This window comes from Olivibacter sp. EAT-5, from assembly GCF_044784325.1.
Taxonomy (GTDB): domain Bacteria; phylum Bacteroidota; class Bacteroidia; order Sphingobacteriales; family Sphingobacteriaceae; genus Olivibacter; species Olivibacter oleidegradans.
Genome location: NZ_CP173028.1, coordinates 4,786,053 through 4,843,723, shown reverse-complemented (window position 1 = coordinate 4,843,723; position 57,671 = coordinate 4,786,053). Strand labels below are relative to the sequence as shown.

General features: G+C 39.4%; 53 protein-coding genes (2 of these 53 cut by a window edge). 39 read left to right on the top strand and 14 right to left on the bottom strand.

Going from position 1 to position 57,671, the window contains the following annotated elements; genetic code table 11:
• The 4 genes from ACH11B_RS20165 to ACH11B_RS20150 form a co-directional block, all read left to right on the top strand.
• On the top strand, positions 1–164 hold the final stretch of the coding sequence (locus ACH11B_RS20165; protein ID WP_130855919.1) for a DUF2490 domain-containing protein. 517 nt of this gene lie to the left of the window's left edge; the window shows 164 of its 681 coding nt (coding positions 518–681); its start codon lies beyond the left edge, outside the window; it ends in the stop codon at positions 162–164.
• Between the two features lie 32 nt (positions 165–196).
• On the top strand, positions 197–847 hold the full coding sequence (locus tag ACH11B_RS20160) for an MgtC/SapB family protein (RefSeq protein WP_013667027.1): 651 nt from the start codon (positions 197–199) through the stop codon (positions 845–847).
• 26 nt (positions 848–873) lie between these two features.
• Positions 874–1,374: a hypothetical protein gene (locus ACH11B_RS20155; RefSeq protein WP_130855920.1), complete on the top strand. Its 501-nt coding sequence runs from the start codon at positions 874–876 to the stop codon at positions 1,372–1,374.
• Between the two features lie 272 nt (positions 1,375–1,646).
• On the top strand, positions 1,647–2,432 hold the full coding sequence (locus tag ACH11B_RS20150) for a DUF4261 domain-containing protein (protein ID WP_242627180.1): 786 nt from the start codon (positions 1,647–1,649) through the stop codon (positions 2,430–2,432).
• Positions 2,433–2,509: 77 nt separating this feature from the next.
• Here ACH11B_RS20150 and ACH11B_RS20145 read toward each other — a convergent pair whose 3' ends face one another.
• Together ACH11B_RS20145 and ACH11B_RS20140 are read right to left on the bottom strand one after the other, a co-directional pair.
• The gene (locus ACH11B_RS20145) at positions 2,510–5,035 is read right to left on the bottom strand and encodes a family 20 glycosylhydrolase (RefSeq protein ID WP_130855921.1); all 2,526 of its coding nucleotides are present in this window, start codon (positions 5,033–5,035) and stop codon (positions 2,510–2,512) included.
• Between the two features lie 112 nt (positions 5,036–5,147).
• Complete coding sequence (locus ACH11B_RS20140; protein WP_130855922.1) at positions 5,148–7,418, bottom strand: S41 family peptidase; 2,271 nt, start codon at positions 7,416–7,418, stop codon at positions 5,148–5,150.
• Between the two features lie 190 nt (positions 7,419–7,608).
• Here ACH11B_RS20140 and ACH11B_RS20135 point away from each other — a divergent pair, with 190 nt between their 5' ends.
• From ACH11B_RS20135 to ACH11B_RS20115, 5 genes are all read left to right on the top strand, one after another.
• Positions 7,609–8,802, top strand: coding sequence for an anhydro-N-acetylmuramic acid kinase (locus tag ACH11B_RS20135; protein ID WP_130855923.1), 1,194 nt, complete (start codon positions 7,609–7,611; stop codon positions 8,800–8,802).
• A 227-nt stretch (positions 8,803–9,029) separates the two neighbouring features.
• The gene (locus ACH11B_RS20130) at positions 9,030–9,611 is read left to right on the top strand and encodes a hypothetical protein (protein ID WP_130855924.1); all 582 of its coding nucleotides are present in this window, start codon (positions 9,030–9,032) and stop codon (positions 9,609–9,611) included.
• Positions 9,586–10,437 (top strand): ABC transporter ATP-binding protein, encoded by an 852-nt coding sequence (locus ACH11B_RS20125; RefSeq protein WP_130855925.1) that lies wholly within the window; start codon positions 9,586–9,588, stop codon positions 10,435–10,437. The genes ACH11B_RS20130 and ACH11B_RS20125 overlap by 26 nt, the downstream gene beginning before the upstream one ends.
• Positions 10,434–11,267 (top strand): ABC transporter permease, encoded by an 834-nt coding sequence (locus ACH11B_RS20120; RefSeq protein ID WP_130855926.1) that lies wholly within the window; start codon positions 10,434–10,436, stop codon positions 11,265–11,267. Before ACH11B_RS20125 ends, ACH11B_RS20120 begins: the two co-directional genes overlap by 4 nt.
• Complete coding sequence (locus ACH11B_RS20115) at positions 11,264–11,920, top strand: hypothetical protein (protein ID WP_013667018.1); 657 nt, start codon at positions 11,264–11,266, stop codon at positions 11,918–11,920. Before ACH11B_RS20120 ends, ACH11B_RS20115 begins: the two co-directional genes overlap by 4 nt.
• A 35-nt stretch (positions 11,921–11,955) precedes the next feature.
• On the opposite strand, the gene ACH11B_RS20110 is transcribed toward ACH11B_RS20115, so the two are convergent.
• Positions 11,956–12,495, bottom strand: a complete 540-nt coding sequence (locus tag ACH11B_RS20110) for a pyridoxamine 5'-phosphate oxidase family protein (protein WP_013667017.1) — start codon at positions 12,493–12,495, stop codon at positions 11,956–11,958.
• 379 nt (positions 12,496–12,874) lie between these two features.
• Between ACH11B_RS20110 and ACH11B_RS20105 the strand changes: the two genes are divergently transcribed.
• From ACH11B_RS20105 to ACH11B_RS20090, 4 genes are all read left to right on the top strand, one after another.
• The gene (locus ACH11B_RS20105) at positions 12,875–14,101 is read left to right on the top strand and encodes an MFS transporter (protein ID WP_165446959.1); all 1,227 of its coding nucleotides are present in this window, start codon (positions 12,875–12,877) and stop codon (positions 14,099–14,101) included.
• A gap of 91 nt (positions 14,102–14,192) precedes the next feature.
• Positions 14,193–15,764, top strand: a complete 1,572-nt coding sequence (locus ACH11B_RS20100) for a peptidase M61 (RefSeq protein ID WP_130855927.1) — start codon at positions 14,193–14,195, stop codon at positions 15,762–15,764.
• A 34-nt stretch (positions 15,765–15,798) separates the two neighbouring features.
• Complete coding sequence (locus ACH11B_RS20095) at positions 15,799–17,520, top strand: ABC transporter ATP-binding protein (protein WP_130855928.1); 1,722 nt, start codon at positions 15,799–15,801, stop codon at positions 17,518–17,520.
• Positions 17,510–19,270: an ABC transporter ATP-binding protein gene (locus ACH11B_RS20090; RefSeq protein ID WP_130855929.1), complete on the top strand. Its 1,761-nt coding sequence runs from the start codon at positions 17,510–17,512 to the stop codon at positions 19,268–19,270. The genes ACH11B_RS20095 and ACH11B_RS20090 overlap by 11 nt, the downstream gene beginning before the upstream one ends.
• Positions 19,271–19,295: 25 nt before the next feature.
• Here the strand turns inward: ACH11B_RS20090 and ACH11B_RS20085 are convergent, their stop codons facing one another.
• Positions 19,296–19,793 carry a hypothetical protein gene (locus ACH11B_RS20085; RefSeq protein WP_130855930.1) on the bottom strand — a complete coding sequence of 166 codons (498 nt, stop codon included), beginning with the start codon at positions 19,791–19,793 and terminating at the stop codon, positions 19,296–19,298.
• A 188-nt stretch (positions 19,794–19,981) separates the two neighbouring features.
• On the opposite strand from ACH11B_RS20085, the gene ACH11B_RS20080 reads away from it, so the two are divergent.
• The 3 genes from ACH11B_RS20080 to ACH11B_RS20070 all read left to right on the top strand — a co-directional run bounded on the left by ACH11B_RS20080 (position 19,982) and on the right by ACH11B_RS20070 (position 21,874).
• Complete coding sequence (locus tag ACH11B_RS20080; protein WP_165446960.1) at positions 19,982–20,866, top strand: AraC family transcriptional regulator; 885 nt, start codon at positions 19,982–19,984, stop codon at positions 20,864–20,866.
• Positions 20,867–20,967: 101 nt separating this feature from the next.
• Positions 20,968–21,594 (top strand): TetR/AcrR family transcriptional regulator, encoded by a 627-nt coding sequence (locus ACH11B_RS20075; RefSeq protein WP_130855932.1) that lies wholly within the window; start codon positions 20,968–20,970, stop codon positions 21,592–21,594.
• Positions 21,595–21,694: 100 nt separating this feature from the next.
• A complete protein-coding gene (locus tag ACH11B_RS20070) occupies positions 21,695–21,874 on the top strand; it encodes a hypothetical protein (RefSeq protein ID WP_013667009.1) in 180 nt (59 codons plus the stop codon).
• Between the two features lie 91 nt (positions 21,875–21,965).
• On the opposite strand, the gene ACH11B_RS20065 is transcribed toward ACH11B_RS20070, so the two are convergent.
• Genes ACH11B_RS20065 through ACH11B_RS20050 form a run of 4 tightly spaced genes read right to left on the bottom strand, consistent with a single transcriptional unit; the run spans position 21,966 to position 29,431 of the window.
• Positions 21,966–23,405: a rubredoxin gene (locus ACH11B_RS20065; protein WP_130855933.1), complete on the bottom strand. Its 1,440-nt coding sequence runs from the start codon at positions 23,403–23,405 to the stop codon at positions 21,966–21,968.
• A gap of 5 nt (positions 23,406–23,410) precedes the next feature.
• Positions 23,411–26,920 (bottom strand): molybdopterin-dependent oxidoreductase, encoded by a 3,510-nt coding sequence (locus ACH11B_RS20060; RefSeq protein ID WP_377608844.1) that lies wholly within the window; start codon positions 26,918–26,920, stop codon positions 23,411–23,413.
• A 10-nt stretch (positions 26,921–26,930) separates the two neighbouring features.
• Positions 26,931–28,232, bottom strand: a complete 1,302-nt coding sequence (locus ACH11B_RS20055; protein ID WP_041388456.1) for an MFS transporter — start codon at positions 28,230–28,232, stop codon at positions 26,931–26,933.
• 26 nt (positions 28,233–28,258) lie between these two features.
• Entirely contained in the window at positions 28,259–29,431 is a 1,173-nt protein-coding gene (locus tag ACH11B_RS20050; protein ID WP_377608846.1) for a molybdopterin molybdotransferase MoeA, read from the bottom strand.
• Between the two features lie 231 nt (positions 29,432–29,662).
• Here ACH11B_RS20050 and cobA point away from each other — a divergent pair, with 231 nt between their 5' ends.
• Positions 29,663–30,385, top strand: coding sequence for a uroporphyrinogen-III C-methyltransferase (cobA, locus tag ACH11B_RS20045; protein WP_013667003.1), 723 nt, complete (start codon positions 29,663–29,665; stop codon positions 30,383–30,385).
• Here the strand turns inward: cobA and ACH11B_RS20040 are convergent.
• A complete protein-coding gene (locus tag ACH11B_RS20040; RefSeq protein ID WP_377608848.1) occupies positions 30,382–31,101 on the bottom strand; it encodes a hypothetical protein in 720 nt (239 codons plus the stop codon). The genes cobA and ACH11B_RS20040 overlap by 4 nt on opposite strands.
• Before the next feature lie 115 nt (positions 31,102–31,216).
• On the opposite strand from ACH11B_RS20040, the gene nirB reads away from it, so the two are divergent.
• From nirB to moaCB, 16 genes are all read left to right on the top strand, one after another.
• Positions 31,217–33,718, top strand: a complete 2,502-nt coding sequence (nirB, locus tag ACH11B_RS20035; protein ID WP_013667001.1) for a nitrite reductase large subunit NirB — start codon at positions 31,217–31,219, stop codon at positions 33,716–33,718.
• An 18-nt stretch (positions 33,719–33,736) separates the two neighbouring features.
• Positions 33,737–34,153, top strand: coding sequence for a nitrite reductase small subunit NirD (gene nirD / locus ACH11B_RS20030; protein WP_377608850.1), 417 nt, complete (start codon positions 33,737–33,739; stop codon positions 34,151–34,153).
• 18 nt (positions 34,154–34,171) lie between these two features.
• Positions 34,172–35,038, top strand: a complete 867-nt coding sequence (locus ACH11B_RS20025; RefSeq protein ID WP_377608852.1) for a formate/nitrite transporter family protein — start codon at positions 34,172–34,174, stop codon at positions 35,036–35,038.
• Positions 35,039–35,077: 39 nt separating this feature from the next.
• Positions 35,078–36,937 carry an ATP-binding protein gene (locus ACH11B_RS20020; RefSeq protein ID WP_377608854.1) on the top strand — a complete coding sequence of 620 codons (1,860 nt, stop codon included), beginning with the start codon at positions 35,078–35,080 and terminating at the stop codon, positions 36,935–36,937.
• Positions 36,934–37,605: a response regulator transcription factor gene (locus ACH11B_RS20015; protein ID WP_013666997.1), complete on the top strand. Its 672-nt coding sequence runs from the start codon at positions 36,934–36,936 to the stop codon at positions 37,603–37,605. Before ACH11B_RS20020 ends, ACH11B_RS20015 begins: the two co-directional genes overlap by 4 nt.
• Positions 37,606–37,667: 62 nt before the next feature.
• A complete protein-coding gene (locus tag ACH11B_RS20010) occupies positions 37,668–38,927 on the top strand; it encodes an alginate export family protein (RefSeq protein WP_289553139.1) in 1,260 nt (419 codons plus the stop codon).
• Positions 38,928–38,936: 9 nt separating this feature from the next.
• Positions 38,937–40,184 (top strand): rubredoxin domain-containing protein, encoded by a 1,248-nt coding sequence (locus tag ACH11B_RS20005; protein WP_130855942.1) that lies wholly within the window; start codon positions 38,937–38,939, stop codon positions 40,182–40,184.
• A 323-nt stretch (positions 40,185–40,507) separates the two neighbouring features.
• A complete protein-coding gene (locus ACH11B_RS20000) occupies positions 40,508–41,695 on the top strand; it encodes a cysteine desulfurase family protein (protein ID WP_130855943.1) in 1,188 nt (395 codons plus the stop codon).
• A gap of 5 nt (positions 41,696–41,700) precedes the next feature.
• Complete coding sequence (locus tag ACH11B_RS19995; RefSeq protein WP_130855944.1) at positions 41,701–42,882, top strand: XdhC family protein; 1,182 nt, start codon at positions 41,701–41,703, stop codon at positions 42,880–42,882.
• A gap of 9 nt (positions 42,883–42,891) precedes the next feature.
• On the top strand, positions 42,892–43,524 hold the full coding sequence (locus ACH11B_RS19990; RefSeq protein WP_377608856.1) for an NTP transferase domain-containing protein: 633 nt from the start codon (positions 42,892–42,894) through the stop codon (positions 43,522–43,524).
• On the top strand, positions 43,521–44,501 hold the full coding sequence (gene moaA / locus ACH11B_RS19985; protein ID WP_377608858.1) for a GTP 3',8-cyclase MoaA: 981 nt from the start codon (positions 43,521–43,523) through the stop codon (positions 44,499–44,501). Before ACH11B_RS19990 ends, moaA begins: the two co-directional genes overlap by 4 nt.
• Positions 44,502–44,522: 21 nt before the next feature.
• Positions 44,523–45,722, top strand: coding sequence for a molybdopterin molybdotransferase MoeA (locus ACH11B_RS19980; protein ID WP_377608860.1), 1,200 nt, complete (start codon positions 44,523–44,525; stop codon positions 45,720–45,722).
• Positions 45,715–46,455: a sulfite exporter TauE/SafE family protein gene (locus ACH11B_RS19975; RefSeq protein WP_013666989.1), complete on the top strand. Its 741-nt coding sequence runs from the start codon at positions 45,715–45,717 to the stop codon at positions 46,453–46,455. Before ACH11B_RS19980 ends, ACH11B_RS19975 begins: the two co-directional genes overlap by 8 nt.
• A 1-nt stretch (position 46,456) precedes the next feature.
• Positions 46,457–46,690: a MoaD/ThiS family protein gene (locus tag ACH11B_RS19970; RefSeq protein ID WP_377608862.1), complete on the top strand. Its 234-nt coding sequence runs from the start codon at positions 46,457–46,459 to the stop codon at positions 46,688–46,690.
• 11 nt (positions 46,691–46,701) lie between these two features.
• Complete coding sequence (locus tag ACH11B_RS19965; RefSeq protein WP_377608865.1) at positions 46,702–47,799, top strand: ThiF family adenylyltransferase; 1,098 nt, start codon at positions 46,702–46,704, stop codon at positions 47,797–47,799.
• 52 nt (positions 47,800–47,851) lie between these two features.
• The gene (moaCB, locus tag ACH11B_RS19960) at positions 47,852–48,763 is read left to right on the top strand and encodes a bifunctional molybdenum cofactor biosynthesis protein MoaC/MoaB (protein WP_377608867.1); all 912 of its coding nucleotides are present in this window, start codon (positions 47,852–47,854) and stop codon (positions 48,761–48,763) included.
• Between the two features lie 5 nt (positions 48,764–48,768).
• Here the strand turns inward: moaCB and ACH11B_RS19955 are convergent, their stop codons facing one another.
• From ACH11B_RS19955 to ACH11B_RS19945, 3 genes are all read right to left on the bottom strand, one after another.
• Positions 48,769–49,824: an AI-2E family transporter gene (locus tag ACH11B_RS19955; RefSeq protein ID WP_377608869.1), complete on the bottom strand. Its 1,056-nt coding sequence runs from the start codon at positions 49,822–49,824 to the stop codon at positions 48,769–48,771.
• Positions 49,825–49,844: 20 nt separating this feature from the next.
• Entirely contained in the window at positions 49,845–50,360 is a 516-nt protein-coding gene (locus ACH11B_RS19950) for a CinA family protein (RefSeq protein WP_377608871.1), read from the bottom strand.
• A gap of 63 nt (positions 50,361–50,423) precedes the next feature.
• Entirely contained in the window at positions 50,424–51,197 is a 774-nt protein-coding gene (locus ACH11B_RS19945; RefSeq protein ID WP_377608872.1) for an OBAP family protein, read from the bottom strand.
• A gap of 341 nt (positions 51,198–51,538) precedes the next feature.
• On the opposite strand from ACH11B_RS19945, the gene ACH11B_RS19940 reads away from it, so the two are divergent.
• From ACH11B_RS19940 to ACH11B_RS19925, 4 genes are all read left to right on the top strand, one after another.
• Positions 51,539–52,249, top strand: coding sequence for a ferritin-like domain-containing protein (locus ACH11B_RS19940; protein ID WP_377608874.1), 711 nt, complete (start codon positions 51,539–51,541; stop codon positions 52,247–52,249).
• A gap of 14 nt (positions 52,250–52,263) precedes the next feature.
• Positions 52,264–52,509, top strand: a complete 246-nt coding sequence (locus ACH11B_RS19935) for a hypothetical protein (RefSeq protein ID WP_013666981.1) — start codon at positions 52,264–52,266, stop codon at positions 52,507–52,509.
• 87 nt (positions 52,510–52,596) lie between these two features.
• On the top strand, positions 52,597–53,382 hold the full coding sequence (locus tag ACH11B_RS19930) for an alpha/beta hydrolase (RefSeq protein ID WP_377608875.1): 786 nt from the start codon (positions 52,597–52,599) through the stop codon (positions 53,380–53,382).
• 61 nt (positions 53,383–53,443) lie between these two features.
• Positions 53,444–54,523, top strand: coding sequence for an SDR family oxidoreductase (locus tag ACH11B_RS19925; RefSeq protein WP_130855954.1), 1,080 nt, complete (start codon positions 53,444–53,446; stop codon positions 54,521–54,523).
• A gap of 20 nt (positions 54,524–54,543) precedes the next feature.
• Here the strand turns inward: ACH11B_RS19925 and ACH11B_RS19920 are convergent, their stop codons facing one another.
• Positions 54,544–54,753: a hypothetical protein gene (locus tag ACH11B_RS19920; RefSeq protein ID WP_377608877.1), complete on the bottom strand. Its 210-nt coding sequence runs from the start codon at positions 54,751–54,753 to the stop codon at positions 54,544–54,546.
• A 335-nt stretch (positions 54,754–55,088) separates the two neighbouring features.
• Between ACH11B_RS19920 and ACH11B_RS19915 the strand changes: the two genes are divergently transcribed.
• On the top strand, positions 55,089–55,349 hold the full coding sequence (locus tag ACH11B_RS19915) for a hypothetical protein (protein WP_130855956.1): 261 nt from the start codon (positions 55,089–55,091) through the stop codon (positions 55,347–55,349).
• A gap of 185 nt (positions 55,350–55,534) precedes the next feature.
• On the opposite strand, the gene ACH11B_RS19910 is transcribed toward ACH11B_RS19915, so the two are convergent.
• Positions 55,535–57,004 carry an MFS transporter gene (locus tag ACH11B_RS19910; protein WP_013666977.1) on the bottom strand — a complete coding sequence of 490 codons (1,470 nt, stop codon included), beginning with the start codon at positions 57,002–57,004 and terminating at the stop codon, positions 55,535–55,537.
• A gap of 215 nt (positions 57,005–57,219) precedes the next feature.
• Here ACH11B_RS19910 and ACH11B_RS19905 point away from each other — a divergent pair, with 215 nt between their 5' ends.
• Positions 57,220–57,671, top strand: the beginning of a protein-coding gene (locus ACH11B_RS19905) for a PAS domain S-box protein (RefSeq protein ID WP_377608879.1). The gene runs 1,894 nt beyond the window's last position; only the first 452 of its 2,346 coding nucleotides appear in the window; its start codon is at positions 57,220–57,222; the stop codon falls past the right edge of the window.

The window sequence follows — 57,671 nt, the reverse complement described above, 5'->3', positions numbered from 1 at the left end:
AAAAAGAACTGGATGTAGAGATTAGACTGCTTGCCTCGCTTGGATATAATTTATCTGATAAAATGAAATTCGAGACCGGTTTCGATTATAGAGCTGAAGATATAATAGCAAAAAATACGGAACACCAATGTTGGCTCAATTTGGGGTGGTTTCATAGCTTTTAAACTATTCGACATCTTGGTTGTTTAAAGCAAGTATGAAAACAACTGAAATTGAATGGTTACTTGAACCTAACGATATGATGAGCTTTCTCGTTTCGATCATTTGTGGTAGTATCATCGGACTCGAACGCGAATACAACAATAAATCAGCCGGTTTTAGAACCATTGTATTAATTTGCCTCGGTTCAACAATTTTCACGATCGTTTCAAAATATGGTACCGGAAGTGATGATCGTATTTCTGCAAATATTATTACAGGTATTGGCTTTATAGGCGCGGGTGTTATATTTAAAGATCGACTATCGGTACTGGGCCTCACTACTGCGGCGGTTATTTGGACGGCGGCGGGAATAGGTATGGCGGCTGGAATCGGTTACCACGCTTTAGCTCTGGCGCTTACGTTGGTTACTATTGTAGTTTTGTCCTTGTTTACCAAAATTGAAAATCTAATTGGAATGTACCATAATCGTAAGTTGCTGAATATTGACTTTTGTGATGGCGATCTTCGGCATCTTCATTATGTTGAGCATTTTTTAGAGGAAAGGCACATAAAGTATACAAGAATTTCGTTGCGTAAGCAAAATGAAAGATTATTTGCTATATTAGAGGTACAAGGAAGTGACAAAAAATTAAGGTATTTGGATGAAGAAATAATTCAATTGCCTTATGTACGAGCCTTTAGCTAACCATTAACCATTACATAGTAAACCTAATGAGCACCATTTTAAACAAGGAGGAGTCGGTTCAGTTTCTATCAAAGCTGGGAGTGCCGGAGGGACTTATCCAAGTGACCGCTCACGGTGGTGGCACTTTACATGAGACCTTATTTAGACTTCGACCACCTCATACAATATACGCCTCGCAAGACACCATTCCCTATAAACAGTTAGCGGTTCTTTTCGAAAAAGGGCGCCATGCAATAGCTTACGATTTAATCATGCGACGCTATATTCGTTTCGACTTAGCCTTTCCCGATACTGTTATCTCCTGTTATAAGAACGTTCAGAATGTTCTGGCTGAAGAATTAACCCGATTAGTCGCTGGCGGTTTACCTAAAACCATTTTTGAAAAAGTATCCAATTTGTTAGGCTTCAAATATACAGAACTCCTTTGGGTACATTACATCAATTTTGAACTCATATATCTGTCGGATTACAAAAATTGGCTCGATGATCTCATCATGAAAATCGATATGCACTTGAAAGAAAAATAGATGCACTTCCTCTATCTTATTTCTCAAATATTCATATATTATTGTGAAATAATGTGTATATAATTTATATTAGCAACGTCAACTAAACAAATCATTAACAAAACCAAATAAAGAAATCTGTAAATACCAATTAACATCTCGAACGTCTTATTTCTTACGATCTAAGGAAGATGTTCATTTCTGCTTGAGTTCGATAGTAACGGTTTAGGAGCACACATTCTCCGAACAACCGCCGCTGAGAGTTCACTGGATTTCTTTTTGATTGCATTCTTATGGGGATTTTAAGTTTTTTAAATAGAGAAAAGCGAATAGAAAGTTCAACATCGGCTATTATTTTAGGAATTGTATTATTAAAAGAAGCGACAATGGTACTTGATGAGGTGCTATGGTTACTTCAAAGTGAATTTAAGACCAAAATGGTAGAGCATGAGCGAGGAGAGGAAATGATGGTATTAACGATTGCGGATTATCAAATAGTTATTGCACCCATTTGTGGCAATATTCCGGATGATGAGGTGAATGAGATTGCCAGGTACAATTATTACTGGCCGAACGCCATAGAAGAAACAGCAGAACATAACGGTCATATTATTATATCGCTTATAAATGCGGGAAAAAACGCTTTAAAGGAAAATCTATTGTTCAGTAAAGTTGTATGTGCTATCTTAAAAAGCAGCAACTCTTTAGGTTTTTATATGGGAGGAAGAACACTTTTACTAGAAAAGGACTTTTATTTAAATAATGCTATTGGTGCCTCAGAAGACCGCCTGCCACTGTACAATTGGATTTATTTTGGCCTCAGACAGCTTGGAACAAAGCAATCCATCTATACCTATGGTTTGTCTGATTTTGGAAAGCAAGAAATGGAGATTATAAATTCCGAAAAGACATTTGAAGAATTAAATGCGCTTATGTATAATATTGTACATTATGTCTTGGTTTCTAACGTACATTTGAAAAGCGGCGAGATGGTTGGCTTGTCTTGGAATGAGAAGTTTACTATAAGCAAATCTAAAGGCAAATTTGTTCATGGCACCACACTTAAAATTTCTTATTAAAGATTCTTTATTACGCTAAAATAAAACCAACCAGTTATTGTTTCCCTACATATAACCAAGGTAGCGTCTATTCTCAGTTACCATGAAACCGTTCTCCCCCCTCTTCCCAATACATTAAACGCTCTAAATTTGAGCCCTTTTTGAAAGGAAACGGGTTTTGAATATACCTTACTTTTTTCATTAGGTTCCGTACCGTCTGTTGTATAGCGAATAATTAAACCTGGAAGCTGAACATTGGCATACACTGTGTTTTCAATCTTTTTTAACCCAGGTGTCGGAATTCTATACAAAAAGCCTCCTTTGTAAAAGTCTAGACGAGGCAATTCCCTTTTGCCAACGGTATTAAGAAACACTGACCAAGCGTATAAATACGAGGTTTCCGCTTTCTTCGGCTCAACATCAACGGCCCAACTAGGATCGGGTGCCCAAGCCCGCTCAGCTAAACCTAACAATTTCGGTAACAGCAGATATTCCAAACGATCTTTATTGACTATTTTTTCGCTCCATAATGGCGCCTGAATTCCGACAATATTATCCTTGCCGAATTTTGTTAGCCGTTCCATTTTTACAAAGTGGTTAGCGGGAAGAGCTCTTCCTTTTTCGTCTTCTACCTGATTTTTATAATAGTTGTACGGAATGAATCGAAAAGGTTTCTCCAGATCAACATAGCCACCCCAATATTGCCCGATTTCGTAAAAGCTAGGGTTATAAGCCAAATCAAGATACATGTTGGTAACATTTGTAAGCACAACTTGGTAGCCTGCATTGGCCAGTTTATAAGCAAGGTCTTCATTCCCGGCTAAATTATTCCAAACATCTAAATGAAAGTTATTTTTGGCGAAACGCTGTTCCACAATCATCTTTTTCTTTCCCTTCCCGTCTGCTACCTTACGCAACCCGGCTTCTTCCCAAGCAGAGAGGTACAATGCTTTAGTTGACAAGAACCTCTGCAACTTATTGAAATAATAATACCATAAATCGTCTACCGATTTTATTGTCGGATCGTTGGCCATCAACTTTCTAACGGCAGGAGATTGCTCCCAAACCCCGGAAGGCACCTCATCTCCGCCGAAATGGATGGTCTGAAGAGGCATTCCAGCCTCTTTGTGCATATTGATCAACTCATCGCTTACTTTTTCCAAGAATGTATAGGTTGATGGCAGAGCAACATTTATCACATTATCATTGAACCCTTGAACCGAACGATAATCTGAATGATCTTCCAAGTCATGCAGCAGGTATTTTCGTCCCTCTTCTTCCTTACCTTGTGCTTTAAAATGTTCATAACGGGCTTTCATCGCTTTAATAGCTGCCCGCGCGTGTCCGGGTGTCTCTATCTCAGGTATTACGCGGATGTGTCTAGACTTAGCATATCGTAAGATATCTATATAATCCTTTCGGCTGTAATATCCGCTCCCTGCTGTGTTCGTTTTAAAAGGACCGGAGCCATAGGAGGGAAGAAGGTGATCCAATTCGTTTAAGGTGTGGCCTCTGAACGCGCCGACTTCTGTGAGTTCGGGTAGGCCGGGAATTTCTAAGCGCCAGCCTTCATCCTCAACTAAGTGAAAATGAAAAACGTTCAACTTATACAGGGCCATTAAATCTAAAAGCTTAAAAATTTGCTCTTTCGGTTGAAAGTTCCGTCCAACATCCAACTGGAAAGCCCGATGTTTAAATCTTGGTCGATCTATTATACTAACACAAGGTAAGCTAATATTTTTTTGCGTACCCTTATAATATTCCGGTGCTATAAGCGTCTTAATGGACTGTATAGCATAAAACGCTCCCCTAGGATCGCCCGAATAGATGCTAATGTCATGAGGTGTTATGGTAAGTTCGTAAGCTTCCGGCGTGTTGAGCGCCTTCTTTTCAAACCGTATCGTCGCTTGGTTACGGCTATTAGTTAATATCGCGTTACAATTCAGCAATTTACATAGTTCTACTAAATGCTCTGCTTCCCCTAATATGCTAGAGTCAGCATAAATTTTCAACTCTTCATTAAACGTAAAGCTTCCCGGTTTTCGGTAATAACTTTCCGGAGTCGGAAACACAGGCGGAATCGACATGCTGTCTACGGATACAATCTTGGTATTTTCTTCATAGATTTTGGCATTCAGTGCTATTTCCTGCTTTTTAATATATTTTGGTGTGTCCAATGCTAAAGACAAACTAACTCCCTTGGTGGAATCAGGATTAAATACTGCATAAAAACCATTTGGAAAATCTGTAATATTGCGGATCTTACGTGAAAGCACTTGCATAACGATCGAATCACCGGGTCTAATCTCCGGGAAAGTGGAATCGGGAGCAATTGAAAAGACATCACCATTGATGTGCGCTATTTCAACGTGATTGGTATCGCTATCACTCAATCGTAAAGAGCCCATATTAAAAAAGAGTTTCCAATTCCCCTGTTTTAATGAACGCTTACCCGTATTAATAATGGTGAAAGCTGATTCACTTTCTGTGAGTTTTGCAGAGGAGCTTTCAAGTATTTTCCATTTTAGCTTTAAGGGTTTACTTTCTTCTGTTATACTTTTGCTATTCGAGCAAGCGAAAAAAAGAATTAACCAAAGCCAAAGGAATTGATGATTAATCTTCATATGTTAGCTTTTTGTGTTTAAATATCGGATTAATCTTCAATAATAAGATATTATTAATCGATTTTCATCTGTTTTCACCTGGTATCGATGATATTACGGATACGTACGTTATTCACTTACCTATTGCAGCCGATTGAATGTCCTGTTCAGCAAGTTCTATTGCTCGTTCCAGTATTTCGTCACGTCTTTCTTTTAGCGCCTCAAGTGTAGGTTTCACCTCTATATCAGGTATGACTCCTACTAAATAATGTTTACTACCTGTATTCGTTTTTACCAACGTTCCTGAAAAGCGTAACCTATAACCATGGGGCAAGAGCAAAATATTAACAGCTCCATCTGCACCCGCGGTAGCTTGACCAATAATAGTTCCGAGTTTATGATCCTTTATTACGCTAAGATAGGTTTCCGACACACTTATTGCATTAGCATCCGTTAGAAAGTATGCTTTTGCTTTCCACCTTTTTTGCGCCGGATGAATTAAATGCGTCAGTACTTTATAGTGCACATTCTGATAGTCTGGATAGAGAATTTGTGGAACATAAATGCGATGACCTATAATTTCTGAAGTAGTAAGCTGTTCCTGAATTTGATTAAGCATTTGAGCTGAAGAAATCGTTGCAGGAGGATAGCCCCTCATATCGAAAATGATCGCCTTTGCCTCATCCATTTCTTGCAGAATATAAGGGTTTGTTCCAAACTTATCAGAAGTAAGATCAACATAATATAATGCTTTATTAATCCACCCTGTTGCTCTTTGATACAATGAGACAGAATTGTTTTGAGGCGCTCTCGACATTTCACTTCTTGGAATTTGAATCCTTTTCTCACCTTCCGCCGTTCGTAGTTTCATTTTTAACGAACTGTGTTTCGGGCCGTTGAATAATATTGTTAATCCTTTTGATCGTTTCCACTGTTGAGATCCAGATATTAAATCTTCTTTTTCTCTAAGATACTCCATTGCGGATCGTCCGTTTATATTCATAATTTCATCGCCTATTTGCACGCGTTTTGAAAGATCCTGATCCATCACCATTTTAACGAAAATCCTGTTGTCTATGGATGTCGCAAGTAGTGGTACACTGGCTGTTGCATCATCTTTTGTTTCATTATAAAGGTCCACATACATTTGCCCGTCGTTTAAGGGGACGGTTAATAATTGAAGGGTGCTTAAGAAATCCTGTTTATCAACATCAAAAAATGCTTTTTCGAGCGATCGTTCAAATATTGAATCGGGAGCAGCAGAAGCTTCTTTCCAGTAAGGGAAGGAATGCTTGAGTACGTTCCATGCTTGAATAAGACAAGCTAGTCGTGTTTCAATTGCTTTTTCATCCTGACCTAAGAACTTTACGCTTGCCTTCTTTTGAAATCGGTCAAGCGTAGCGCTGTCAACAACCGGGTAGGTATGTATACCATTACTATATAATGAAAGCGGAATAAGGACACTGATATCAGACACTAGCTCCTTCCTTATTACTTCACCTGCCTTAATTTCCCTATTAAAGAGCGGCTCATGACGTACTTTTCCTATCATAAACGCATATTTCGTACGTTCAATATTTAAATCCCCTGAAAAATCAATTAATTCTGCTAAATCGAGATCTATAGGAATTAACTTGTTGTCGGAATTATGTATAAATAGTTGCGGACTATTTATTTGTACATTTTCGACGGATGGATCAATGTAACATCCAAATTGTATAAGGGGTAAGTTTCTGTCGATCGTTCCACGAAATATGAAACTTTCTTTCACTTCAGCAATTGCTTTTCGTTCTGTATTTAGTTCCTCTAGGTCTTCCGACGATAAACAAGGGCCTGCAAATAAATTGTCTTTATAATTGTCCGACGTCGGTTTAGCTGTAATATCCAAGGTGAATACAAAAGGCTTCCCTTTGTATTTCTCCAATTGAAGTACTTTTGTAACCGAAAAGTAACTTAAGGGGCTTTTGTTTTGGTCGTATTCTATTTTACTGTTTACCCGTATACTTCTAAAAGGGACGGACATGTTTGAATTTAGGCCGAAGCCCTGATGCTGCCAATAAACTAATCGATCTTTACAATTATTGACCGTATCTGTTAACGTAAAGCTATCGATTTTGTCTGAGAAATCAATTTTAGCTTGGGGCACAAGTGGGCAAAATAAAGCACGCAGTTCCGCTATTAATTCCTTGTCGTTCTTTACCGTGAGCATACGCTGTATTCCGTATATGGCTATTGCATTCCAACAAGAATCGTTTTGCAGTTCGTCGGCCGGATAAAAATACCTAACATATCCAAACAATTTGCTGAAAGCCATCAAATTTCGTTTTTGCTGTTTACTTGGTTGCGCATAAGCAAGTGGGTGAAGTTGGAAACAAAGGATAAAAAGGATTAACAACCTATTCATGGTTCCTCATTTTTAGCAGTAAGGTGATTTTATGACAAGTTTATAACCTATTGATAACTAATACAAAAAAGCGGAGCAGAATTAACATTTTATAACATTTCGACGTGATGCTTTGTCTTTCTTCCGGTTACTTGCAAAATTTATCACGAAAATTCTATATTCGTTTCCTTGGATCAGTTTCTATGGCTTTATGAATAAAAATATCGAGAAACTCTATAAAATAGCGGCTAAAGAAGAACGAAATATTATTGGCCTTATGTCAGGAACTTCCTTTGATGGGCTCGATATTGCGTTGTGTCAATTCAAAGGTTACGGACCGGAAACTCAGGTGAAGGTGTTGCATTTTGTAACAAAGGATTATGACACTGCTTTTAAAGAAGACTTAAAATCAGTGTTTGCAAAGAAGATGGTCGACTTAGAGAAAATCACCTTGTTAAACGCTTATATCGGCCGCTATTATGCTTCGCTCGTCTCTGCTTGTTTAAAAGAATGGCAGCTTGAAGCTGACGACATTGATATTATTGCCAGCCATGGTCAAACTATTTTTCACGCACCGAAGCATATGCATGGAAATCAAAAGTATGGCAACGCCACGCTCCAAATAGGCGATGCAGATCATTTAGCAGTAAATACCGGTATTATCACCATTAGTGATTTTCGACAAAAACATATTGCAGGTGGTGGGGAAGGTGCCCCATTAGCTGTGTATGGGGATTATTTGATCTTCTCTCACCCGAAAGAGAATAGAATTATGCTTAATATAGGGGGGATCGCAAACTTCACTTACTTACCAGCCAACTTTTCGGAAAGCGGCTTTTCGACGGATGTAGGCCCCGGTAATACATTAATGGATCAATATATTCAGCTTAAATTTCCTGGAAGATATTATGATAAAGACGCGACGATAGCTTCTGCCGGAAAGATCAATGAAGGCCTTTTGAAAGCTTTATTGGACAACGACTTTTTTAGAGCCCCTTTTCCGAAAACCACGGGGCCAGAGCTTTTTAGTTTGGCTTATTTAAATCGGGCAATTGAACGTTCAGAGCAGCAAGGTTTGAATGATTATGATATCATGGCAACGCTTGTACAGTTTTCGGCAGAAGGTATTGCACAGGCAATCATTTCATCCATAAAAAAAGGCGAGAACTATACGTTATACCTTAGTGGGGGCGGTATGTACAACCCTTTGTTGGTAGATCAAATTGAGCGACTCTTAAACAAAAAAGCAAGAACGACGAAAGAGCTGGGAATTAATCCCGATGCAAAAGAGGCCGTCCTGTTTGCATTATTGGCTAACGAAGCCGTTGCAGGGAGGCAGACCCATTTTGAACAGATGGGTGGTTTACCCGCTGTATCTATGGGGAAAGTTAGTTTTCCGTATTGATCCACAGGAGCTTTAATCTGGGTATACATGGTTTTACAGAAACAACTTGAACACAAAAAAAGTGAATGCTTGTGAAAAAAAGCAAATTTATCTATGTTTGAAAAACTTAACTAAAAGCAGAAGTAAAGGAGTTTGTGTAATTTTGATGCCCCTGTCATATGCTGCAATGCGTAGTGCTTATAGTTTGATCCCAGCTAAAGATTTGTGAAGAGTTTAATTAATGTAACATGTTAAATCAGAATTCGTTACCTAAACAGCCTAGCTGGCTGCTTTCTTATTGGAATGTCGGCGTTTTGTTACATTGCTCAGTTTTTCTTTTTCTACTTGAATCGTATTTCTATTGGTTAAAATTGAAAAGTGCTTATATAGAGGGAGGTATTATTCAAACGTTATTTTGGTTGGGGTGCCTTTTATTTGCTTTTAGCCATGTTTTTTTAGTTATTATGGACGCTTGGTCGAGATTTCAAAATTACAAAAGAATAAAAGACCATCTCTATGTACACGGTTTTACCCCTAAATTAGCCAGACACTACAGCGGCTCCAAATGTCAGCGAAATGCAGTACTTGTTGCTGCTGCTGAATTAGGTCTTCGGAACCAGGTAGAGGTTTATTATAATAAAATAGGAATTAAGTGGTTTCATTTCATACCTCAGTTTATGGTACGTGATCCGTTCTTCCTGTTTAAAAGATATTTCTGGTCGCGTACATTTATGGAGAAGTATTATGAACCGCGTTTCAACTTCCGCGACTTAGGTAATACATTGAATAAAAACATGGTCTATAATGCTTATAGGAAAGAATCTGTCTAAATCTTATCGCTCAAAAATTGCACTAGATAATGTCAGTATACAGGTTGCCCCAGGGGAGATTTGCGGGTTGTTGGGACGTAATGGTGCCGGGAAAACTACACTTTTTAAAATATTAACCGGTTTGATCAGGGCTGATAGCGGTGAAATAATTCTTCAATCACCTCGATCCAAATCTATTGGTGCCATCATTGAGAGACCTGGCTTATATAACTATCTGAACGCCTATGATAATTTGAAAATATTTGCCGGCATACAAGGTGCCAAAGCTGATCCCGACAGCATTCGGGATTACCTTTTAAAAGTAGGCCTACCTACAGATCGAAAAGATCCTGTAGGTAATTTTTCCCTAGGAATGAAACAGCGGCTAGGCATTGCTATTGCGCTGGTAAACAATCCGGGCTGTTTGATTTTGGACGAACCTTTTTCCGGGCTAGACCCTTTCGGTGTGGCATCTCTTATTGACCTTATTCTATCGTTAGCCCAATATGAAAAAATTGCCATTCTTTTATCTTCTCATCTCACGAGTGAGTTAAGTAGGTGTTGTCACTCGTTATATATAATGGACAATGGGAAAATTGTAAATTCAGGTACTACAAAACATTTAATCAGTAAATACATTTATAGCTATTCAATATTAGCAAATAATATCGAATCTTCCGAAGTACTTAGGAAGTATCAGACCGTCTTTGGCGTTAATGAAGTGAAAGTAGTTTGCAATAGCGGGGAAATTACCGGTTTGTTGAACGAATTGTTAAGTGAAGGAGTACAAGTCACAGCTTGTATTCCGGATTTAACCCTGGAACAATTAATAAAGGGAACTCTATGATGAAATCACTTTTCAGTGCCGAATTGTTGAAAATTGTGAAGCAAAGCAAAACCTATTATGCTTTGGGAGCCATTATATTAATAGAATTGCTGATTCTGCTCATCGCGTACTATCAGGGAAGCACGGTCTTGGATTTGCTTCTAGAGTCATTAAAGCAATCATTTTATTTTGAGGGTTCATTACTGAACGGTAACCTCATTATGTACATCGTTCTTAATTCACTTTGGTTCAATGTGCCATTAATTCTCATGATAATTACGTCTGGTTTTCTTACTGATGAATATAAAGACGGAACACTGCAGTCTGTTATGTTGCAGGCAGTTAGAAAAAAGCAGTTCATTTTAGTCAAATATGCAATGGCTATCTTGTTTACAATCCTTGTGATTACTTTTATGATGTTAACGACTTTCGCCTTTGCTTATGCAATTTTCGGTAAAGGAGATTTAATCGTTTATATTAACACCTTAAATTTTTTCGAATCGGGAGATGCTTTTAGACGAATATGCTTTTCATTTATTTCAGGTGCAATTGCTATGATTTTCTACAATGTTACAAGCATGACCCTTGCTATCCTGATAAAGGATTCTTCAAAGACATGGCTTGTATCTGCACTATTTCTTGTTATTACAAATCTACTTTTAAAGGTAGACTTTGGCAATGCAAGTTTCAATAATTTGTTTTTTCCAAAACTGATAGATACATGGCAACAGCTTTTTGTATATGAACTTGACTGGACACGTATTATTGGCAACAACTTTTTGCTCATATTGTACAGTTTGTTAATGGTCTTAATCGGCACATACATTTTTAATAAAAAAGATATCGGATGATTCGCGTTATTTTTGTATTGTTTTTCTTATGGTTAGTCAAACCTATTTTTGGCCAAGAAATAGACACAGATCTGCTGACCATAAAAAAGAGGATGGATGCCGTTCAACAATTCTCTGCAACCGTGATCTTTGATTTAGATGTACCATTCATTCGTATGCCCACTAAATCTGCAAAAATAACTTATTCGAAAGGGGAAAAGATGGGATTTTCCTCAACGGATTTCGTTATGCTACCAAAGCGTGGGTTGGATTTTTCAATGTCGGAGATTTTTAAATATCCGTTTATAACCGTCGACCGGGGTACGGAGAAAAGAAAGGGTTTGCTTTTGAAAGTAGTTAATGTGATTCCCACCGACAAACGCTCCGATTTAGCAATGGCTACGCTATATATGGATGTTCAAGCGAAACGTATCGTGGAATCAGAAATAAATACACGGAAAGACGGTTCTTATATACTATTAATGAGCTACGCCAGTAATAAAGATATACTTCCTAATTATGTCGAAACAACGTTTGCTATCGAACGACTCAAAATACCGTTTAACTTTATGGGAAAGGACACAAAAATCGATCGAAAGAAAATGAGAGCGATGGAAACCAAAACAGGAAAAATAAAAATGCAAATAAAGGATTACCGCATTAAACAACATTGACTTCTCCTCTGTTTGGAACCCATCGCTCTTTTGTTCTAAAGATCCAACTTTCCTTCAATCGAGTCGTCCAGCGTTTTACCTAGAATTGAGCCGACTGACTGCTTCACAAATGCCACAGCATTACCATGTTTATTATCCCAATAATACGCTTCTGTAGGCTCAACTTTGATAACCGTTATTCGCGGGTCGTCTTTTCCTTCCGTAAACCAGGTTTTCAGTAAGGGATTCCAAAGTTCATTAATTTTCTCTCTGTCGTTAACAATGGAAGCTAAACCATAAATATTCAAAAAGTCGGCATATTTTGAGCCTTGAAAAAGTAAATGTACGAAAGGATCTCTTTGAACCTCTTCATTTTTATGACTATCGCTTGCACTTAAGAACCAAAGGTTTCCATCATCATCAACTTTTTGCACCGCCATCGGCCTAATAGATAAAGGAACGCCTACTTTATTCAAGTCTGTGCAAAAAAAACAAGCCTCGGCTATATTTACCAGCTCTTTAACCTTTTCAATAGCCTCTTTTCCGTGTAAATCTTTTTTATTACTTTCTTCTTGTTGCTTATTGATACTATCCATAACTTATTGCTTTTTTAGAGTAACGAATAAATCTTCACAAGGTTTAGATTTCTCGCAATTATTGATTGGGCATCTACGAAACATTCGCGTTTTTAAGCTGTTAGTAATATACTGAGGTTTGGCTACCTTTATTTTTTAATAACCGGTATCCAGCCGAAACAGTGGCCTTCCTCTCCAACGTGGGAGGGGGGCTTTTGTACTTGACAAAATCAGTAGCCCTGTGCGAAACCTTCTCCCCGCAGGAGTATCCGACAAAGGAAACGGCAACAAGTATTTTACATATGGATGTCATAATTAGCTATTTCGGTAACTAGGACCCTGTTTTGATCAAAAAACTTTTACTTTTGCACGGAGCTTGAGCTATTGACTATTTTGTGTTATGAATCATTCTTCCCTTAAGAGCTTGTCCCAAAAGCCTTCTTTTATTATTGCAAATTATGTACTGCTGACTTTCTATGGATATTTTTCGATCGGACTAACATTGGCCGTATTACCGATATTTATCCATCAACAACTGGGTTTCAATACCGTGATAGCGGGAGCGGTTATCAGTATACAATATATAATGACTTTTCTTATGCGTGCATACGCAGGCCATATTGTCGACAACCGGGGGCCGAAACCTGCTGTAATTGCTAGCATGATTTGTTTCCTACTTACCGGCATTCTCTTAATAACATCTTTTACCTTAGCGGATAAACCGCTCTTAAGTCTATCTATTCTTATCATATCCAGATTAGTAACCGGATGTGGAGAGGGCATGGTAGGAGCTAGCCCCGTTAACTGGGCCATGCTTAGAACCGGAGAGAAGCATACAGCAACGGCTATTTCTTATAATGGCATCGCCAACTACAGTTCGATGGCTATTGGGGCTCCTTTGGGAGTCTGGATGGCCGGTTATGTTGGCAATTGGAGCTTAGGCGCCTTAACCATAGCGACCGCAATAATAGGCCTCCTTACAGCTGTTAGAAAACCTGCACTTAAAGGTGATCAGGATACTCCCCGAAAACCATTTTTGAAGGTGCTACGTACAGTTAGCCCATATGGAAGTGGATTGGCCTTAGCCGGAATGGGATTTGGTACGCTATCTACGTTCATCACACTCTATTATGCCTTTAATAGATGGAATCAAGCGGCTATCTGTATCACGGCATTCAGTTTATTCTTTGTTTTAGGTCGATTGTTATTTGCAAAAAGTATAAATCGATTTGGAGGGCTTCGGGTCGCTATTGTAAGTATGGCTGTAGAGAGTATGGGCTTGCTAATTCTTTGGTTAGCTACGAATCCTCATATTGCTGTGTTAGGAGCATCATTTACCGGTTTAGGGTTCTCGCTGATCTTTCCTGCTCTAGGAGTAGAGGCGGTAAGTCGTGCCTCTGCATCCAACAAAGGATCAGCTTTAGGGGCTTATGGCTTATTCATCGACATTTCGTTAGGTGTGACCGGCCCTTTAATAGGCTTAGTAGCTAAAGGACTGGGGATGAACTATATTTTTCCTTTCAGTATGGCTATGGTATTAATTGGCTTGGTAACTTGTGTGATACTGAAAGAAAACACTGGTCGGGAAATAGATACCGCGATGGACTTAACGACGGATAACCCTTAAATATTCATTTTCCAAGGTAAGCTTTAGGCTGCCTAAGTTGTAACATTCGATGGTAATATTACTCCAAAGAAAAATTTAATGCGTCAATCACATGAACAAAATAGCGGTAATCGTTAAAGTATTTTTTTTCAGTTGTTTTTTGTTTTTTCATCCTATAAAACAATCACTCGCACAACACTATCAATATGCTGTTAATCTTAATCAGACGAAGGAGGATAAAGTCGAGGTTTCTCTCATTCCACCGAAATCACAAGATAAAGAAGTCATATTTTCTTTTCCAAAGATTATTCCAGGCACCTACGCAATAAGTGATTATGGCAAATTTATCTCAAATGTAGCGGCATTTGACAGACGGGGTAAAAAACTTCGCGTTGCACGACTTAATGACAATCAGTGGAAAATATCAAAAGCTAGACGTTTGCATACAATAAAATACACCGTAAATGACATTTTTGATGCTGATACACCACATGATATTTATCCAATGGCTGCTACAAACATTGAAGAAGGGAGAAACGTCATAATCAATGCTCCGGGCTTTTTTGGATATTTAGAACATCATACGAAGATTCCCGTTCAAATAACCATTGATAAGCCCAATAATTTCTTTGCATCGTCAAGTAGCCTGCCCATATCATCAAATATTCAGCAAGATGTGTTTAAAATGGAAAACATTGACGATCTTTATGATACACCCATTATGTATGGAATTGCTGATACTGCATCATTGAAAGTAGGCAATTGCGACGTATTAGTTTCAGTTTATTCTCCCAATAAACAAATTCATGCAAAAGAGATTATATCCTGGCTTGGCGATTTACTTAGGGCGGCAAAAGGCTATTTAGGAGGTAAGCTTCCAGCTGACCGTTACGCGTTTCTGTATTATTTTAAAGACCCAAAGATAAAACACTCATTTAAACCGGGACTTGCAGGGGCTTTGGAACATACCACATCATCATTTTACTACCTTCCGGAGTTGCCGGCCAATCAATTAAAAAAAATTGTGACAGACGTGTCGTCACACGAATTTTTTCATATAATAACCCCTTTAACTATAGCATCGAAGGAAGTTAAAGAGTTTAATTACAGCCATGTTGCCCTATCTAAGCATTTATGGCTATACGAAGGCACTACTGAATATACAGCTCATCATGTGCAGGTTAAGTATGGCCTTAACTCTGAGCAGGAGTTTTTAGATAAATTATCGGAAAAAATTGTTGATTCTCGAAAAAATTACAATGATAAGTTGTCATTCACAGAACTAAGTAAACACGCGGCAAGCACTTATGCCAATCAATATGGTAACGTCTATCAAAAGGGAGCATTGATTGCCGCTTGTCTAGACATCTATCTTTTACATCTATCAGACGGCGGATACGGTTTGAAAAACCTAACTCATGACCTTGGAATACGTTTTGGAAAAAATAGCTATTTTAATGATGACCAATTATTTGATGAAATAGAGAAATTAAGTTATCCTGAAATTAAACAATTTCTCATCAGGTATGTTCAGGGAACGGAACCCATTCCATACGATTATTACTTTGGGTTAGCCGGTATACAATATACTTCTGATCATACAAGGCTTTTAATTCCTAATGAGCAGGCAGATACAAACGCACGTCATATACGGAAGATATGGCTGACTCCTCAAGTAAACTAGCATAAGGAGAATAAATCTATCATAGATAGAATTAATGAACACCGGAAAAAAGACAAGTCTCCTAACTTTACTTAAGCCATATAGGCTTTTGCTCTTATTATTGATGCTTCTCGCTTTGATAAGTAACGGTTTAAACCTATGGATTCCCAAAATAATAGGTGAAGGTATTGATGCTTATAACAATCAAAGTTTTTCTTACTACCAAACATTTATACGTTTCGGCTTGGTGGTTTTCATTGTTTTCATCTTCTCTTATTTGCAGATCATCATACAAACCTTTACCTCTGAACGTGTCGCAAGAGATTTACGAAGGCAAATAACAGAAAAAATTGCCGCGCAGGATTTTTCTTATATTAAGGCTGCTAATCCATCAAAATTGCTGACAAACCTTACCGCCGACGTTGATTCAATTAAGTTGTTCATTGCCCAGGCGGTTGTCTCCATCGCCTCCTCAATTTTTATTATAATAGGCGTTAGCATTTTATTGTTTACTATAAAGTGGGAATTGGCACTGGCGGTTATCGCCATTATACCGATTATCGGCGGAACATTCTTTTGGATACTCCGAAAAGTACGGGTACTTTTTATCCAAAGTAGGAGTGTAATCGATCGATTGAACAAAACAATCAACGAAAGCATTTTGGGCGCTGCAATTATAAGAGTTGTCAATTCCCAACAACTCGAGTATGATAAATTCTTAGCTAGTAATCAGCAAGCGAAGCATTATGGACTTTCTATTTTAAAGCTTTTTGCAAGTCTAATTCCGGTTATCGTATTTACCGCCAATATGGCAGGTTTGATTATTTTGTTACTAGGAGGGCATTTTGTTATCACCACAAGTATGAGTCTTGGTGATTTTGCTGCCTTTAATAGTTATTTAGCGCTTCTTATTTTTCCAATTTTAGTAATTGGATTCATGAGTAACGTGATTGCACAGGCTACGGCTTCTTATGATCGGATACGAACGGTTTTGGAGGCGCCTACGAATAAGAAAAACGGCAATCTAAAAGAAGGCGTAAATGGAGAGATTTGTTTCCAATCTGTCTACCTAAATATTGAGCAGAAACCGATACTAAAAGATATTTCATTTTGCTTAAAGCCGGGATCAAAAACAGCTATTATTGGCCCCACTGCCGCAGGAAAGACGCAACTGCTTTATTTGTTAATGGGGCTCTCAAAGCAAGATGCAGGAACGATCACATTCAATGGGCATTCAATAGAAGAATACGAAGAAACGTATTTTCATGATGAAGTAGGTTTTGTTTTTCAAGACAGTATTCTGTTTAATATGAGTATTCGCGAAAACATCGCCTTCAACAAGACCGTAACTAATGAGTACTTGCAAATGGCCGTTAAAACTGCTGAGCTGAATGAATTCGTAAATAGTCTGCCGAATAAGCTGGACACCATGCTATCAGAAAGAGGTTCGGATCTGTCAGGTGGGCAGAAACAGCGCATCATGTTAGCAAGAGCATTATCGCTCCATCCTCAGATATTACTTTTAGACGATTTTACAGCACGTGTAGATAGTTTAACGGAGAAAAATATATTGAGAAATATCAACGAAAACTATCCAAATTTAACGTTGATCTCCGTCACACAGAAAGTCACAACCGCCGAGCATTATGATCAAATTATACTGTTAATGGAAGGTGAAATTATCGCCATCGGAAAACACCAAGAATTAATGCGCTCAAGTCCCGAGTATGTACAGATTTTTACCTCACAGCAAAGTACGAGCGATTATGAACTATAACTTACATGATGAAAGTGGATCCGGTAAGCGGGAATCGTCCATGGCCGCTTTGAAAGGCATTTTTGGTCTGGTTATGCATGAGCGAGGGAAACTGATATTGGCTTTTTTGGCTATGTTAATGAATTCCTTTCTGAATCTACTGAGTCCATTCTTTATTGGGTATACGATTGATCATTATGTGGTAACAAAACAGTACCCTGGAGTACTACTGTTTTCGGGTATTTTGCTGATTATGTACCTCATACTGCTCTTAACCAGTTACCTTCAAACAAAACTTATGGGCGGTGTTGGGCAGCGATTACTATTCACGCTACGTAATGCTGTATTCAACAAGTTGCTACAATTACCGATAGCCTTCTTTAATCAGAATAAAGCAGGCGATCTAATCTCCCGCATTAACAACGATACCGATAAACTTAATCAGTTTTTCTCTCAGGCCCTCACGCAGTTTATCAGTAGCATGGTCATTATGTTTGGTGCCGGCGTCTTTCTGCTGATCATTAATATTCAGTTGGGCTTAGCCGCTTTAGCACCAGCCTTATTCATTCTCATTTTTACCAAAGTTGTATCTCCCTGGGTAAAAAAACGGAATGCGGAAAGCCTGAGAGCAGCAGGGGATATGAGTGCGGAAATACAGGAAAGTTTAGGGAACTTTAAAGTTATCATTGCCTTTAACCGTCGTGACTACTATAAAAAAAGGTTTCAAGAAGTCAATCAACAAAACTATCGCACCGCCTTCCGAGCGGGTTTAGCTAACAACATCTTCTTGCCTATTTATAGTTTTTTTTCTAGCATAGCACAGCTAATTGTCTTAACATACGGAATCTATCTGATTAGCGTGAACGAATTAACGATTGGACTATTAGTAAGCTATCTCGCTTATGTAGTTAATTTTTACAATCCATTGCGACAACTGGCCTCTTTGTGGTCAAGTTTTCAGGTTGCCATGGCTGGTTGGGACCGAATAGCTCGGATATTATCGTTGGAAACCAATTTAAACGTAATACCAAGCACTGGCACTAATTCGAAAGACTGTTTATTGGAGTTTAACAATGTCTACTTCTCTTACCCAAATGGCAAGGAAATTTTGCATGATATCAATTTTAAACTATTACGTGGAAAGACGTATGCACTAGTAGGACCAACGGGAGGTGGGAAAACGACTACAGCATCCCTAATGGCACGTTTATATGACCCCACAGAGGGACACGTTTTTCTCGATGGTCAGGACATTAGAGCATACAGTTCTTCAGAGCGGTCAAAAAAAATTGGCTTTATTCTGCAAGAGCCGTTTTTGTTTACCGGCACGGTAGGCGAAAATATTCTTTATGGAAATGAACTGTATGCGACTTATGACAGCACAGCGTTACATGAATTGATCAAGGATCGAGGATTAGAAGACTTAATTGCTGTTTTTGAGAGCGGCTTGGATACGCCTATTACATCCCAGGAAGATGGTATCAGCTTGGGGCAAAAACAGGTGATCGCATTCATTCGTGCGGTACTCAGAAATCCTGACATTCTTATACTAGATGAAGCGACAGCCAATATTGATACGATTACAGAACGATTGCTCGAGAAAATCCTGAGAAAACTGCCAGCGCATACTACTTTAGTTATTATAGCACATCGATTAAATACGATTGAAAATGCAGATGAAATTTTCTTCGTTAACTTAGGAAAAGTCACCCCTGCAGGTTCATTTGCAGAGGCTGTAAATCGCTTGTTGAACGATAAAAAAAATAGCTAGATCGGGCTGAATCCAACTATCTGCTTCATTTTTCATTAATTGTCGAATTGTGCTTAAGAATTTTTAGATCGGCAATATGATCGGTTAATCGGGACGAGACATAAATATCAAAAACAAACATCAGCGCACCACATAAAATCAATGCAATAGCAACCCCCTGTTTTCCGGATTCCGGTTTGGCGCGTAGTAATAAAAATAAGGCCAATACAGCAACACACATTTCAATAACTACCCTCGTTCTACTCTCTTTGCGGAAAACTTCTGCCTTCCTTATCTCCATATCGTAACGGATGATCTCTTTTGTTTCTTGACTAACTTTCTTTAACGCATCTTTGTAAAATCCTATTCCGATACCGGCAAACAGAAATGAAAAAAGTACGATTATAAGTATAAAACCAAATGAAAACGGCGTTTTTTTTACCGTAAGAAAAAAAACGCTAAGCACTAAAACTATCAAGTTTAATAAAAGAAGCTTAGTTCCTGTATCGAGTACCGTTTTGTAATAATCTACAATTGCTTCCATAGCTTTCGTTTCGTTCGACTTCTTACAATATTAATCAACAACTTTTTTATATCCAGTGAAAATCATTTTTTGAAGAGCATGTCTGACAATGGACTGACTAAAGCAGTAAAGATAATTTTTTTAATCTGACTATTTTATTTGAAAAGTCAAATAGTTAAATTGCAATGTTTTTTATTAGGTTACCGATTATGGAAAAAGAATTGTCCTTATTTCACCAGTCCTCGACTGCAGTTCTTGATGAGTTAGATTCATTCAAGTTTCGTTTCTCTGTACATGAAATGCAAGATTTACATGAAGCTGTTATGTTGAACAGTCCCATAAGAAGTGAATTTTTCTATATTTTCGTCGTCAAAGCAGGCGAAATTTACTTTAAGCTGAATCGAAAGGAATATCACGCAACAGCAGGTGAGTTATGTGTTATTCCTCCATCCGCTTTGATTGAGGTGTCTGCCATTCTGCCAAAGAGTGAAGCCATTGGTATTGCATTCTGTCCCGATTTTTTCTTAAGTCTGGGTCTTCATTACAGCCATCCGCAGATTCTCGAAATTTTCGCACCTGAGCCATCTCCCATCATAGCGGTAGGAGCAGACGAATTGACAACATTAGACTGGCTACTAAAACGGTTGAAGCAAATTAATTATCCAAAATCCGATCATTTGTTCCAAGAAGAGGTCTTAACCAATACGTTTTCACAATTTATATATGAACTGACTCAAGCCTACCATCGGAATAAGGTTGGAACACAGATAAAGCTTCGTCGCAAAGAGAATCTGGTGCTTCTTTTTTTTAAAGAAGTATCAAAATATTACAAAAAGGAGAGGGGAGTTCAGTTTTATGCAAACTTATTATTTATCACACGTAAATATTTAAGCAAAACAGTTAAACAGGTTACCGGAAAAACACCTGGTTTTTTTATTGACGAGGCCGTAATAAAAGAAGCAAAAATGCTACTGGCTGATCCTAAGTTAAGTATTAGTGAAATTGCTCAATCATTGAATTTTGCCGATCAATCCACTTTCGGAAAATTCTTTAAAAAACAGGTAGGATTGGCACCGACCTCATTCAGAATATAGTCAATTTAGGCGTCTTTTAGACTAAAAATAGCGTCAAAAGAGCCTTTATAGTCTGTTCAAACTGTAAGATATTTGAGTAAACTTTAAAAGAGAATAGAGATATGATTTACAATAAAAACATTCGGGAGAGAATTATCGATACAGCTGTTGAACGTTTTAATCACTACGGCGTTGCCAAGACAACAATGGCTGAAATTATACAAACCGTTGGTATCTCGAGCGCAACAATGACGCTTTATTTCTCAAACAAAATCGAGCTAATTGCCGAAATTGTAAAACATACTTTGCAAGAGGAACGCGAACAGATTAATCGGCTTATCCCCAAGGGTATGCGTGTTTTACCTTCAATTTATAAGCTCCTGGAAATAAGAGAAAGAACGAGGGGTAAGTATAACCACACACAACTGATTTATGGTTATGATGGGGTGTACTCGGGTTTACCCGAATCTGTTTTGACAATGATTAAATCCGCAGACGTAAAGCAGCTTACCCTCATTTTAAGGAGGGGGCTTAGAAGCGGTGAGCTCAAAGATTTTCCATTACAATCCATTGCGACACTATATGCTGAACTATTGTACGGACTAAATTTAGGTGCTAACGCGCGAGTTTGCAGGATGACATTGAGCGACTGTTACAATCCGGAAGAAATCGTAGAAAAGCAAAAGGAAATCAGTAAAATTTTCATTAATGGATTACGTCAACCAGTAAACAACTTTTCTTTGACTTAATTTAAAGTTCTTTATGCAATATTTAGAGAATATGCTTTTTTTGCCTACTTTCGCAGCCTTGCAGAAACAATGGTTGTTTCTGTTTAAATATTAAGCAAAAATGCAAAAATTCAATGAATTAAAGGAATTGATTGCTGCAGCAGAACAAGATGCGGTAGCTTTCTATGAAAAGGGAAACAAGGCTGCGGGTACTAGATTACGTGGAGCATTACAGCAAACAAAAACCTTAGCGCAAGATATTCGTAACGAAGTTACCGCTAAGAAAAACGAAAGCAAATAAGTATTTTATTCAGCTCTAGGCCCGATCACTTGCAGTGATTGGGCTTCTATATACGTCCGATCTTCTTGTTGACTCCTTATTTAGTTCATTATTAAAAGACGCGTTCAAACTCCGCCTTACGCGCGTCACAAGTCGGACAATTATAATCTACTAACAAATCAAATGAGGTTCCCGGACTAATCGAATTTATCGAGTCACCATATAAGGGATCATATCGGGTAAAGCAGTGCTTACATTGATAAATTTGCGCAGGAGCATCGTTCTTTTTACTATTTACTTCCTTTTTTGGAGTAACAGAAAGCCGTAATGTACTATGCATCTCATAATAGACATTACACAATCGGATCAGAAGTTCACCTAATTCTTTTATATCACCGGCACTTCCATAATTAACAAATTCTTTGGAATTCGGGTTGAAGTTAGATGTATGCATTACATGATATAACGTTTCTTCCGAAATTTCTTTTTGTATGATAATGGAACCAAAAAGTCCTGTCTGCTTACTGATTTTAATAGCAAAGCAAAGTTTCGACGTCCGGAGATCAGCCTCTTCAAATGCCTTTACCAGCAACCACTTTAGCTCTTTTGCCTCGTCTGAACGATCTTCCAGTTGCCAATTTAACTCATTGGAGGCATGCCGTACATTGATACGATATTTGTTTAACAACACACTCCATCGAATCCTGTAGGATGGAAGGATATTCTTTATCAAAATTGTTTTCCAAGGTGTTGTATATAACTGGCCTATTCTACAATCCATGCACAAGGTACAGATCTCGATTAAAAAGTCTACAAAAAAATTTTCCCACCTTCTGTATATGCCTAACCAAAGCTTATGTTCACCATAATAATTGATCCCCTCATAAAAAGGAAGATGAAAATCGGTGTGCGTCATGGGAAGATCATAGTACTGCGTATGAAAATCCGCCATTCTGTTTAGCATTTGCACAAGCTGATCCCCATCTGCATTCGGCTTATTATAAAAAAGATGATCGTTATCCATGATAATAAGCTCCAATAGACGACTTATCTCCGCGATATCAGCTGAATAAATAAGAGAAGGCCAAGGATAGATTTTATTTGTTTTCGGAAAACGAACGTGTAAATACCAGTGGTTGCTAATATCCGAAGAAATGAAGTTAAAATTCCCGGTAAAAAAAGGAATCAGGTTTTGATGGCGATCAACGATATTAATTTTCAATCTGGGATGATAATTGAACGAATCCAAGATGTCCTTGTAAACACCTTCCCTTAACCATCCGATAGGAGCAAAGACTTCCTCTGTAACGTACGAACTGACGATGTTTGGATAATCATCTCCATTTACCTCCATGATGGTGTTGGGGATATTGAGCCGGAGATGATGCAAATGTTCAGTAGCAGCGCTAAAAAGTAATTGTTGGCGATTACCGAAACTAACGGTCTCGATTCCGAGTTCTTGGAGAACTTTAAGAACACGCAATAAATTGCCGGCAGAAATGATTCCTCCCGGCAAGTTTATTTTGACGATATATTGTTCCTTTGCTTTCATTTGTTTTATATTATTGCGTGCATTTCAAGCACCTCGGAGAGTATCCTCTTTACCTCCGGCTTACACGATCCACAGCCTGATCCGGCACCTGAGTTAGTACATAGCGAATTCAAATCCCGGCTTCCTTCGTTGATTTTCTGTTTTAGATTGCCTTCGCCAACATTATTACAACTACAAACTAATTTACCAATTACCGGTTCTGCCGTTTTTCCGCTTCGCAATAACTTCAGTCTTTGTTCACCCAGTTCTAATTTCTTTTCTATTAAATCTTTGTACTCCAAAAATTCCGATTTGTCACCTATCAGTATAGTACCGACCAAGCGGTCTTGGTAGATAACACATTTTTTATAATAGCGCTGGGCCCGATCTGTAAAAGTCACTTCCTCATAGCCTGGCTGCCCGCTCGGCGCGGTTGGCAGGCCAATACTGCATAGATGAAAGCCGTGAATTTTGATGATGTTCATAAATAAACTACCCTGGTAGATACGCGCAACATCGCCATTTAGATAGTCGGCTACGACGTTCGCCTGCTGCTCGGCAGCGGCTGTGATACCGTATAGCGTATCCTCGTATTCTGCAATCTCTCCAATGGCGAATATAGCGGGATCATTCGTTTCCATGCGCCCATTTACGGTTATTCCACGTTTATAGGTCAAGCCGCAATCTTTTGCTAATTCAATATTAGGTGTGGTACCTATTGCGAATATAAGGGCGTCGCAATCAATCTTCCGTCCGCTTTTTAAGCCCACACCCGTTAAATACTTGCTCCCGTAGTATAGTTGAATTTCATCTTCATAATAAATGTCGCAGCCTTGATCGACCATTTCTTCATGTAATAACTGGCTCCCCAGTGTATCAAGTTGCCTATTTAGGAAACGGGACACACGTTGAACAATCGTGACGCTTAGGTGTATACTTCGCAACGATGCTGCCATTTCCAGCCCTAACAGTCCACCTCCTACAATAACAACATGTCCATTTGGTGGTAAATAGCTTTTGAATTCATCTGCATCGGAGCGGCTACGCATCGTAAATATTCCCTGCAAAAGCGGAACCCCCTTGGGGAGCGTTGGTCTACTTCCAGTTGCTAAAATAAGTATATCATAGCGTGTTTTTACACCTCTCGAATCTGTTACCTTTTTTGATTCACGATCTATCCCCGTGACGGTTATCCCTTTAAGAAGTGTTATTCTGTAATCTTTCTCTTCCTCTTCGCTCATCTTCAACAACTGCTCCCAGTTTTGTTCACCGCTAATGTAATCCGGTAACATAACCCTATTATAGAATGAGGTGTTTTCCTTGCTGAAAACGATAATTTCGTCGATCTGATTTTTTTCACGATAAGATTTAATAAAACCAAATGCCCCAGCTCCGGCTCCAACGATCACAATGCGTTGCTTTGGTTTGAAAAATTTCTCAATACGAACGGCGCAAAATTTAAAATCCGGTTCTTTTGAAATGGGATCTAATAGATTATTCGTTAAATTGTTGGTTCGATTAAGGTCACTGTTCAATATTTTTCCCCAATGCATTGGCAAGAAAACCACACCTTTTTTTATCCCTTTATCTAGTTTACAAGGCACACTTGTTTCTCCTCTACGCGACTTTACATGAGCAATATCGTTTTCCCTTAATCCCAATTCTCGCGCATCATCAGGATGTATACTGAGGTAAGCCCGAGCTATGTGCTGGTTTAATTTGTTTACTTTTCCGGTTTTGCTTCTTGTATGCCATTGGTCGCGTATTCTTCCTGTCGTGAGAATAAAGGGATAATCGTCGTCGGGCTTTTCACTTCCTAATGAGGTTGATGCAGCATAAATTTTTGCTCGTTTATTATTGGTATAGAACTTAAGGTCTGTGAAAAGGCGGGGTGTTGACTTTTGTTCTGTGTATGGCCACTGGATACTTCTATTGCTCCTTAAGATATCATAAGTCAATTCGCTGATATCGATATTCATTCCTTTTGTTAATTGGGCATGTTCTAGATAAACAGCTTCAGCATCAGGGAAATCAAATCCTTTGAACTGCATTTTTTTTGCAAATCGGCAAAATATCTCTTGGTCAGATAAGGCTTCACCTGGAGGCCTATTTACCTTGGGGAGGTAAGTAATGCGACGCTCGGAGTTAGTCATTGTTCCTTCCTTTTCGCTCCAAGCGGCAGCAGGTAAAATCACATCTGCATACGCAAGTGTTTCCGATTTACTACTTATTTCCTGTACTACTACAAATTTCGCATTTTTGAGAGCTTGCTCTGCTTTCCGCACGTCCGGCAAGCTGATTAGCGGGTTCGTGCAACTAATCCAAATAGCCTTCAATGTACCTTCATTGAGCGCATCGAACATTTGAGTAGCGGTAAGCCCGGGCTTTGAATCAATTGTTTTTCCTCCCCAAAAGACCTGCAAATCTTCTCTGTGTTGCGGATTATTTAGATCCCTGTGTGCCGGAAGTAAATTAGCTAAACCACCTACTTCCCGTCCACCCATAGCATTCGGTTGGCCGGTAAGCGATAAAGGACCGGAGCCAGGTTTCCCGATTGTACCTGTCAGTAGGTGTAAGTTCAGTAAACTGACGTTTTTATCGACCCCCACGACGCTTTGATTCAAGCCCATTGTCCACATACTTAAAAATGCATTGGCAGATCCAATGTACTCAGCGGCCCTATAGATATAGTCTTCACTGATACCACATATATCCGATGCCTCACTGACGGAAATTGTCAAAACTAGGTCCCTTAATTCTTCAAAACCGTCAGTATGCGACTCAATAAAGTTCCAATCCACTTTGCCCGCCTCGATGAGGAGTTTTGCAATGACATGGAATAGTGTAACATCTGTACCCGGTTGTATCTGCAAATGCAGATCAGCTATAGCGCAACTATCAGTAACACGCGGATCTATGACAATAATTTTAACAGCTGGATTGTTGGCTTTGTGTTTCTCAACTCTACGCCAAATGATGGGGTGACACCATGCTGGATTCGCCCCTGCAACCAAAATGCAATCACTTAACTCGATATCATCATAACACACCGGTACACTGTCTTCACCTAAAGTCATTTTATAAGCCGCAACGGCGCTACTCATGCATAGTCTCGAGTTAGTGTCAATGTTGTTGGTTCCAATAAAGCCTTTCACTAATTTATTCAGCACATAATATTCTTCGGTTAGAAATTGGCCTGACGCATAAAAGGCAACACTGTTTGGACCATACTTTTTTATGAACGTTTTAAATACTGCGGCCGTGCGTTCAAGTGCAGTGTCCCAATCTACACGCTGTAAAGGCATATCTTTGTGGTACCGCATTTGAGGAAATAGTAAACGATCAATTTGATCATTCACGGTATGATGAAGATTCATACCTTTGCTACAAAGTAAACCTTTATTTGAAGGATGGCTCTCGTCGCCTCTTACACGAATAGTTCCATCCGATTGTTTTTCAATGACAACACCACATCCCACCCCACAATAGCAGCAGGTGCTTTTTAATTCTTTTGAACTGTTCTTAGCATCTTTCATGTAAGATTGATTAAGCCTGTATAATCAATTCTGTGTCTTCCACCAAACCTGATTTCGATTTTTTAAATGGGGTAGCGAAAATCACGAAAGCCACACCGAGAATAATAAAGCCTATATATTGGAAAGCTTCGGTATAGGTGATCTGGTTTGACTTAAAAAGGAAGCCGAAAAACATTCCGCCCGCATTACCACCGGCCCCTACAATGCCACTGATAAGTCCAACATTCTTCTTGTTTACAAACGGTGTGATGGCATATGTAACTCCGTTTGCCATTTTTAAGAATAGCGCAAAGGTCAACATGGAGACGATAGCAAAAAGAAATGATCCTGCCTGAGCAAACAACAGAACACCAAGACCTTCCAATAGCAGTACGAGGCCAAGCAGCACCCCTTTACCTCTAATTCCGTAAGATAATCCCACTTTATCCGCTGCTATCCCTCCTAAGGCGCGTGCAAATAAATTCATAAAACCAAAGATGCCTGCCCAGAATCCTGCACTACTTTGAGAAAGAGAAAACGCGTCCACAAAATGAAGTGCCGCAACGTTATCAAAAGTTATCTCCATACCAAAACACATCGCATAAGCAAGTGTTAATGCCCATATGCGCCAATCTTTTAAAACTTTCCAATCCGTTTTATGATTTTGTTTTGTATGTCGATCAATTTCATCAAAGTTACCGGCAGGCGTATCTTTGGTGTATCGCCAATAGAGAAAAGCGACGATCAACATCAGTATACCGGGAACAATCATCGCGTAACGCCATGCATACGCCGGCCCGTAACCAAACCCAACAATACAGGCAAATATCAATGGCATAACCATGTTCGTTACCCCTCCACCTAAGTTACCCCAACCGCCTGTAATGGCATTTGCAGTTCCTTTAATATTCGCTGCGAACATCATACTGGTATGGTATTGAGTGATGACAAAGGATGCGCCGATAACCCCGATAGCTAAACGAAATAGAAGAAAGGTCTCATAAGAACGCGCTAATCCAACCGAAAACACTGGCACGGAACCGATTATAAGAAGCCAGACGGCAGTTTTCCGAGGCCCTAGGACATCGCATAATCGACCAATAATTAAGCGTGCTATGATTGTAGATGATACGGAAGCAATAATGATATTTCCGACCTGTTCTTTTGTAAGCCCCATTTCATCCCTGATAGTGGGCATTAGCGGAGCAAGACCAAACCATCCAAAAAAGCAAATAAAGAACATAAGCCAAGTTATGTGGAAGGTGCGCATCTGTAGTCCTTTTAGACTGAACAAGGGCAGTTTTTTTAAAGGTTGGAGAGTCGAGGCTTTCATAAGCATAATGTTAAATTGATTGTTGACTAAAAAGCGTAAAATGAAATTAAATCGTTTTTTTTAAGTATTCGATTCGCACGATGATGACGTGCTATACCATCGGCAAATAGACCAAGTCGTACATCACCGGAACCATTGATTGGGATAGGAGCTAACTTATGTTCCTCAGAAAATTGAACAGGAAAAAAATCGTCGAAGGTTGACTTTCCAATCCGATCACATGCCAACGGAAACTTAACAGAGCTAGTTGGTTTGGAATTTAAGAAAGGTCTAATAAACAATATATAGGTTGTCAAACACGAAAATGGATTCCCAGGTATACCAAACACCAAACAGCCACCGGGAAGTTTTCCGCACCATAATGGCTTTCCGGGCTTTATCGCTACATGATGAAAGAGCAATTCTGCTCCGAGTGTTTTCATAACGGTTGGCACCAGGTCGCGATCACCGGCAGAAACCCCACCGTTAACGAGCATGATGTCACTATCCATGCGTTCCATAAAACCTTTATACAGATCCGCTTCAGCATCTTTAATATGCTGAATGGATTCAGGTATAATGCCGTCTTTAGCCAATAAAGCCGTTAAGAGATATTGGTTACTATTTCGTATTTGCACTTCATTTGGACTTTCTTCCGGTCCTACAATTTCGTCGCCCGTTGTAAAAACGCTGACCTTCGGTTTACGGAAAACCACGGGATTAGTTACACCAAGTGTGGCCAATAAACTTATTATAGAAGGCGTTATGTAAGTATTGGATGGGATAACCACTTCGCCACTTTGCAAATCTTGTCCGCGTAAAGCAATATTTGCATGGCTTTTGATCTTTTCATGATGAACAATTGACGCCTTGTTTGCGACATATAGTAAATCTTCGTTACGCACGATCGTATCAGCAGAAGATGGCACTGCAGCCCCTGTCATAATTTTATAGCAATTTCCATGGGTTAATACCCCTTTACTAGCACTCCCTGCATAAATAACCTCCTGAATGTTAAAATTTTGCACACCGTCTAAATAATCTTGAAAACGAATAGCAATACCATCCATGGCTGCCCGATTATAGGGAGGATAGGGCCTGTCAGCTCTTACCTCTTGAGCCAAGCGATAACCCGAGGCATCAGAAAGACAAATTGTCATCTGATGGAGTTTTTTTGTGCTTGAGGAAATAAGCCGTAAGGCGTCTTCGTATGAAATCATGGCTTCTCGTCGCGTTTAATAACTTTTGATTTTCGCAACCCCTTGTTATACGATTTTATACGTAAAGAGAGGTTTATCGTGATCAAATTTAGCATAAAAAAATCCATATACGCAAATTTTTACGTAAATTATTGTTTTATATTAAGTAAATATACTTATTTTTGATAAGTCAATTGAAAGTAAAGCACTACAGTTGGCAATTAAGGGGTTCAATATAAATAAAGAAGTAGGATGAAAAGACCGAAGATTACATTGGTGGGTGCGGGTCCCGGAGATCCGGAATTACTAAGTCTTGCGGGTGTTCGCGCACTCGAAACAGCGGATGTTGTTTTGTACGATGCGCTGGTTAATCCCGCAATCTTAGCATACGCAAAAAAAAATACAAAAAAAATATTTGTTGGAAAGAGAGCAGGGTGTCATTCCTATGTTCAAGACAATATTAATAAAATGTTAGTTGATTTTGCCAATAGCTATGGACATGTAGTACGTTTAAAAGGTGGCGATCCTTATATTTTTGGACGTGGAAGCGAGGAGCTTCAATTCGCCAAATCGAAAAATATTGAAACTTCCGTTATACCGGGAGTTTCCAGTGCCATCGCAGTTGCGGAATTAGCAGGCATTTCGCTTATAAATAAAAACGGTTCTTCTGACTTCTGGGTAATTACCGGTTCAACAAAGGATGGGGGCTTATCAAGGGATTTATATCTTGCCGCCAAATTAGATCAAACCGTTGTAATATTAATGGGAATCCAGCATATAGAAAAGATTGTTGAGCTTTATAAAATGGAGGGCAGGGGCAGTTTACCCATAGCGATTGTCCAAAATGGCTCACTGGATAATCAGCGCATGTTTTTTTCTACTATTGAAACGGTTCTACATGAGATTGCTGATAAGCAAGTTCTAACACCGGCAATTCTTGTTATCGGGAAATCGGCGGCAATCGAGCGGTGTTAACCCGTTGCTAATCGACTCTCTAAAACTTCTTCCACCGAAAAGGCCGCAGCCTTCAACATCCGTACGCAGGGATTTATGACAACAAGCTTGTATTGATCTTCCGCTAATCTGTCTTGTATTTCCATTAACGTATAACAATCAACACCGCCGCCAAAATCGTTTACAAGGACAGGTGTCTCTTGATGCCGATAGATACTAATAATAGTTGCCATGAATCTTAAGGCATCTATATTTATGTGTTTAATTGCCATTGCAGCGTTTGAAGAAGCTACCGCATGAATTTTTTCAATCATTTCTTTTACAGATGGATAAAAAAATCGGGCATCACATACCCAAAAGCTTTCATTACGGTTTCGAATGGTTAAAGGGAAATGGTTCTGTCCTGCAATTCTATTAACCACGTTCACACCGGGAATAATCGATAGCTGATATCCGATCCCTTTTAGATAGCAGACTATCGACCCTTCCTCCTCACTGATGTCGGTATCATTACCACTAATGTGTACAATGTTGCTTGGCAGTCTATCCGGACGGGCTGACAAATAGCTACGAAGTTCATTTATATGGAGTTTAATACTGTTTACAGGTACCAGCTCATTGATTTCATCCGAAATAGCTGAATCGACCACCAAAAATTGTGCTTCGGCAATACATTTCGCCGCTTTTACGGTAAGAAAGCGAAGGTCTTCGGCATCCTTTATGAGTGTGTATTTCATAACATCTTATTTTTAAGTAAAAATACGTAAAATATTTTGCTTTTCATTTGCTATTTTAAAAATATATTCCTTTTTTTGATAAAAATTAAGTTGATATACGTAAAACACCTCTGGTATGAAAATTATTATCGTTGGAAACGGCATGGTTAGTTACAAGTTTTGCGAGAAAATACGTAAAAAATCAAACAGTAACCACATCGAAATTACCGTTTATGGAGAAGAACATCGTCCCGCGTACGATAGAGTTCATCTGAGTGAATATTTTTCGGGAAAATCAGCCGACGATTTGCTGTTGGCACCTACCGGCTGGTACAATGAACATCATATTAAATTGGTGACTGGGGAGTTGGTTACCGAAATTGATCCGACAAAAAAGAAAATAACCACTCATAAAGGAACAAGCGATAGTTACGATAAACTTATACTGGCAACCGGTTCATCTCCTTTTATCCCCCCTTTGCATGGAATCGATAAAACCGGCGTTTTTGCCTACCGAACTATCGAGGATTTACAACAGATGGAGATCTACGGCAAAACGGCAAAAAAAGCAGTCGTCATAGGTGGTGGCCTGTTGGGATTAGAGGCAGCTAAAGCCTTGCTGGATATGGGACTGGAAACGCATATTGTGGAATTTGCAGACCGCTTAATGCCGCGTCAATTAGATGTAAGGGGAGCCTTCATATTGCGCAATAAGTTATCAGCGCTCGGCTTACACATACATACGTCAAAAAGCACCAAGGAAATATTAGGAACCGACAAAATTGCTGGACTTGCCTTTGCAGATGGAAGTATATTGGATTGTGATATGTTGGTTATTTCCGCCGGGATAAGACCCCGGGATGAATTGGCTTCTAAAAGTGGGATACAAACGGGCAGCAGAGGTGGAATTTTGGTAGATAACCATTTGCAAACCAATTTCCCGGATATCTATGCGATCGGAGAGGTGGCATTACATAATGAAATGATCTATGGATTAGTAGCCCCAGGTTATGAAATGGCCGAAGTCGTAGCTTCCAGGCTATGTGGGGACTATGACAAATCATTTACCGGCTTTGACATGTCAACTAAACTTAAATTAATAGGTGTTGATGTTGCAAGTTTTGGAGACGCACTGGATCCAGAAGAGGAGTGTGTTCCCATTGTTTTTGAAAATAAAGCGAAGGGTGTCTACAAAAGAATTAATGTAACAAGAGATGGTAAGTATCTTAAAGGAGGAATTCTGGTAGGCGAGGCGGATTCTTATAACATGCTTTTACAAATTGCACAAAACGGTTTGCCTTTACCGGAAGATCCTGCTGATTTGATTCTGGGAAGTCGCAGTGCGGGACAAAGCAGTGGACAGGGCGTCGATTCCTTGCCCGATACCGCTCAAATCTGCTCCTGCGAGGGAATTAGCAAAGGGAACATTTGTGAGGCGATTGCAAAAGATGAATTGACTGATTTAGCAGGAATAAAGAAAGCCACGAAGGCCTGCACAGGATGTGGCGGATGCACACCCCTGGTGGCTGATCTTTTAAAATCTGTTTTGGAATCTCAAGGTAAGGTTGTCAAGAAAACACTATGCGAGCACTTTGCCTATACAAGACAAGAACTATACGACCTCATTAAAATTCAAAATATAAAGAGCTATAGCGAGCTTTTGGGTCGTTATGGCGAAGGTGACGGATGCGAGGTCTGCAAACCGGCAGTAGCATCGTTGCTTGCCAGCATATGGAACGAAGTTATTCTTAAACAAAGCACCATACAAGATACGAACGATCGTTTCTTAGCCAATATCCAGAAGGGTGGCTCTTATTCGGTAGTACCGAGAATACCTGCAGGGGAGATTACGCCGGATAAACTACTAGTAATTGCGCAGGTAGCAAAGAAGTATAACCTCTACACGAAGATTACCGGTGGGCAACGTATAGACCTATTTGGCGCCCAATTACACGAGCTTCCCGCCATTTGGGAAGAGCTTATTGCAGCCGGTTTTGAAAGCGGCCATGCTTATGGAAAGTCGCTAAGAACCATAAAAAGCTGTGTCGGATCAACTTGGTGCCGATTCGGCGTGCAGGATTCAGTTGGTTTTGCCATAGAAATAGAAAATCGCTATAAGGGTTTACGAGCGCCTCACAAGTTAAAAGGAGCGGTTTCCGGTTGTATACGCGAGTGTGCAGAAGCTCAATCCAAAGATTTTGGAATTATTGCAACAGAGAAAGGATGGAATTTATATGTCTGCGGCAATGGTGGAGCAAGACCGCAGCATGCGCAATTGCTGATTGGAGATATTGATAAAGATAGTTGTATACGCTATTTAGACCGCTTCCTAATGTACTACATTAAAACGGCTGAACCGCTCACACGTACGGCTACTTGGTTGAACAAGTTAGAAGGCGGGCTACCTTATCTATATGATGTGGTCGTTAATGATGTGCTGGGTATAGGAGCTGAACTGGAAGTTGAGATGGAAAGCTTAATTGCGAACTATGAATGCGAATGGAAGCATGCTGTCGAAAACGAATCAATAAGGAGACGATTCAAACATTTTGCTAATAGTGACGAAGGCGATCCTTTCCTGCAATTTGAGGAGCTTCGCGGACAACGAATTCCTACTAACTGGAATGTTATTGTGTAACGTTTAAAATGAATAAAAATGCAAAAAATAGATTATTTGAGTTATAAACCATCCGACGAACAACATGTAGATCATTGGTTGAAGGTTGGTACCAGTGATGAGTTTCCGGAAAATGGCGGGCTCTGCTTCAAGCACAGAGAGCTCCAGATTGCCGTATTTAATTTCACTAATCGGAATGAATGGTATGCGTGCCAAAACCTTTGCCCTCATAAAATGCAGATGATTTTATCGAGAGGCATGATCGGCTCGCAGCAAGGAGAACCTAAAGTGGCTTGTCCCTTTCATAAAAAAACCTTTTCATTGAAAACAGGCGAATGTCTAAACGGAGACGAGTGCCATATAACCACCTTTCCTGTCAAAGAGATCAACGGGGAAATATATGTTGGGTTAATAGAAAGAGCAGAACATGCAATTCAGCAGGACCTGACAGTATAGCAACATAAATTCCGGATTATGGATTATAATAAACCAACACAAATCGCTGCAAGTATGATTCAGGCAGGCGTTGATAAGCTTATGTTAGCGAGTAGAGACTTGCTAATCAGGAGTGTGTTGTCCGGTGCTATTTTAGGCTTTGGTACAACCTTAGCACTAACGGCTACGACACAAACCGGACTCGCCATCGTAGGTGCAGCATTATTTCCGGCTTGTTTCATAATCATCGTCTTAATGGGGTTAGAACTTGTGACCGGTAGCTTTGCCGTGCTTCCCATGGCTTACATGGACAAGAAAACAGATGCGCTATCGGTACTCAAAAACCTACTGTTGGTTTTTCTCGGCAACCTACTTGGTGGACTTCTCTACGCCTTTCTCTTTTGCCTATCAACCACCCAATTTGGGCACGAGGAAAAGAATGCGGTGGCACTACTCATTGTAAAACTTGCTGAAACGAAAACCTTAACTTATGCTTCTTACGGTTTTGACGGCCTCTTCAGCGCCTTCACTAAAGGTGTCCTCTGCAATTGGATGGTTACAACCGGTATCGTATTGGGCATGAGCTCAACATCTTCTACCGGAAAGATCGTCGCATCATGGTTGCCTATTTTTATATTCTTCGGACAAGGTTTTGAGCATGCAGTTGTAAATATGTTCTTAATTCCAGCCGGCATTATATTGGGCGCGAACGTTTCTTTTGCTGACTGGTGGTTATTCAATCAACTCCCGGTTACATTCGGCAATTTCATAGGCGGCATCCTATTTACGGCACTTCCACTGTATTACTCATTTCATAAAAAAACAAAACAAACCAGCGACATTGAAAAAAGGTACCCATCCTCCAAGCGAATACAAACGGAGGTAAAGGAAGAACAGTTTTCATAAAGCAGCGTGGTGTATGATAATAACGCAATATTCGTAGCTTTGGATAATACAAACGAACGCCAAAACATCGTGCGAATATATACACAGCATAATCAATTCAGCAGACTAAGAGCGTATTATCTTCTAGCGCTTAGCATTATAGCCTTAAGTATTATCATAGGGCAATTTTTAGTACAAAGGCACTTAAGGGAGCAGGAAAGTGATGCACATATCGTCAACATGGCGGGTAGGCAGCGGATGTTGAGCCAAAAGATAAGCAAACTCATTTTACTAACAAATAGGTTAAACACAAAAGAACGTGACAGCCTTCTAAAAGAGCTCGCTTCCGCCAACACGGAATGGATCGAGAACAACACCAGCCTACGCTACGGAAATGAAGCGGCAGCCATACCAATCAGTAAAAGCAAAGCGATCAACAGACTTTTTCTTGAAAATCAACCTGTTTTTGATAGCATTTATTTTGCCAGCAACCGTATTTATTCTCGGTTGAAAAATGGCGATAAATCTAGCTATCCATTTCTTGAAAATGATATGCGAACTGTTTTGAAACATGAGCCCATCTTTCTTCGGCATATGGATTCAATCGTGTACACCTATGAAAAACTTGCGTCGGGAAAGATCGTGAAATTGAAACGAACGGAGTATATACTCTTTGGTATTTCTCTCCTTATAATCATATTGGAAGTACTGTTGATTTTTATACCTACAACACGAAAAGTAAATGAAACACTCATCAAACTAATCAAATCTGAAAGTGATGCCCAGCAAATGAGCAAGGAAATCGGGGCTCTTTATGCTTCACTGGAGGAATCTTATGAACGCATATCAGGCATTACCCTACCCGTTGCGCCCCCCCGTCTGATTGCCAAATCAGATAAAGGCGGAAACCTTTACTATGTAAGCGATTATTATTTACGCAGCTTCTCTCATGAAGAGCAACGATATAAAACTATTGCCAATTTATTCGGTTTAGCAGGAGAAGCCGCAGATGACTTTAATGACCAATTGATCGATGTGGTATCAAATTTAAAAAACTGGCATAAAGAACTGGTTTACAGCGATAAGTCAGGCGAGAAACGGCATATGGATATACATATTATACCGATATATAATCAAGAAGGCGAAGTAGATGTGCTACAGGTTTTTGCTGCTGATATGACGCCGAGACGATTAGCCGAACAAGACATGTATAAAAAGGACAGGGCAGAAATAGAGCGGAAAGTTAATGAACAGAAATTCAGATCTATCCTGGTATTAGAAGGACAAGAAGAAGAGCGAAAACGTATCGCCATGAATATACATGATGGCATCGGACAAATGCTTACTTCGCTTAAGTTTCAAACTGCTTCGATCGACCTTTCCAAAACAAAAGAAACTGAGCAGAAATTACTGGATATAAATAAACTTATAAAAGATATCATTCAAGAAGTACGTATCGTTACATTCAACTTAAAGCCGCCTGTGTTGAGTGATTATGGTTTGGTTGCCGGATTGAAAAACCTGGTTCAGGAAATAGATAAACTTAGCAATAATCGCTTAATTTTTGAAAATATAACTGATTTCCAACAAAGGCTTTCGCCAAAAGTAGAAAACAACATATATAGGATTGTGCAAGAGGCTGTGAACAATGCTATTAAATACGCGAACTCACCGACAGTGCTCGTGTCTTTAGAGCATAACACAGATGAGCTTGTTCTTACAATAAAAGATACCGGTGTGGGTTTCGAAAGTAAATCCACCGATCTATTTCACGCAGATTATGGACATGGCTTCCTAAATATGCAAGAACGGGCCACTTATATTAATGGGAAGCTATTGATCGAATCAAAACCTGGATTAGGGACAATTATAAAGCTTTTTGTACCTTTGAAAAATAAACCAGGAAATATAGCTATATGAGTAAAATTACGGTGCTTTTAGCCGACGATCACATTTTAGTGCGTAATGGAATCAAAGCAATGTTGGAGGCAGATGACGATATAATGGTTATAGGCGAAGCGGATAATGGTATGCAAGCGATTCAACGTGTACAGGAGCTTCAGCCTGATTTAGCTATTATGGATATTCGTATGCCTGAAATGAACGGTCTGGAAGCATGTGAGGCTATTACCCAAAACAAGGAAAACACGAAAGTCGTTATGTTGTCTATGCATGATACCGAAGATTACGTACTCGAATCTTTACGGGTTGGCGCATGGGGGTATTTGCTTAAGGATACTGATAAGAATGAGTTCATAAAAGCACTAAAACAAATCAACAATGGTATCCGGTATTACAGCGGTTCTGTATCCAATGTATTGGCCAATCAATTGTTGGGAGGAGCTGGAAGTAGTAGCATACGGGTGAACGAAGCGGTTGAAAGTAACACCGATATTTACGGCCTCTCTAAACGTGAAAAACAAATACTTGGTATGGTCATAAACGGTAAACATAATAAAGATATAGCTGAAGTACTTGGGAAAAGTGTGCGCACAATTGAAACACATCGTTTTAATATCATGAAAAAATTAGGGGTAAACAATGCCGTCGACATGATTAATAAGGCTATGAAGGAAAACCTAATATAAACACGTAATTTTACTTGATTTGTTTTATATATTACGTATATTTACGTAATATATAAAATCTTATGCGAGTTGTATTCCCTTTATTTGTTTTTCTGTTTCTAGTTTTAGATACGCAAGCGCAAATCACGGTAAGCGCGGAAATTCGGCCACGAGCAGAGTTTCGGGATGGCTTTAAAAGACCCCTAAATCAAACTGAGCGTCCTGCCTTTTTTATAGAACAACGTTCCAGAATTTACCTGAGTTATAGTAACGAGAAAATGGATCTCGTACTGGTTCCACAAGATGTGCGCATTTGGGGCAATACGGATCAAGCGGGTAAGACTGATCCGTCGTTGACAAATTTTCAGCAGGCTTGGGCCGGATTTAAATTTAATGGCGCGCAGCGCTTTTTAGTTGGGCGAATGGAATTAGACTATGATAACGCACGTATTCTAGGAAATCTTGACTGGGCTCAGCAGGGCAGAAGTCATGACTTGCTTAAATATGAATATAATGGAAGCAAAAATCGCCTCCACATTGGCTTAGCCTTTAACCAGGACGCAAATAATCCCGAACCCACCAAATTAAGTGAAACCTATTATCAGGGATTAAACAACTACAAATCACTTCAATTCGCCTGGTTTCATCACGACTTCAAGCAAATAAGCACCTCTATTATTGCTTTAAATGAGGGGCGGCAACATGCACCGGACACCGGTTACTTTATGCAAACTGCGGGTTTCAATATGCAAGCATCATTCGCTCCTTTTGTATTTTATGGAGAGGGGTACTATCAAACCGGAAAAAATAAAGACGGTTTTTCAAAACGCGCTTTTTTAGCCTCCTTACAACTGTCTTTTAAACCTACGGGCACTTATAAGATAGAACTTGGAAACGATTATCTTAGTGGCGACAAACAAAGCTCTAAGACAAATGAAGCCTTTGATCCACTCTATGGAACCCATCATAAATTTTACGGCTATATGGATTATTTCTATGTGGGGAGCGGCCATGGCAATAAAGGGCTAAATGACTTATTTTTGAAAGTAAACTGGATCAAGAAAAATTGGACAATATCTATGGATGGGCATCATTTTTCGGCGGCCTCCGCCATAACGGATGAAGAAGGAATCCCTAGATCACGCGATTTAGGCACCGAACTGGATTGGACCTTTTCCTATAGTTTGGCAAAGGAGGTTAACTTAAAAGGTGGTTATTCGCACCTATTTTACACCTCGAGTATGGCGATTATTAAGCAGGCAGGCAGCCTACATGGACAATCATCATGGGCGTGGTTAATGATCACATTCAAACCGACACTTTTTCAGGATGCACAACACTAAATATATAATATGGCCGAAAGCTTGTTATCCGTATACGATCGGGCACATTTAGTTCGAGTATTTGTAAAGGGAGGCATGATTGCCCCCAACTATCTACTATCAGTTCTACGTGCAAGTGAACTGGCGAACAACGATTTCATCCATTTCGGATCTAGGGAAGATATATTGTTTCCGGTCGAACAGAGTAGACTGCCTATCGTAGAACAACATTTAACAATGCATCAAATAGATTTCGAATACGGAAAGCGGGATGCGTTTCAAAATATTGTCAGCAGTGCCATTGCGCTGGATATAACGGCTAATACCTCTTGGTTAAATCTGGAAAAATATCGTTTCATATTGGAAAGCTTCCATTTTGTGCCCCGGCTTAAAATTAATTTATCGGATCCTAAACAGGCTATGGTTCCCCTCTTTACAGGGCATTTAAATTTCGTCGCTTCTGAATATACGGATTATTGGTATTTATACCTACGCAGCGAACAAAATAGACACGAGCTCGAAAAATGGCCTACATTAATTCATTCGTCGGACCTTCCTAAACTTAGTAAATTTATTGAGAGCAAATGGCAGAAAAATCCGAAATTACTACTGCCCGATTTAATCGTAGGTTTGGCGGAGTATCTAAAACTGGATAGTATTGTAAGCAATGACGAACTGAAATTGCCGGACACATTTTTTCCCTATTATGAAGGGCTTAACAATGTTGACGAAACCAACCTATGGCTTGGCTTATATTGGCGTAACAATAGATTTGATATCGAATTTCTAAAAAAATCCTGCACATTATGTATTGAAAGTGGTATTCCGTTTATTTATATCAGTCCATGGAAATCTTTTGTGATTAAGGGAATAAAGTCTACGCACCAGTTAAAATGGGAAAAGTTAATGGGACAAATGGGGATTAATATGCGACATTCCAGTTTAGAGTTAAATTGGCACATTCCGGTACTAGATGAAGAAGCGTTACTATTAAAGAGATACCTAGTTCAAGAGCTTGACCAACAGGACATATGTACCCATGGTCTTACATTTACCATTGAAACGGCTGAAGACAAAAGATGGTTTACAAGTATTGTCATACAAAAAGACAATATATTAAGCAGCCATCATTTGGCAGCATATAATGTGTTATATGCCAAGGGCTTTAACCCCAACAGTACCATCTATTACAGTTACGCAAAATTAGTGGGTAAGGAAATTTTACCAGCCTTGCTTATTGAATTAAGTAAACTCTATTATAAACGGTTCAGAATATAAAGGACCTAGCTGCCCTTGATTATTCATCCTGTTATGCTTAATTAATGATATGTAACATTCTTAACCGGTTGTAAAAATTTGTGCTAAAAAAAAATTATTTTTGATAGAGGCTTCCTGTGCTATAGGCAAAATAATAACAATCTCATAGGTTTTGTGGCGGCGGTCCGACAAGCTGTTGAAATATTTTGCAGTTCACTTTCGGTTCAAATCCAACTTGTCGATGTAGCCAAATTGGAGAAAAGCTAACGGAAAACTAACTGAAAAAGAGTATACAGTGATGTTGAATTGCCTTGACGTGCAGCCATTTAAAAAATATTTTTTGCATGAAAGAATTACCGATATATTTAGATTATTGCGCAACGACACCCTGTGATCCAAGAGTTTTGGAGAGGATGCTGCCTTATTTTACTGACTATTTCGGCAATGCTGCTAGTAAAGACCACCATTACGGATGGATGGCAAAAGATGCGGTCGAATTAGCAAGAGAACAAGTAGCTGATCTAATTGGTTCAAAACCAAATCAAGTGATATTTACTTCCGGTGCTACGGAATCTGTTAATTTGGCATTAAAAGGACTGATGGAAGGAACTAACCGAAAGCGCAGCCATATCATAACAACAAAAGTCGAGCATGAGGCCGTGTTAGATTCGTGTAGGTACCTCGAGCAGCAAGGAAATACGATTACATATCTCGACGTTGATAAAGAGGGGGGGCTTTCGCTTGAAGCATTGGAACACGCCATTACGCCCGAAACGCTTGCCATTTCAATTATGTACGCAAACAATGAAACAGGCGTGGTTAATCCGGTAAAAGAAATAGGCGCTATTGCACGGAAACATCAAGTTAAGTTCGTATGTGACGCTACACAAGCCGTAGGGAAAATCCCCGTTGATGTTCAAGCGGATGAAATCGATCTGTTATGTTTTTCGGCACACAAAATATATGGACCTAAAGGAGTAGGAGCACTTTTCATTAACGAGAAATCACAAAAGCCACTTGTTTTTAAGCAACAGCACGGAGGATCTCAGGAACGGGGTCATCGCGGTGGCACATTGAATATACCAGGCATCGTTGGCTTTGGTCAGGCTGCAGCTATATGTAAAGAGGAGATGAATGACGAGGGAGCTCGCCTACAATCGCTTCGAAATCGTTTTGAGGAATCACTCCTGGAAAAGGTAGCAGGCTCCACTGTCAATGGAAGAATAAACAGGTTACCTCATATAAGCAATATACGGTTCCCCGGGGTGGATGCAGAAAGATTATTACTGAAAGTTTCCAAATATTTAGCTCTAAGTCGTGGCAGCGCCTGTTCGGGGCTAATGCAGAAAGAATCGCATGTGTTAAAGGCGATGGGTTTAAGTAGGGAAGAAGCCGGCCAAGCGATTCGCATAAGTTTGGGTAGGTTTACAAAAATGGAAGACGTGGTATATGCTATTAACGTATTAACCGATGCTGTAGAAGAAGCATTATCGGGAAATGGATTAAGCGTATTAAAACCGCTAACTTTATAAATTTCATGAAAGAAATAAGGCAAATCTTAAGAGCATATGATATAGCTTGTCAAAAGGGACAGCGTGTAGCCTTGGCGACGGTTGTACACGTCGACGGATCCTCTTACAGAGGGCCAGGTGCGAGGATGCTGGTGAGTGAAGATGGCACCCTTACCGGCGCCATTAGTGGCGGTTGCTTAGAAGGAGACGCTCTACGAAAGGCGCTTATGGCTATTGCGGAACAAAGACCGCTATTGGCAACCTATGATACGAGCGACGACGAGGATGCTATTTTTGGTATGGGGCTAGGCTGTAATGGTATTATCCGCATATTGATTGAACCTATCAATACAAATGATGATGCGAACCCAATTGAACTTCTGAGAAAAGCCGCAGACACGCGAGAACCAAGCGTGATCGTTACTTTTTTCTCCTTAGACGACAAATGGAATCCCTTACAAGGAACATATTTGCTGATGAAAAACAATAAGATGGTTGTTAAGTCCGGCGCACTACCCCTATCAATTGATATTTTCTTACATGATATCAATAAAACACTTGAACATAAGCATACGTATCTTGTAAAATACAACATTTCGACGACGTCTTCAAACCACAAAGAACTCACGGCAATTTTTGAATATTTAGCTCCCGATATTTCCTTAGTGATCGCGGGGGCGGGAAATGATGTTTTTCCGTTAATAGACATGGCTGAAGTGTTAGGTTGGCAGATTACATTAATCGACGGCCGACCGGCTTATGCAACAGCATCACGTTTTCCATCCTGTCATCTAATTGTTGCTGATGCCGATAAGGCATTGCATGAGGTTTTATTAGATGACAGGACAGCTGTCGTCTTAATGACTCATAACTATCAATATGACAAAAGCTTGCTAAACTCCTTACTATCAGAAAACAGAGTACCCTATATCGGCATGCTGGGTCCAAAAAAGAAAAAGCACAGCATGTTAACGGAATTACGTGAAGCCGGTGCCCATTGGCAAGAAGAGGCTTTAATTCATTTGTATAGCCCTATGGGGTTGAATATAGGCGCAGAAACACCGGAGGAGATAGCGCTGTCTGTAATTGCCGAAATAAAAGCTATTTTTGCTAGGAGAGATGGCGGGTCTTTACGGGATTATCCCGGAAAAATCCATAACCGAAACGATGAGATTGTCATATCGGATAACAAGCAATTTATAGGATAGTAATCAAAGGTGAAAAATATACAGAATGGAATTATTTTATTAGCGGCCGGTTCCTCTCAACGCATTGGTAGGCCGAAACAACTGCTATCTTATCGTGGGAGTACTTTGGTTCGCCGGAGTGTTCAGATTGCTGAAGCAACGAATCCTGCTGCATTAGTCGTCGTGTTGGGTGCAGCTGCAGATCTCGTAAAAGACGAAATACGAGGACAAAAGATTAACCTTGTTTATAATCCCGATTTTAAAAACGGAATTGCCTCCTCCATCCGGTGTGGAGTTGATTATCTCTTAAAACATTATGCGACAATCGAGAACATAATTATTATGGTATGTGATCAGCCTTATGTAAGCAAGAAACATATAAACAGACTGATGGAAGGGCAGCGAAAAACAGATGCAAAAATAGTTGCGAGCTCATACGCGGATCAACTGGGCGTGCCTGCTCTGTTCAATAAAACATTGTTCAAAGAGCTGACTCTCTTAACAGGAGATATAGGAGCAAAAAAACTCATCCAAAAACACAGAGCAGAAGCAATAGCCATTCCGCTGTCGTACGGTGAAATAGATGTGGATACAGAAGAGGCTTACACACGTCTAATTGCCTCAACGATTGAAAAAAAGCAATTAAAACAGCGAAAAAAATGATAGTTGATAGATACAATAGGGTACATGATTATTTGCGGATATCGTTAACTGATAGATGCAACCTGCGCTGCTTTTACTGTATGCCCGAAGAGAGTTACGACTTTGCGCCGATGAAACATTTAATGTCCGCAACCGAGTTAGAAATCATAGCTGGTCATTTTGTCCGATTAGGTGTAAATAAAATTCGACTTACGGGAGGAGAGCCGATGGTTAGAAGTGATTTTGGCGACATCATTTTGCGACTGGCGAAGCTGCCTGTAAGCTTGCATATTACAACCAATGCCCTTCTATTAGATCGTTATTTTGATGTTTTACGAAAGGCGCGTATTGGCACACTTAATATTAGCTTGGACACCCTATCAGCCGAAAAGTTCAAAAGGTTAACCCGAAGAGATAAATTCGATTTAACTATGCGAAATATTCATATGGCGCTACAACAGGGTTTTCAGGTGAAAATCAATATGGTGGTGATGAGGGATTTTAATGAAGATGAAATATTGGATTTTGTGGCATGGACAAAGGAGGAAAGTTTGGATGTACGATTTATTGAATTTATGCCTTTTGAAGGTAATAAATGGACAAGTAATCAAGTATTCAGCCTCAAAGAAATCGTAAGTCTCGTTGAATCAAAACACAAAATTCAAGTGATTGAAGGATCATTACACGACACGGCCAAACATTATAAGGTCAGTGGGCATAAGGGGCGGTTTTCAGTTATTAGTACAATGAGTGCGCCGTTTTGTGAAGGGTGTAATCGCTTACGATTAACCGCCGATGGAAAAATGAAGAATTGTTTATTCTCAAAAAATGAGAGTGATTTATTGAGCGCCCTGAGAGATGGTTTACCGCTCGAACCGTTAATTTTACAAAACATATCAACAAAAGCAGAAAAATTAGGCGGACAATTTAGCGTAGATTTCAGCAAGCTTAAGCAGGAGAGCCTCAAAAATAGAAGCATGATTAGTATCGGAGGCTAATAGACAAATAAATACAGATATATGGATCGATTGATTAGCGTTGAGGAAGCAAAAAACATAATTAATGAGCAGCAAATTAAGAAGAAAATTCTTCGTGTGCCTGTTCAAGACGCCTTGGCAAAAGTCTTGGCAACTGATTTATATGCTCCGATTGATATTCCTGCATTTCATCAATCTTCGATGGATGGCTACGCTTTTTCCTTTAAGTATTGGAAACAAGAACAATCACTTTCTGTAACCCATGAGATTCCTGCAGGAAGTAAGGGGCCGCTTCGGGTACCGGAAACCAATGCGGCACGTATTTTTACCGGTGCTGCACTTCCTTTAGGCGTAGATACGGTTGTCAAGCAAGAATTAATTGAACTAAAAGATAATCAGATTGTAATCAAAGATCCGTCTATTTCCTTAGGCGATAACGTGAGATTAAAAGGCTCGGAAATCAAAGAGGGAGAGCAAGCTCTGGCCGCCGGTACCGTGCTTGGCCCGGCTACCATTGGCTTTTTATGTGGAATTGGTCTGTCCGAGGTTGATATATTCGCGTCACCTTCCGTCGCTGTTATTGTTACAGGCGATGAACTTAAACAGCCGGGTACGCCCCTTGCTCATGGTGAAGTATATGAGGCATCTTCTGCTATGTTATCAGCTGCCTTGCTGCAAATGGGAATAAACAGAGTTAAAACATATTATGCGAAAGATAACTTAGATGACACAATTATCCAGCTACAAAACGCATTGGCATTTGCAGACGTGGTAATTCTTACAGGTGGTGTAAGCGTTGGAGATTACGATTTTGTGGTAAGGGCAGCTGAAGCATGTGAAGTAGAAAAGCTTTTTCATAAGATTAAACAGCGCCCCGGAAAGCCGTTATTTTTCGGAAGGAAGTCAGAACAAATGGTCTTTGGACTGCCCGGAAATCCCTCATCTGTTTTAACCTGTTTTTACGAGTACGTTTGGCCGGCGCTACGCTCCTTTGGAGGACACGAAAAGCAATTGAAGACATTAAAGGTACCCTTACGAATATCGTATACAAAAAATAATCACTTAACACACTTCTTGAAAGGATATTACGATAATGATAAAGTCACCATACTCCATGCGCAGGAATCTTATAGGCTACGCTCGTTCGCTATGGCCAATTGCCTTGTTGTACTGAATGAGGAAATGAAAACCTATTTAGAAGACGAGTTGGTTGAAATACATTTAATTCCCACTTATGGATAATTTATTGGTATTTTACATAGTACTGTTTGCAGTTGCTTTTTTATATTCTTCCGTCGGACACGGCGGAGCTAGTGGCTACCTTGCCCTTATGGCTTTGTTCGGGATTACGCCTGCCGTAATGAAACCAACCGCCCTCATGCTTAATCTCTTCGTAGCACTTACTTCATTCACATATTATTATAAGGGAAAATATTTTAATAGTAGATTATTCTGGCCGCTCGCATTAGCTTCTATACCAATGGCTTTCGTGGGAGGAAGTATGGTGGTTCATGCCGATCTTTATAAAAAGCTATTAGGTATATTTCTACTCATCCCGATCATTCGTTTTTTATTTTTTAAAGATATAGAAGTAGATGAAACAAAAAAGCCGGCTATAGGTTGGTTGCTCTTGATTGGAGGAAGTATAGGTTTCTTGTCGGGATTGCTGGGAATAGGAGGTGGGGTCATACTCTCACCCATCTTATTATTGCTAGCCTGGACAAATCAAAAACAAACGGCGGCCATCAGTGCCTTATTTATTTTTGTAAATTCGTTATCAGGTTTGTTCGGTCAAATAACAAAGGGTATAACGTTTAGCCCGGATATGGTCAGTTATGTGCTTGTTGCCTTTACAGGAGGATTATTTGGCTCCTATTTTGGTGCCTTGCGTTTTCAACAATCAGCAATCAAGTTATTACTGGCCTTAGTTCTGATGGTCGCGTCCTTCAAATTATTTTTACCTAATTTGATATAAAATGTCTATTTCAATATTATTCTTTGGTCAATTAACCGATATTACAGGTTGTTCGCAATTGAAAATGGATCATGTCGAAGACACAGATCAACTGAACGCCGTTTTAACGGACCAATATCCTTTGCTTGCACAGACCAAGTATGTAATTGCAATCAACAAGAAAATCATTAGAACGAAAGTAGCACTATCCCAAGAAGTAGAAGTAGCTTTACTTCCACCGTTCTCGGGAGGGTAAAAGGTGAGAAAATGGAAAAAGACATAATCGAGCGTTATCACCGACAAATTATTTTAAACGAGTTTGGCGTTGCAGGACAGAAGAAACTTTTGCAATCGTCAGTACTTATGATCGGAGCTGGCGGACTGGGATGTCCTGCTTTACTTTATTTAACTGCCGCAGGTCTTGGGAGAATTGGTATCGTAGACGATGGATTAATTGAGTTGAGTAACCTCCATAGGCAAATATTATACGGAACGCAAGATATTGGGAAGAAGAAAGTTGATTGCGCTAAAAGTGTGCTTCTACAGGTAAACCCGGGAGTTGAGATTGATTTATTCGACGAAAGGATCACCTCTGTGAATGCGCTGGATATTATAGCAGATTATGACATTGTAATTGACGGTACCGATAACTTTGAAACTCGCTATATGATCAATGACGCCTGCGCTATTCTGGAAAAACCACTGATTTACGGAGCTGTATCTAAATACGAGGGTCAAGTCGCTATTTTTGCAAATGGTATAAATTACCGTGATATCTTCCCCTCTCCTCCGCGAAATGGCGAGATTATGAACTGTAGTGAAGCTGGCGTTTTAAACATATTACCCGGCATTATTGGCAATTTTCAAGCAAATGAGTGTATTAAGCTGGTAACCGGAATCGGTGAGCCACTTATAGGAAAACTTTTAACCTATAACGCGCTAAATAACCAAAGTTATACGATAGAAATTGACAGCACTGAGTTGAGCAGTCAATTAAAACCAAAAAGCCAAGAAGATTTTAGAAAAATTGACTACGGATATTTGTGTTCTGCGCCAATTGCAAGCGTAGAAGAAATCAATTCCGATCAATTGGCTGCATTATACATGAACGACCAAGTAGATATTGTAGATGTGCGCGAGATTTCCGAGAAACCAAAAATCACTAAATACAATCATCTAAGAATCCCGTTGTCTACTTTAAAGGACCAGGTCAAATTGATTCAAAAAGATACTGTTGTGTTTGTCTGTCAGAGCGGAAAGCGCAGCTTATTTGCTGCCGAACAGTATAAAGAAATCGTAGAGGTGCAGCAGAAGAGAGTTTATAGTTTAAAAGGAGGGGTAAGCTCATTGGCATGTCCGGTTTAATCTCGTGATGTTACCTAATAAAAAAGCTTATTGAAAAAAACAGAGAAGTAAAATGGTTGATATTACTTATAAATTTAACACATTACGACAAGCGGTTGCTATCGCTACTGTACAAGTATCATCAGAAGAGACAATACATGCCATTCGTAATAAGGCCGTTCCGAAAGGAGACATTTTCGAATTTTCAAGGGCGTCCGGCCTATTAGCTATCAAGAAAACAGCTGATTTGGTTCCCGATTGCCATCCCGTTCCCATTGAATATGCACATATCAGTTTTGAAATAGTAGAGCTATCGATCGTTATTCGAGTGGAAGTACACACAATTTACAAAACAGGGGTTGAAGTGGAAGCCATGCATGGTGCGATGAACGTTGCTCTTACCATATATGATATGCTAAAACCGATCGATAAGGCAATAGAGATAAGAGGCGTCAGGCTAGAGAGTAAAAAAGGAGGAAAATCGAACCTTCGGGAAGCCGTACCGATACCGTTTAAATGCGCCGTTGTAGTCTGCTCGGATAGCATTGCACAAGGTGTAAAAGAAGATCGTTCGGGAAAAATCATAGCAAGTAAGCTGAAAAAATATGATATTCAGATTAGCGAATACACCATTATCCCCGACGAGAAAGATATTATCCGGGAAAAGGCAAATTATTTTAAAGAAAATGGTTATCAACTAGTGCTCTATACCGGAGGTACGGGCCTTTCACCACGTGATGTAACCCCTGACGCCCTACGGCCCTTATTAGATCAAGAGATCCCCGGAATTATGGAAGCCGCCCGCGCATATGGGCAACAGCGCACGCCTTTGTCAATGCTATCGCGAGGCGTCGCAGGTTTTATCGGAGAAATGCTGGTCATTACGTTGCCAGGCTCCACAAGAGGGGTTGAGGAAAGTATAGATGCGTTGTTCCCAGCTATTTTACACGTTTTTAAAATAAAAAAAGGATTTAACCATGGATAACCCAATCAATCCAATTGATCCGTCATGGGACGTTGTTTTTTGACATATAATTCGTCAACCAAAACAATAATAACCACTAACAACGGGGTGGCCAATATAATTCCCAAACCTCCCGTTAGCGTTCCGAACAATACTTGGCTGATTATTATGAGCGCGGGAGGAATCTTTATCATTACATTTTGGATCATTGGAGTAACAACGTTGCTTTCTATTGCTTGAATGACCACATAAAGCAGGGCGATTAATAGCGCGGTATTGGCACTTACGGTAAATCCGATCAAAACGGCAGGAATCATAGCGATTAAAGGCCCAAAATTTGGAATAAAATTCAGAAAACCAGCTAGAAAAGCCAAGGCGAGTCCCATAGGAACACCGATAAGGGACAATCCGATAAAGGATAACGAGGCGATGAAAAACATCGCAATTAGCATCCCCTTTAACCATCCTTTCAATGTGAAGTCCAGCCTTCGGATTACATCCCTTGCTTGCTTTTTATTTCCGGGGGGGATCAGTTTTATAATTCCTTCACGATATAGTTTAGGGTTAACCGTAAAGAAAATCCCGATAAAAAGAATGATATACATATCGCCCACCACTCCAAAACTCGTTCGAAACACATCCTGAAAAGATTTCATCATCTTTTCGCCATTTCCGTCAGACAGATAAAAAAGTAATTTCCTGCCTATGTCAGAACGGCCTAAACGTTCCCTTACATCCCTCAAAATTTCTGGTATATCCTGTGTCATTTCACCTACCTGCATAGAAATTTTCGCTCCAAGAAACCAAAGCAGAACACCCACCAACGCAAGCGTTATAAAGATGCCTGTTAACAGACACCATCCATGACTAAGTTTAATTTTTCTTTCTAAAAGGTTGGCCAGCCCATGAAAATATATTGCCATCAGTGACCCGGCAAAAACCATAAGCAAGACATTAAACGCAGCCTTTAAGATAAAAATAACAATAACCAGGAGAGAGATGATGCCAACAGTTATCCACAACTTTCTTATATAATGCTTTAAATCATTTTTTTCGGTCTCCCGGGAGTTATTTTCCGACATTATCTTCTCTATTATTTCTTTTAAACTGCAGTATTTGCTAAACGATGATGGTTTATCAGTGCTTTGGTAATCGTTTTACCAATTTGTTCGATTGTCTGACTAATAATGGCGTCAGGTGTTCCCGTAAACAATTCTCGACAGTTCATCACTTTCTTTCCAAGAACAATACTGTAAAACATGGTTCCAACAGGCTTTTCAGCACTTTCGCTACCTCCGGCACTTGGCAATCCGGTTACCGCCACTAACACGTCAGCATCTATTAAATTTTTCAGCCGAACGGCCATTTCTTGTGTTACCTCTTTTGATTCGGGGGAATACTGATCTACCAAGCTTTTAGATACACCTAGGAGTTTTTCTTTAAGCTTCGCATCATAACAAACTATGCCACCTTTTAGGAAGCTCCCTGCCTCTGGCAGTTTCGCGAAGGTTGACGTCAAACTACCCCCGGTAGCGCTTTCAGCAAAAGCGATAGTCAAACGGTTGTCTTTAAGTAATTTAGCGCATTGCTCAATGGCTACTGAATCTGTTTCTATCATAATTATATCATTACTATAGAAATAACCATCCTAATTTTATTTTGTTCTGTAGCCTGTTAAAGATTACTTCGTTCTTTGGGGCAATAATCCCTGATGTTTATCTTGCGCACTATCAACTTGATCAGAAACGATAAATTGGCGTAATTCACCTTTCTCCCAAGCATTAGCCATCGGATCTACCGTTGGGAAAGGAATTTCACTTCGTTGTTTTTTTCTTTCTCTAGATGAAACGCCCAATCTGTGATCCCTATCTTGTAGTAGATCATTTTTTAATTGTCCATCGCGTGTAAATCCCATCATAAGCATGGGACTGCCTATGGGTAAGGTATGTTGCTGATCGGTATGCCATGTATGTATGGTCTTACCGTAAGTGGAAATTAATTTTTCCATGAGTTCCTTTTCCACTGCTTCCGGAATGCCAGGTGCAACCAGCGTACCTGATTTGACTTCGTAATGATGCGAGTGCCATAGTTTTTTTTCTTCCTTAGGCAAGATATTAAACAGTTTTTCAGTGACTATATATTCAATACCCATTATTTTCGAGTCTTTCGAATTGCCATCAAAAATAATTGCTTGATAGAAATCTTCATTTAATTGGCTAACATAATGATGCGCTTCCATTTGAGCATTCATATTACCATTGTAAAAGTGAAAGCCGTTTAGATAGACGTTAAATGCACTTAAAGGAGCTTTATTCTGTAGTATATCAGCACCCGTGTTTAATGCTTTGTCTTTGATTGTTTTATCTTTTCCCTGCTCATTCACATATGTTTGCGTGTTATTTCCTCCACAAGCAAAAATAAAAACAACGGAAACGATGGGCACTAGTGTTCTCATAGAGTCGATATTAGTTAGTTTCATTATGTTCCAATTAAGATGCCATGTTTTTGAGGATACGCTTTCTAAGGAAGATATTAAGTAAACCATTTACTAAAGCAGTACCACTCCATTCCAATTGTTATCTAAGATGTAAGACACTCTATTATGTATTTTAGTACACTATTAAAATGAAGCCAAAAAAAAATCAATGTTAATATGTTTGAAGAATATAGTTGAAAATGCCGTTTTGAACACCTTATCCATTTATTTTTAAGAATGTATTTTTTTTAGGCAATTAGGTAGAGATATTGTATAGGAATGTTAAGTAATTTAAACAATAAACGATTTACTTCAGCATTATGAACAACATACAAGAATTGAGCAACGAAAACTCTACACTATCTATTTTTTTCCATACTATGATCAGCGAAATATATTGGTCGGAAAAACATCTCGGAAATGTGCTACACACAATGAAAAGCACGGCAACGACCGATGAACTTAAGAAGGCTTTCGATATGCATATGAGCGAGACGCATGAACAATTGAGACGAATAGAGCAAATATTTGATCAGTTAGGAAAACCAATCAATGAAAGAAGCAGTCTCGGTATGCAGGGATTATTTGATGAAGGCTGGCGAGTTATTGACGAAACAGAGGAAGGATCTTTCCAGCGAGATGTAGCCTTGGTAATTGCAGCGCAAAAGGTTGAGCACTATGAAATTGCCTGCTATGGCAGTCTTATCAATCTGGCAACATTACTCGGATACAATTCGATAGTAGGGTTGCTTAAACAAAGTTTAGAAGAAGAAAAAGCGACAGACGCTAAATTGACTAAACTGGCGGAAGAACAGCTGAATAAAGCCGCTAAGCGTGAATTGTCAGATGAGCCAACACCGATAAGTGTAAGCGGCCGAAAGAAATCGTCAAAAGCGCCGCTGAAAGAAGAACGGGAGACTAATGTTGCAAAACAGGGAGTTAAAGGGACTAAATCACCTACGGGGACAAGCAAAGGGAGTAAAGCTAATAAAACTGATAAAATGGACGGGGAATCAAAGATTAAGAAATAAACAAAGGTTGAGTTATGGAATTTACAATAAAAGAACCTGTTACCGACACTGTGGTACGTTTGAGTGCTGAACCTGAGGACTATAACGGACAACAGGGCTGGCGGATTCTTTATCCGGATAAAGAATCGTTTGTGATTGTAAAGGAGGGTGAGGATTGGAAAGTTGTCGATGAAGAGGATTTTAATCCGGAAATATTGTCGGTAATCGTTAATGGTCTTCGAGAAAGGGCGAACAATCCAAATAGTGATGTTGTATTCTGATAGAATTAGCTCCATCTTATAATAAACGAAGGCTGGTTTTTAAATATACCAGGGAACTCAATAGTAAGCAAAAGCAATTATGTAAGAATGAAAGATATAATTTTTATTCATGGCATGTTCTTAACTGCCAAAAGTTGGAAACCGTGGGAAAAATTCTTCGGAGCGCGTGGTTATAATTGCCGTTCGCTTTTTTGGCCTTTACATGAGGACGAACCTGCTATTCTTAGGAGCAATCCACCTGCTAATCTTGGCGATCTACATTTAGACGAGGTGGTAGCGAGTATGACGCATGAAATTTTGAAGCATGACAAGCCAGTCGTTATCGGTCATTCAGTTGGCGGTTTAATAGCCCAGTTACTTGCCAATAAAGACTTAGTTAGCCTTGCTGTAACCATTAGTTCCGTTGCACCGAATGCTATGCTTAAATTCGATTGGAACTTTATTAAAAACAGTGCGCTGATAACAAATCCGCTAAAGGGCAATAAGCCTTTTGTGATGGACGAAACTTCTTTCCATCAATTTTTTGCCAACACATTAGATAAAAGCACTTCCGACATAGCTTGGGAGGACTACGCTGTTTATGATAGTCGTAATATTTTACGCGATTGTATGGGACCGGTAGGCCAAGTCGATTTAAATAAACCACATATCCCATTACTTTTTATAATAGGGGAAGAAGACAAAATTATCCCCGTGGCTTTAGCGCAAAAAAATGCAAGGGCTTATACAGATAGTGAGAGCATTGTCAATTTTAAATCTTTTCCCCAACGAAGCCATTTCATCTGTGGAGAACCAGGATGGGAAGAGGTGGCGGATTATGTATATACCTGGATTAAAGGCCAGCAAACCGAACCCTCTGTAAAATTAATATAGCATAGCTTATAGCTATCATTCTCAACCTACGGTACTGCGGCACCCTTAAACAGTTCTTGTGATGTGGCGCGACTATCTGATGCTTGAGACCACTAGAGAAGAAAGGGATATGAAAAGAAGATATAGGAAAAATTTCAGTGATAAAGTCATCGTCATAACCGGCGCGTCTAGTGGATCAGGTAAAGCAATGGCAGAACAGTTCGCTCTAGCAGGAGCAACCTTGGTATTAGCGGCTAGAAACATAGAAGCACTAGAAGAGCTGGCATCCGATTGCCGATCTCTTGGAGCTGAGGTTCTCGTCCAGCAAACCGATGTCTCCAAGCCTTTAGAAGTTATTCGCTTGGCTGATATGGCAGCCTCTTTTAAAAAAAGAATTGATATATGGATTAACAATGCCGGTGTTCTGGCGGTAGGTAATTTCGAAGATATGCCTATAGAAGTACATGATCAACTTATTCAGACTAACCTAATGGGTTATTTACATGGTGCGTATACAGTAATACCCTATTTTAAGAAGCAGGGCAGAGGAACGCTCATTAATAATATCTCGGTTGGCGGCTTTTTACCAGTACCTTATGGCGTAAGTTATTCCGCCAGTAAGTTTGGTATTAGAGGCTTCTCAGATGCATTAAAGGCGGAATTAAGGAAATGGCCTCATATTCATATTTGCGATGTATATCCTGCTTTTCTTGATACACCGGGTATGTCGCATGCGGCCAACTATACCGGAAAAGTGATTCAACCGATGCCTCCTGTACATGACCCTGTCAGATTTGCAAAAAGTATATTGAAATTAGCTGATAATCCTGCAAGCTTTAACTGGGTTCATCTGTCTGCCGCCGCGCTTTCTCTTGCTTACCGGCTTTTCCCAAAGCTAACTTCGTACTTTTCTTATAGGATAATTTCATCATACCTGAAACGCGCAGATTTATCGGTGAAAACTGATGGTAATGTTTTTCTTCCGCTCGCCTATAATGTAGGTATAATAGGTGGGTGGCGATACGCTACGAAAGAGAAGATCAGACCTACTTTAGCGAAAGGTGCCTTAGGAATCCTCGGATTAACGGCTCTGTTGTTAGTAGCACCGCTATTATCTAGGAAGGTAAAAGGAATTGCAAGAAAACGTCAACTGTCTGAATAAATCATCTCTATTAGCTGCTTTTATTTTCTTGAACTGTCCCTTTGAGCAGTGCTATCGGTGTTCATTGGATACATTTTTTCACTTAAAGTTGAATCTGAAGGCTGCTGCTTTTCAATCGTGTCCGGATCGAACTGTTCTTCTACATCATCAGGTGATTGACTGTCACAGCCACAACCATTTATAAAAAAGACAACGAAGAAAATAAAAAAGAGCAATTTGGAGCTTTTCATAGTGTTTTTTTAATAGATAGATCAATTTTTATTCCATTTGACTTAAATATACGCTTTCGATGATAGTCTTTTGATTGCAGCCGGTATTTATCCCAAATTTCTATTTTTAGCGAGTCGGTCCAACAACATTTATATTTGGCGAGGCAGTCTTTTCATTTGGACCGATTTTTTCGGTGTACTAAAATTTGTATACCGCTGTAACTCTTTTTAACATAAATAAATTCATATCCTGAAAATCTGTGCATTTTTTAAGCAGTCAATATTAGGCATGAGCAAAATTGGTCGATGGCAGGAATATTGTACCCGATGGTATACGACTCACATATAGATGTAACATGATACCAAACAAGAATAACAAAATAAATATCGATATCAATGGAGCAGGTAAAATAGAGACCGTAGATGTATTACGGCAAGGAGATGTTTTCGTTATTAACAGGGGGGGAGGTGAGCAGTTGTCGATTATTAGCAATGGTGAAGGCACATGGCGTTTAGTCAATGGAGTGGCCGATCAACAAAGCGTCGATAACATTGGAAAGGCCTTAATTTCCCATTTCGGCCTAAACAAAGTACTAAACACGGAGAGATTTAAATAAGCGATCACTTTTTTCACAAAATAGCTGAAGTCGTTTTTTGTTATTTTCATATTGTTTGGTCACTAATACCAAAGGGTAATCTATTCTTTCTCATACAAAGACACCATTAGTAAAGCAAAGAAAAAGCGTATAGAAATTTGGTCTAATTTTGCTATCAGGTAATATTAGCTTATGCGCAAATGAAGCTAAGGTGTTTTTTTTGTTCTTCGTTTCAGTATGGCAACCAGCTGCTCATGCCAATTGATAATATTTCCAATTACAAAATATTCACGTAGGTTATTTTTTATACTCGTTCGCATAATACGTTTGACAATGTCTTTTTCAACTTCGCCAACCTCTTTCACGCGACCTAAGAACTCAAGTGCAACCAAGGCAAGTAGCGCCCCGATTAAAAAAAGAAAATTCCATTCATGTAAAGAAAGGAGTTTAACCAGCTTGCTATAATAGGGGCTACTCAACTGGGCGGTCACCAAAATTTTTATATCGGTAAAATAGTCTGCCAAAAAGCCACCGATTAATGGTGCAAGCGATGAAAAAACGGCCGTGACAATATTCTTTACCGATAAATAAACAATAGCGTCGCCCTTTGGCGCTAATTTTAAGCCAACATTCGTTAATGATAAGTTAATACCTGCCGTAGCGATCCCACTCAAAATATATATGATTACCAATAGCGCGAGGTTGGCATATAAATGTGAATAAATCCCTACGAAACACCATCCAATAATACAGGCGATATAGAGTGGTGCACTTAATCTAATAATACTTTTATTGCTATATCGATCAGAAAATATGCCCCATATACGTAGTGTCAATATACTGAATAGTTGACTTATAATTCCCAAAACAATAATATACGACAGCGGTAAGCCTAAGCTTTTTATTAAAAAAACAGTGAAGAATGGCGTAGCGATGTTTAATGCAAATACCCAAGCTGAGTTGAAAACAAGTAATCGCCTGAAGTTGTCGTCTTTTAACGGAAGTGTGAACAAAGAAAAAATATTGGCACTCGTCAAGTAAGACTGAGGTTCCGGTGCTCTAGACAATAAATATCCTCCTAAAATCCCTATGCCACCTGCAATTATAAAAAAGGTTGCATACGTATATAATTCGTATTGCGGATAACGATTTTTTACAAAATCGAGTAAAAGCGCCAATATTATGCTTAAAATAACATTTACTGTTTGCGTATACCTGCTGCGTTTAGAAAAATAACTTCCCAGCATATTCTCAGGAACCATATCTTTCATCCACGAGTTCCAACTGGGCCCTGCGATAGAGCCAAAAAAATAATAGAAAAAAAGAAAGAAGATCAATATATTTACCGAAATGTCTGTTGTCCACCATACGGTAAGACCTATAAGAACCAAGGGTGTCCTTGCTAAAAAAGCACAGAAAACGGCTACAGCCCTTCGATTATTATATTTACGCACAAGCCATATTGATATGAGCTGGGAGAGATTGGTAATCATGGGTAATGCGGCAAGCAAACCGATCTGAACATTATTAGCACCTATCAAAATCGCTAAGGCAACTAAAAACGCTCCGCTTGTAAAAGAGGTCATGATTTCAGCAGCGAGTCCGTCCCATATAACCATATTAAGTCCATGGCGAATTTCCTCTTCTGTTAATACTTCTTTAGGCGTTAGCTTCATGAGAGTACAGATTTTTTGAATATTAGTCCAACTATTATTCCTAAAAGTCTCATGAGTAAAGATTCTCCGGTATGCTATAATTTTTTTCTTTTAAGATAACCAAGGCATAATGATACGAAGCAAATTCAACGGAAGACAGATTTAGTTATTGTATGTGTTAAACAAAACAGATACTATAACGTTCTTATTGCGAACATAGATCCTGTCAAAAAAACATGAAACCCGGCGACAACCACCATAAAAATAATTATAGAATCGATCACGATGAGCATAATCTTGCCTTGTTGACTCAACAAAAACAACTCACAGAAGAGAAGTATTTTTTCCTTCTCGACAATATTAATCAAGGCTTCTGTATTATAGAGCTAATCTGGAACGACCGGGAAGTCCCTATCGATTATCGGTTTATACAGGTAAATAAAGCATTCGAACGACAAACGGGCATTAAGAACGCCGTTGGTCGTACAATGAAAGAAATAGAACCATCACATGAGGAGCACTGGTTTCAAATTTATGGGGAAATAGCGAAAAGCCGCAAAGCGCGACATTTTGAAGCGCAAGCCGAGCTTCTTATCGGCGGTTGGTATGAAGTGGACGCCTTTCCGATGGAACATGATACCAATAAAGTAGCTATATTATTTAACGACATTTCAGAAAGAAAAAGAGC

What these genes read in the sequence shown, in the direction of transcription:
- ACH11B_RS20160 (WP_013667027.1), top strand. Translation starts at nt 197, where the DNA reads ATGAAAACAACTGAAATTGAATGGTTACTTGAACCTAACGATATGATG.
- ACH11B_RS20155 (WP_130855920.1), top strand. Translation starts at nt 874, where the DNA reads ATGAGCACCATTTTAAACAAGGAGGAGTCGGTTCAGTTTCTATCAAAG.
- ACH11B_RS20150 (WP_242627180.1), top strand. Translation starts at nt 1,647, where the DNA reads ATGGGGATTTTAAGTTTTTTAAATAGAGAAAAGCGAATAGAAAGTTCA.
- ACH11B_RS20145 (WP_130855921.1), bottom strand. Translation starts at nt 5,035, where the DNA reads ATGAAGATTAATCATCAATTCCTTTGGCTTTGGTTAATTCTTTTTTTC.
- ACH11B_RS20140 (WP_130855922.1), bottom strand. Translation starts at nt 7,418, where the DNA reads ATGAATAGGTTGTTAATCCTTTTTATCCTTTGTTTCCAACTTCACCCA.
- ACH11B_RS20135 (WP_130855923.1), top strand. Translation starts at nt 7,609, where the DNA reads ATGAATAAAAATATCGAGAAACTCTATAAAATAGCGGCTAAAGAAGAA.
- ACH11B_RS20130 (WP_130855924.1), top strand. Translation starts at nt 9,030, where the DNA reads ATGTTAAATCAGAATTCGTTACCTAAACAGCCTAGCTGGCTGCTTTCT.
- ACH11B_RS20125 (WP_130855925.1), top strand. Translation starts at nt 9,586, where the DNA reads ATGCTTATAGGAAAGAATCTGTCTAAATCTTATCGCTCAAAAATTGCA.
- ACH11B_RS20120 (WP_130855926.1), top strand. Translation starts at nt 10,434, where the DNA reads ATGATGAAATCACTTTTCAGTGCCGAATTGTTGAAAATTGTGAAGCAA.
- ACH11B_RS20115 (WP_013667018.1), top strand. Translation starts at nt 11,264, where the DNA reads ATGATTCGCGTTATTTTTGTATTGTTTTTCTTATGGTTAGTCAAACCT.
- ACH11B_RS20110 (WP_013667017.1), bottom strand. Translation starts at nt 12,495, where the DNA reads ATGGATAGTATCAATAAGCAACAAGAAGAAAGTAATAAAAAAGATTTA.
- ACH11B_RS20105 (WP_165446959.1), top strand. Translation starts at nt 12,875, where the DNA reads ATGAATCATTCTTCCCTTAAGAGCTTGTCCCAAAAGCCTTCTTTTATT.
- ACH11B_RS20100 (WP_130855927.1), top strand. Translation starts at nt 14,193, where the DNA reads ATGAACAAAATAGCGGTAATCGTTAAAGTATTTTTTTTCAGTTGTTTT.
- ACH11B_RS20095 (WP_130855928.1), top strand. Translation starts at nt 15,799, where the DNA reads ATGAACACCGGAAAAAAGACAAGTCTCCTAACTTTACTTAAGCCATAT.
- ACH11B_RS20090 (WP_130855929.1), top strand. Translation starts at nt 17,510, where the DNA reads ATGAACTATAACTTACATGATGAAAGTGGATCCGGTAAGCGGGAATCG.
- ACH11B_RS20085 (WP_130855930.1), bottom strand. Translation starts at nt 19,793, where the DNA reads ATGGAAGCAATTGTAGATTATTACAAAACGGTACTCGATACAGGAACT.
- ACH11B_RS20080 (WP_165446960.1), top strand. Translation starts at nt 19,982, where the DNA reads ATGGAAAAAGAATTGTCCTTATTTCACCAGTCCTCGACTGCAGTTCTT.
- ACH11B_RS20075 (WP_130855932.1), top strand. Translation starts at nt 20,968, where the DNA reads ATGATTTACAATAAAAACATTCGGGAGAGAATTATCGATACAGCTGTT.
- ACH11B_RS20070 (WP_013667009.1), top strand. Translation starts at nt 21,695, where the DNA reads ATGCAAAAATTCAATGAATTAAAGGAATTGATTGCTGCAGCAGAACAA.
- ACH11B_RS20065 (WP_130855933.1), bottom strand. Translation starts at nt 23,405, where the DNA reads ATGAAAGCAAAGGAACAATATATCGTCAAAATAAACTTGCCGGGAGGA.
- ACH11B_RS20060 (WP_377608844.1), bottom strand. Translation starts at nt 26,920, where the DNA reads ATGAAAGATGCTAAGAACAGTTCAAAAGAATTAAAAAGCACCTGCTGC.
- ACH11B_RS20055 (WP_041388456.1), bottom strand. Translation starts at nt 28,232, where the DNA reads ATGAAAGCCTCGACTCTCCAACCTTTAAAAAAACTGCCCTTGTTCAGT.
- ACH11B_RS20050 (WP_377608846.1), bottom strand. Translation starts at nt 29,431, where the DNA reads ATGATTTCATACGAAGACGCCTTACGGCTTATTTCCTCAAGCACAAAA.
- cobA (WP_013667003.1), top strand. Translation starts at nt 29,663, where the DNA reads ATGAAAAGACCGAAGATTACATTGGTGGGTGCGGGTCCCGGAGATCCG.
- ACH11B_RS20040 (WP_377608848.1), bottom strand. Translation starts at nt 31,101, where the DNA reads ATGAAATACACACTCATAAAGGATGCCGAAGACCTTCGCTTTCTTACC.
- nirB (WP_013667001.1), top strand. Translation starts at nt 31,217, where the DNA reads ATGAAAATTATTATCGTTGGAAACGGCATGGTTAGTTACAAGTTTTGC.
- nirD (WP_377608850.1), top strand. Translation starts at nt 33,737, where the DNA reads ATGCAAAAAATAGATTATTTGAGTTATAAACCATCCGACGAACAACAT.
- ACH11B_RS20025 (WP_377608852.1), top strand. Translation starts at nt 34,172, where the DNA reads ATGGATTATAATAAACCAACACAAATCGCTGCAAGTATGATTCAGGCA.
- ACH11B_RS20015 (WP_013666997.1), top strand. Translation starts at nt 36,934, where the DNA reads ATGAGTAAAATTACGGTGCTTTTAGCCGACGATCACATTTTAGTGCGT.
- ACH11B_RS20010 (WP_289553139.1), top strand. Translation starts at nt 37,668, where the DNA reads ATGCGAGTTGTATTCCCTTTATTTGTTTTTCTGTTTCTAGTTTTAGAT.
- ACH11B_RS20005 (WP_130855942.1), top strand. Translation starts at nt 38,937, where the DNA reads ATGGCCGAAAGCTTGTTATCCGTATACGATCGGGCACATTTAGTTCGA.
- ACH11B_RS20000 (WP_130855943.1), top strand. Translation starts at nt 40,508, where the DNA reads ATGAAAGAATTACCGATATATTTAGATTATTGCGCAACGACACCCTGT.
- ACH11B_RS19995 (WP_130855944.1), top strand. Translation starts at nt 41,701, where the DNA reads ATGAAAGAAATAAGGCAAATCTTAAGAGCATATGATATAGCTTGTCAA.
- moaA (WP_377608858.1), top strand. Translation starts at nt 43,521, where the DNA reads ATGATAGTTGATAGATACAATAGGGTACATGATTATTTGCGGATATCG.
- ACH11B_RS19980 (WP_377608860.1), top strand. Translation starts at nt 44,523, where the DNA reads ATGGATCGATTGATTAGCGTTGAGGAAGCAAAAAACATAATTAATGAG.
- ACH11B_RS19975 (WP_013666989.1), top strand. Translation starts at nt 45,715, where the DNA reads ATGGATAATTTATTGGTATTTTACATAGTACTGTTTGCAGTTGCTTTT.
- ACH11B_RS19970 (WP_377608862.1), top strand. Translation starts at nt 46,457, where the DNA reads ATGTCTATTTCAATATTATTCTTTGGTCAATTAACCGATATTACAGGT.
- ACH11B_RS19965 (WP_377608865.1), top strand. Translation starts at nt 46,702, where the DNA reads ATGGAAAAAGACATAATCGAGCGTTATCACCGACAAATTATTTTAAAC.
- moaCB (WP_377608867.1), top strand. Translation starts at nt 47,852, where the DNA reads ATGGTTGATATTACTTATAAATTTAACACATTACGACAAGCGGTTGCT.
- ACH11B_RS19955 (WP_377608869.1), bottom strand. Translation starts at nt 49,824, where the DNA reads ATGTCGGAAAATAACTCCCGGGAGACCGAAAAAAATGATTTAAAGCAT.
- ACH11B_RS19950 (WP_377608871.1), bottom strand. Translation starts at nt 50,360, where the DNA reads ATGATAGAAACAGATTCAGTAGCCATTGAGCAATGCGCTAAATTACTT.
- ACH11B_RS19945 (WP_377608872.1), bottom strand. Translation starts at nt 51,197, where the DNA reads ATGAGAACACTAGTGCCCATCGTTTCCGTTGTTTTTATTTTTGCTTGT.
- ACH11B_RS19940 (WP_377608874.1), top strand. Translation starts at nt 51,539, where the DNA reads ATGAACAACATACAAGAATTGAGCAACGAAAACTCTACACTATCTATT.
- ACH11B_RS19935 (WP_013666981.1), top strand. Translation starts at nt 52,264, where the DNA reads ATGGAATTTACAATAAAAGAACCTGTTACCGACACTGTGGTACGTTTG.
- ACH11B_RS19930 (WP_377608875.1), top strand. Translation starts at nt 52,597, where the DNA reads ATGAAAGATATAATTTTTATTCATGGCATGTTCTTAACTGCCAAAAGT.
- ACH11B_RS19925 (WP_130855954.1), top strand. Translation starts at nt 53,444, where the DNA reads ATGTGGCGCGACTATCTGATGCTTGAGACCACTAGAGAAGAAAGGGAT.
- ACH11B_RS19920 (WP_377608877.1), bottom strand. Translation starts at nt 54,753, where the DNA reads ATGAAAAGCTCCAAATTGCTCTTTTTTATTTTCTTCGTTGTCTTTTTT.
- ACH11B_RS19915 (WP_130855956.1), top strand. Translation starts at nt 55,089, where the DNA reads ATGATACCAAACAAGAATAACAAAATAAATATCGATATCAATGGAGCA.
- ACH11B_RS19910 (WP_013666977.1), bottom strand. Translation starts at nt 57,004, where the DNA reads ATGAAGCTAACGCCTAAAGAAGTATTAACAGAAGAGGAAATTCGCCAT.